Annotated in this window: 60 protein-coding genes and 2 pseudogenes (2 of these 62 only partly in view); 9 read left to right on the top strand and 53 right to left on the bottom strand. The window is 41.2% G+C overall.

Annotation, left to right across the window (positions count from 1 at the left end; all coding sequences use genetic code 11):
- Together G593_RS0107370 and G593_RS0107365 are read left to right on the top strand one after the other, a co-directional pair.
- Window positions 1–705: the 3' end of a carbon starvation CstA family protein gene (locus G593_RS0107370; RefSeq protein WP_022279228.1), read on the top strand. 741 nt of this gene lie to the left of the window's left edge; the window shows 705 of its 1,446 coding nt (coding positions 742–1,446); the start codon falls outside the window, past its left edge; its stop codon occupies window positions 703–705.
- A gap of 81 nt (window positions 706–786) precedes the next feature.
- On the top strand, window positions 787–1,794 hold the full coding sequence (locus G593_RS0107365; RefSeq protein ID WP_022279227.1) for a hypothetical protein: 1,008 nt from the start codon (window positions 787–789) through the stop codon (window positions 1,792–1,794).
- A 2-nt stretch (window positions 1,795–1,796) separates the two neighbouring features.
- Here G593_RS0107365 and G593_RS0107360 read toward each other — a convergent pair whose 3' ends face one another.
- From G593_RS0107360 to G593_RS21250, 4 genes and pseudogenes are all read right to left on the bottom strand, one after another.
- Window positions 1,797–2,141 carry a hypothetical protein gene (locus tag G593_RS0107360; RefSeq protein ID WP_044911947.1) on the bottom strand — a complete coding sequence of 115 codons (345 nt, stop codon included), beginning with the start codon at window positions 2,139–2,141 and terminating at the stop codon, window positions 1,797–1,799.
- A 5-nt stretch (window positions 2,142–2,146) separates the two neighbouring features.
- A complete protein-coding gene (locus tag G593_RS0107355) occupies window positions 2,147–2,797 on the bottom strand; it encodes a hypothetical protein (protein WP_022279226.1) in 651 nt (216 codons plus the stop codon).
- A gap of 122 nt (window positions 2,798–2,919) precedes the next feature.
- Window positions 2,920–3,181, bottom strand: a pseudogene (locus G593_RS0107350) (tryptophan synthase subunit alpha); the annotation flags it as partial.
- Window positions 3,174–3,761: pseudogene (locus G593_RS21250) on the bottom strand (hypothetical protein); the annotation flags it as partial. The pseudogenes G593_RS0107350 and G593_RS21250, both read right to left, overlap by 8 nt.
- Before the next feature lie 233 nt (window positions 3,762–3,994).
- Here G593_RS21250 and G593_RS0107340 point away from each other — a divergent pair.
- Both G593_RS0107340 and G593_RS21740 read left to right on the top strand, forming a co-directional pair.
- On the top strand, window positions 3,995–5,149 hold the full coding sequence (locus G593_RS0107340; protein WP_029731262.1) for an FprA family A-type flavoprotein: 1,155 nt from the start codon (window positions 3,995–3,997) through the stop codon (window positions 5,147–5,149).
- A gap of 413 nt (window positions 5,150–5,562) precedes the next feature.
- Window positions 5,563–5,664: a hypothetical protein gene (locus tag G593_RS21740; protein WP_005338963.1), complete on the top strand. Its 102-nt coding sequence runs from the start codon at window positions 5,563–5,565 to the stop codon at window positions 5,662–5,664.
- 224 nt (window positions 5,665–5,888) lie between these two features.
- On the opposite strand, the gene G593_RS0107335 is transcribed toward G593_RS21740, so the two are convergent.
- The 30 genes from G593_RS0107335 to G593_RS0107180 form a co-directional block, all read right to left on the bottom strand.
- Window positions 5,889–7,205, bottom strand: coding sequence for a sensor histidine kinase (locus G593_RS0107335; RefSeq protein WP_029731261.1), 1,317 nt, complete (start codon window positions 7,203–7,205; stop codon window positions 5,889–5,891).
- A gap of 170 nt (window positions 7,206–7,375) precedes the next feature.
- Window positions 7,376–8,050 (bottom strand): response regulator transcription factor, encoded by a 675-nt coding sequence (locus tag G593_RS0107330; RefSeq protein ID WP_005332268.1) that lies wholly within the window; start codon window positions 8,048–8,050, stop codon window positions 7,376–7,378.
- Complete coding sequence (gene phoU / locus G593_RS0107325) at window positions 8,047–8,700, bottom strand: phosphate signaling complex protein PhoU (protein ID WP_005338966.1); 654 nt, start codon at window positions 8,698–8,700, stop codon at window positions 8,047–8,049. The genes G593_RS0107330 and phoU overlap by 4 nt, the downstream gene beginning before the upstream one ends.
- 3 nt (window positions 8,701–8,703) lie before the next feature.
- Complete coding sequence (gene pstB / locus G593_RS0107320; protein ID WP_022279221.1) at window positions 8,704–9,471, bottom strand: phosphate ABC transporter ATP-binding protein PstB; 768 nt, start codon at window positions 9,469–9,471, stop codon at window positions 8,704–8,706.
- Between the two features lie 16 nt (window positions 9,472–9,487).
- Window positions 9,488–10,363 carry a phosphate ABC transporter permease PstA gene (gene pstA / locus G593_RS0107315; RefSeq protein ID WP_005338969.1) on the bottom strand — a complete coding sequence of 292 codons (876 nt, stop codon included), beginning with the start codon at window positions 10,361–10,363 and terminating at the stop codon, window positions 9,488–9,490.
- A 15-nt stretch (window positions 10,364–10,378) separates the two neighbouring features.
- Window positions 10,379–11,281: a phosphate ABC transporter permease subunit PstC gene (gene pstC, locus G593_RS0107310; protein ID WP_029731260.1), complete on the bottom strand. Its 903-nt coding sequence runs from the start codon at window positions 11,279–11,281 to the stop codon at window positions 10,379–10,381.
- 83 nt (window positions 11,282–11,364) lie between these two features.
- On the bottom strand, window positions 11,365–12,273 hold the full coding sequence (locus G593_RS0107305) for a phosphate ABC transporter substrate-binding protein (protein ID WP_005338973.1): 909 nt from the start codon (window positions 12,271–12,273) through the stop codon (window positions 11,365–11,367).
- A 257-nt stretch (window positions 12,274–12,530) separates the two neighbouring features.
- Window positions 12,531–13,334 carry an amino acid ABC transporter ATP-binding protein gene (locus tag G593_RS0107295; RefSeq protein ID WP_029731259.1) on the bottom strand — a complete coding sequence of 268 codons (804 nt, stop codon included), beginning with the start codon at window positions 13,332–13,334 and terminating at the stop codon, window positions 12,531–12,533.
- Complete coding sequence (locus G593_RS0107290; RefSeq protein ID WP_005332292.1) at window positions 13,318–14,028, bottom strand: amino acid ABC transporter permease; 711 nt, start codon at window positions 14,026–14,028, stop codon at window positions 13,318–13,320. The genes G593_RS0107295 and G593_RS0107290 overlap by 17 nt, the downstream gene beginning before the upstream one ends.
- A gap of 34 nt (window positions 14,029–14,062) precedes the next feature.
- The gene (locus G593_RS0107285) at window positions 14,063–14,944 is read right to left on the bottom strand and encodes a transporter substrate-binding domain-containing protein (RefSeq protein WP_005338977.1); all 882 of its coding nucleotides are present in this window, start codon (window positions 14,942–14,944) and stop codon (window positions 14,063–14,065) included.
- A 95-nt stretch (window positions 14,945–15,039) separates the two neighbouring features.
- The gene (locus G593_RS0107280) at window positions 15,040–15,867 is read right to left on the bottom strand and encodes an undecaprenyl-diphosphate phosphatase (protein WP_005338979.1); all 828 of its coding nucleotides are present in this window, start codon (window positions 15,865–15,867) and stop codon (window positions 15,040–15,042) included.
- A gap of 10 nt (window positions 15,868–15,877) precedes the next feature.
- The gene (locus tag G593_RS0107275; protein ID WP_029731258.1) at window positions 15,878–16,708 is read right to left on the bottom strand and encodes a Cof-type HAD-IIB family hydrolase; all 831 of its coding nucleotides are present in this window, start codon (window positions 16,706–16,708) and stop codon (window positions 15,878–15,880) included.
- A gap of 111 nt (window positions 16,709–16,819) precedes the next feature.
- Complete coding sequence (locus G593_RS0107270) at window positions 16,820–18,493, bottom strand: AAA family ATPase (RefSeq protein ID WP_029731257.1); 1,674 nt, start codon at window positions 18,491–18,493, stop codon at window positions 16,820–16,822.
- Between the two features lie 156 nt (window positions 18,494–18,649).
- Entirely contained in the window at window positions 18,650–18,883 is a 234-nt protein-coding gene (locus G593_RS0107265) for a thioredoxin family protein (RefSeq protein WP_029731256.1), read from the bottom strand.
- A gap of 82 nt (window positions 18,884–18,965) precedes the next feature.
- Entirely contained in the window at window positions 18,966–19,898 is a 933-nt protein-coding gene (locus G593_RS0107260; RefSeq protein WP_117659517.1) for a CobW family GTP-binding protein, read from the bottom strand.
- Window positions 19,885–20,244 (bottom strand): ArsR/SmtB family transcription factor, encoded by a 360-nt coding sequence (locus tag G593_RS0107255; RefSeq protein ID WP_005332302.1) that lies wholly within the window; start codon window positions 20,242–20,244, stop codon window positions 19,885–19,887. The genes G593_RS0107260 and G593_RS0107255 overlap by 14 nt, the downstream gene beginning before the upstream one ends.
- 46 nt (window positions 20,245–20,290) lie before the next feature.
- Window positions 20,291–21,301 (bottom strand): permease, encoded by a 1,011-nt coding sequence (locus G593_RS0107250; RefSeq protein ID WP_029731254.1) that lies wholly within the window; start codon window positions 21,299–21,301, stop codon window positions 20,291–20,293.
- A 231-nt stretch (window positions 21,302–21,532) separates the two neighbouring features.
- Entirely contained in the window at window positions 21,533–22,288 is a 756-nt protein-coding gene (locus tag G593_RS0107245; protein ID WP_005338990.1) for an aminoglycoside phosphotransferase family protein, read from the bottom strand.
- 13 nt (window positions 22,289–22,301) lie between these two features.
- Window positions 22,302–24,908, bottom strand: coding sequence for a bifunctional acetaldehyde-CoA/alcohol dehydrogenase (gene adhE / locus G593_RS0107240; protein ID WP_029731253.1), 2,607 nt, complete (start codon window positions 24,906–24,908; stop codon window positions 22,302–22,304).
- 414 nt (window positions 24,909–25,322) lie between these two features.
- The gene (locus G593_RS19020) at window positions 25,323–25,880 is read right to left on the bottom strand and encodes a hypothetical protein (RefSeq protein WP_022279216.1); all 558 of its coding nucleotides are present in this window, start codon (window positions 25,878–25,880) and stop codon (window positions 25,323–25,325) included.
- Window positions 25,871–26,524 carry a Spy0128 family protein gene (locus G593_RS0107230; protein WP_029731252.1) on the bottom strand — a complete coding sequence of 218 codons (654 nt, stop codon included), beginning with the start codon at window positions 26,522–26,524 and terminating at the stop codon, window positions 25,871–25,873. Before G593_RS0107230 ends, G593_RS19020 begins: the two co-directional genes overlap by 10 nt.
- A complete protein-coding gene (gene srtB / locus G593_RS0107225; protein ID WP_081646510.1) occupies window positions 26,487–27,464 on the bottom strand; it encodes a class B sortase in 978 nt (325 codons plus the stop codon). The genes G593_RS0107230 and srtB overlap by 38 nt, the downstream gene beginning before the upstream one ends.
- Window positions 27,465–27,467: 3 nt before the next feature.
- Window positions 27,468–28,523, bottom strand: coding sequence for a Spy0128 family protein (locus tag G593_RS0107220; protein WP_029731249.1), 1,056 nt, complete (start codon window positions 28,521–28,523; stop codon window positions 27,468–27,470).
- A gap of 122 nt (window positions 28,524–28,645) precedes the next feature.
- Complete coding sequence (gene lepB, locus G593_RS0107210; protein ID WP_029731248.1) at window positions 28,646–29,158, bottom strand: signal peptidase I; 513 nt, start codon at window positions 29,156–29,158, stop codon at window positions 28,646–28,648.
- Window position 29,159: 1 nt separating this feature from the next.
- The gene (locus G593_RS0107205) at window positions 29,160–31,661 is read right to left on the bottom strand and encodes a DUF7601 domain-containing protein (protein ID WP_029731247.1); all 2,502 of its coding nucleotides are present in this window, start codon (window positions 31,659–31,661) and stop codon (window positions 29,160–29,162) included.
- A gap of 342 nt (window positions 31,662–32,003) precedes the next feature.
- Window positions 32,004–32,990 (bottom strand): tyrosine-type recombinase/integrase, encoded by a 987-nt coding sequence (locus G593_RS0107200; RefSeq protein ID WP_242827056.1) that lies wholly within the window; start codon window positions 32,988–32,990, stop codon window positions 32,004–32,006.
- A gap of 195 nt (window positions 32,991–33,185) precedes the next feature.
- A complete protein-coding gene (locus G593_RS0107195; protein WP_029731244.1) occupies window positions 33,186–34,211 on the bottom strand; it encodes a sugar kinase in 1,026 nt (341 codons plus the stop codon).
- Window positions 34,212–34,215: 4 nt separating this feature from the next.
- Window positions 34,216–34,854, bottom strand: a complete 639-nt coding sequence (locus G593_RS0107190; RefSeq protein WP_029731243.1) for a bifunctional 4-hydroxy-2-oxoglutarate aldolase/2-dehydro-3-deoxy-phosphogluconate aldolase — start codon at window positions 34,852–34,854, stop codon at window positions 34,216–34,218.
- A 285-nt stretch (window positions 34,855–35,139) separates the two neighbouring features.
- Window positions 35,140–36,873, bottom strand: a complete 1,734-nt coding sequence (locus G593_RS0107185; protein ID WP_029731242.1) for a [FeFe] hydrogenase, group A — start codon at window positions 36,871–36,873, stop codon at window positions 35,140–35,142.
- Window positions 36,867–38,699 carry an NAD(P)-binding protein gene (locus G593_RS0107180; RefSeq protein WP_029731241.1) on the bottom strand — a complete coding sequence of 611 codons (1,833 nt, stop codon included), beginning with the start codon at window positions 38,697–38,699 and terminating at the stop codon, window positions 36,867–36,869. Before G593_RS0107180 ends, G593_RS0107185 begins: the two co-directional genes overlap by 7 nt.
- Before the next feature lie 337 nt (window positions 38,700–39,036).
- On the opposite strand from G593_RS0107180, the gene mobB reads away from it, so the two are divergent.
- The 5 genes from mobB (at window position 39,037) to fdhF (ending at window position 46,836) form a co-directional block, all read left to right on the top strand.
- Window positions 39,037–40,110 carry a molybdopterin-guanine dinucleotide biosynthesis protein B gene (gene mobB, locus G593_RS0107175; protein WP_029731240.1) on the top strand — a complete coding sequence of 358 codons (1,074 nt, stop codon included), beginning with the start codon at window positions 39,037–39,039 and terminating at the stop codon, window positions 40,108–40,110.
- Between the two features lie 34 nt (window positions 40,111–40,144).
- Window positions 40,145–41,359, top strand: coding sequence for a molybdopterin molybdotransferase MoeA (locus G593_RS0107170; protein ID WP_029731239.1), 1,215 nt, complete (start codon window positions 40,145–40,147; stop codon window positions 41,357–41,359).
- Window positions 41,360–41,446: 87 nt separating this feature from the next.
- The gene (locus G593_RS0107165) at window positions 41,447–42,259 is read left to right on the top strand and encodes a formate/nitrite transporter family protein (protein WP_029731238.1); all 813 of its coding nucleotides are present in this window, start codon (window positions 41,447–41,449) and stop codon (window positions 42,257–42,259) included.
- A 33-nt stretch (window positions 42,260–42,292) separates the two neighbouring features.
- The gene (locus tag G593_RS0107160; protein ID WP_029731237.1) at window positions 42,293–44,128 is read left to right on the top strand and encodes an NAD(P)-binding protein; all 1,836 of its coding nucleotides are present in this window, start codon (window positions 42,293–42,295) and stop codon (window positions 44,126–44,128) included.
- On the top strand, window positions 44,125–46,836 hold the full coding sequence (gene fdhF, locus G593_RS18470; protein ID WP_081646509.1) for a formate dehydrogenase subunit alpha: 2,712 nt from the start codon (window positions 44,125–44,127) through the stop codon (window positions 46,834–46,836). The genes G593_RS0107160 and fdhF overlap by 4 nt, the downstream gene beginning before the upstream one ends.
- Before the next feature lie 638 nt (window positions 46,837–47,474).
- Here fdhF and G593_RS0107150 read toward each other — a convergent pair.
- The 19 genes from G593_RS0107150 to rplE form a co-directional block, all read right to left on the bottom strand.
- The gene (locus G593_RS0107150) at window positions 47,475–48,011 is read right to left on the bottom strand and encodes a bL17 family ribosomal protein (RefSeq protein WP_029731235.1); all 537 of its coding nucleotides are present in this window, start codon (window positions 48,009–48,011) and stop codon (window positions 47,475–47,477) included.
- Window positions 48,012–48,172: 161 nt separating this feature from the next.
- Window positions 48,173–49,132 (bottom strand): DNA-directed RNA polymerase subunit alpha, encoded by a 960-nt coding sequence (locus tag G593_RS0107145; protein ID WP_005339004.1) that lies wholly within the window; start codon window positions 49,130–49,132, stop codon window positions 48,173–48,175.
- A gap of 30 nt (window positions 49,133–49,162) precedes the next feature.
- The gene (gene rpsD, locus G593_RS0107140; protein WP_005332326.1) at window positions 49,163–49,756 is read right to left on the bottom strand and encodes a 30S ribosomal protein S4; all 594 of its coding nucleotides are present in this window, start codon (window positions 49,754–49,756) and stop codon (window positions 49,163–49,165) included.
- 60 nt (window positions 49,757–49,816) lie between these two features.
- On the bottom strand, window positions 49,817–50,212 hold the full coding sequence (gene rpsK, locus G593_RS0107135; RefSeq protein ID WP_005332330.1) for a 30S ribosomal protein S11: 396 nt from the start codon (window positions 50,210–50,212) through the stop codon (window positions 49,817–49,819).
- A 49-nt stretch (window positions 50,213–50,261) separates the two neighbouring features.
- Window positions 50,262–50,630: a 30S ribosomal protein S13 gene (gene rpsM / locus G593_RS0107130; protein WP_005339006.1), complete on the bottom strand. Its 369-nt coding sequence runs from the start codon at window positions 50,628–50,630 to the stop codon at window positions 50,262–50,264.
- 246 nt (window positions 50,631–50,876) lie between these two features.
- Window positions 50,877–50,990, bottom strand: coding sequence for a 50S ribosomal protein L36 (gene rpmJ / locus G593_RS0107125; RefSeq protein ID WP_005339020.1), 114 nt, complete (start codon window positions 50,988–50,990; stop codon window positions 50,877–50,879).
- A gap of 317 nt (window positions 50,991–51,307) precedes the next feature.
- Entirely contained in the window at window positions 51,308–51,526 is a 219-nt protein-coding gene (gene infA, locus G593_RS0107120) for a translation initiation factor IF-1 (RefSeq protein WP_004607275.1), read from the bottom strand.
- A 12-nt stretch (window positions 51,527–51,538) separates the two neighbouring features.
- Window positions 51,539–51,793 carry a KOW domain-containing RNA-binding protein gene (locus tag G593_RS0107115; protein ID WP_029731233.1) on the bottom strand — a complete coding sequence of 85 codons (255 nt, stop codon included), beginning with the start codon at window positions 51,791–51,793 and terminating at the stop codon, window positions 51,539–51,541.
- Between the two features lie 78 nt (window positions 51,794–51,871).
- Window positions 51,872–52,636 (bottom strand): type I methionyl aminopeptidase, encoded by a 765-nt coding sequence (gene map / locus G593_RS0107110; RefSeq protein ID WP_029731232.1) that lies wholly within the window; start codon window positions 52,634–52,636, stop codon window positions 51,872–51,874.
- Between the two features lie 4 nt (window positions 52,637–52,640).
- On the bottom strand, window positions 52,641–53,285 hold the full coding sequence (locus G593_RS0107105) for an adenylate kinase (RefSeq protein WP_005332354.1): 645 nt from the start codon (window positions 53,283–53,285) through the stop codon (window positions 52,641–52,643).
- A gap of 58 nt (window positions 53,286–53,343) precedes the next feature.
- The gene (secY, locus tag G593_RS0107100) at window positions 53,344–54,660 is read right to left on the bottom strand and encodes a preprotein translocase subunit SecY (RefSeq protein WP_005332362.1); all 1,317 of its coding nucleotides are present in this window, start codon (window positions 54,658–54,660) and stop codon (window positions 53,344–53,346) included.
- Window positions 54,660–55,100 carry a 50S ribosomal protein L15 gene (rplO, locus tag G593_RS0107095; RefSeq protein WP_005339030.1) on the bottom strand — a complete coding sequence of 147 codons (441 nt, stop codon included), beginning with the start codon at window positions 55,098–55,100 and terminating at the stop codon, window positions 54,660–54,662. The genes secY and rplO overlap by 1 nt, the downstream gene beginning before the upstream one ends.
- Before the next feature lie 28 nt (window positions 55,101–55,128).
- The gene (rpmD, locus tag G593_RS0107090) at window positions 55,129–55,308 is read right to left on the bottom strand and encodes a 50S ribosomal protein L30 (protein ID WP_005332368.1); all 180 of its coding nucleotides are present in this window, start codon (window positions 55,306–55,308) and stop codon (window positions 55,129–55,131) included.
- Window positions 55,309–55,322: 14 nt separating this feature from the next.
- Entirely contained in the window at window positions 55,323–55,832 is a 510-nt protein-coding gene (gene rpsE / locus G593_RS0107085; protein WP_005332371.1) for a 30S ribosomal protein S5, read from the bottom strand.
- 14 nt (window positions 55,833–55,846) lie between these two features.
- Window positions 55,847–56,215 carry a 50S ribosomal protein L18 gene (gene rplR, locus G593_RS0107080; RefSeq protein ID WP_005332375.1) on the bottom strand — a complete coding sequence of 123 codons (369 nt, stop codon included), beginning with the start codon at window positions 56,213–56,215 and terminating at the stop codon, window positions 55,847–55,849.
- Window positions 56,216–56,232: 17 nt separating this feature from the next.
- On the bottom strand, window positions 56,233–56,775 hold the full coding sequence (gene rplF / locus G593_RS0107075) for a 50S ribosomal protein L6 (RefSeq protein WP_005332376.1): 543 nt from the start codon (window positions 56,773–56,775) through the stop codon (window positions 56,233–56,235).
- A 75-nt stretch (window positions 56,776–56,850) separates the two neighbouring features.
- Window positions 56,851–57,252 (bottom strand): 30S ribosomal protein S8, encoded by a 402-nt coding sequence (gene rpsH, locus G593_RS0107070; protein WP_005339031.1) that lies wholly within the window; start codon window positions 57,250–57,252, stop codon window positions 56,851–56,853.
- A 143-nt stretch (window positions 57,253–57,395) separates the two neighbouring features.
- Complete coding sequence (locus G593_RS0107065) at window positions 57,396–57,581, bottom strand: type Z 30S ribosomal protein S14 (RefSeq protein ID WP_005332379.1); 186 nt, start codon at window positions 57,579–57,581, stop codon at window positions 57,396–57,398.
- Between the two features lie 11 nt (window positions 57,582–57,592).
- On the bottom strand, window positions 57,593–57,671 hold the 3' end of the coding sequence (gene rplE, locus G593_RS0107060) for a 50S ribosomal protein L5 (protein ID WP_005332380.1). Its footprint extends 461 nt past the window's final position; 79 of the gene's 540 nt are visible here — the last part of the coding sequence; the start codon falls outside the window, past its right edge; it ends in the stop codon at window positions 57,593–57,595.

Here is a 57,671-nt window from a genome sequence, read left to right as displayed (position 1 = left end):
ATTTCTGGTTTCCATTCTACACAGTCCCCTCTGATGGCTCGTTGTATGAAATCTGAGAAACAGGGACATTTCGTATTCTACGGCGCAATGGTAGCAGAAGGTGTGATTGCACTGATCTGGGCAGCCGCAGGATGTGCACTTTACAAAGTGACAGGTGGTCTCAACACAGGTTTAAGCGAAGTTCTTGCTAACGGTCAGTCAGCCGCTATCTACGATGTGTGTATTAAGACAATGGGAAGCATCGGTGTAGCATTGGCAATGATCGGTGTTATCGTATGCCCGATCACTTCCGGAGACACCGCATTCAGAAGTGCCCGTCTTGTACTTGCAGACTGGTTCAAGATCGATCAGAATAAAATGCAGAAACGATTGATTCTCTGTGTACCGCTTCTGGCAGTCGGTGCTTTTGTAGGACATCTTGATTATGCCATTGTATGGAGATATTTCAGTTGGACAAACCAGACTTTAGCAATGATCGTTTTGTGGACAGCAAGTATGTATCTGTTCCGCGAGAAGAAGAATTACTGGATCACAGCAGTTCCTGCAACATTTATGAGCGCCGTTTCCATGACCTATTTCTTCTGTGCAGATGAATGTCTGGGATTCTCTACAGCAGTTGCTTATCCTGCAGGAATTATCCTGGCAGCATTGTTCCTTGGAATCTTTATCTGGTCAACAAGAAAACCTGCCAGAAAACAGGCTTAAGACTATAGGACTGTGAAAAACAGACAGACATCATGTTTTTCACAGTTCTTTTAAAATATACAAATGAAATGAGATGATATTATGTTTAAACCACAACGACTTGGAACTGTAACAATCCCAGATGCTGAATTAACCACTGACAAAAAAAACTGCAAAAAAATAGGCCCTTGCGGTGTTGGGGAAAAAGCAATTTATTTAAACAGTTTTTATTTTGACAGACGTTATTACATACCAATTTCTTCCATAGAAAGAATCTTTAAAAGAATTGCCATGAGCAAAGGTGGTTTTACAGGAAAAGGAGCATTTGGAACGTTATCCTATCTCGTAGTTGTATATGAAAATGGAAAAGAAAAACAATGTAACTTCAAACATGAAGAAGATGTGGATCGTCTTTTGGCTTATATTGAAGAAAGATTTCCTCAGATTCCGCTGCACAGTATAGAAGCCGAGCGAAAACTGGAAGAAAAAAGAAAATGGCTGGAAGAAAAGCAGCGCGAACGCATTCTTCCGGAAGAAATCAAAAAGCGGCTTACCAAGCTTGAACGCGCAGAAAATTATCTTAAAAAGCAATCCGATTACTACATGGATCTGAGCCTGTCGGCGAAGAAAAAGAGAACCTATGATAGAAGCAATCCCGCTTATAAATGGGTCGCTCTTGCTGTTGTAATATTGGGCATCGGAGCATTCCTTTATGGAATCTACTCCCTTCTGACTCATGCCGGATTCGGTATGTATTTCCTGTTATTTGGATTGGCAGCAATTTTTCTGTTCGCCGGAGCAAATGTATTGCCGACTTCTAAAAACAATAAAAAATATATCGAAAACCAACTGGAACGATCCATTCAGCAAATGGAAACATACATCCAAAAATATCCGGACTTTCCGGTTCCTGCATATTATGCACATCCAATCGTGTTAAAAAGAATGCAGGATATTATGAAAGAAGGTCGTGCAGAGACAATTCCTGAAGCTCTAAAGTTTTTAAAGGAAGATTTGAAAGCATTGAATTCTAACGTTGTAGTCGAAAAAGAAGAGTATGATGAAATCGTTACGATCAAACCAATGTTCCTGGTAATGGATTATAAATAGTCTCATCTGATTTTTGCCCTCTCAATAAAGAAGGGGCTGTTCTTAATAAGTCCCATTTCTATAAATATCGGATACAGGTAGCTTGCGCCGAAGCATTTCAGTTTTTTAGGTCCTGCTACCTTTCCACTTAATTCTATGATTTTTTCAAGTGCCAAATCCACGGACGCTTTCGTTATGGATTTCGTCTTTCTTGACACAAACATTTCATTTCCACGGATTTGATATGTATACTCCAGTCCCTTCACGGTACGAAAGGTCTGACTCTGTAGCAGGACTAATTCGTTCCATAGATAATCCTGCGCTTTTTCTCGTTCTGTCTCCTGAAAGATCCGCTCTCTAAGCTCCATAACATTTACCGGACCATAATTGTCAGCACAAGGTTCGTTACCCATAGAATTATAGAAAGTACAATTGCAACTATACAGAAGTTTCGCCCGGCTTTTGCCCGTCCTTTTAATGCGGACTGCATGCCTATGCGTGCTCTACTGTAGCCAAGTATTGCAAGGATAATAGAAATCAATGGTGATAAAAAGCTGATACCAAATGCCAGAATTCCGAACACAAGTGCCATCGTTGCTGCGCTGGAATTATCCACGGTCTTCACCTGAACCGGCTGTGGTTTTGACTGTCCATTTGCCCCATTCATGCCCTGCTTTGCTGCCATCTCATTCATACCGGCCTCAGGAATCGCCTGCTTTAACACATGAAAAAGCTGCTCAAGCCCCTCTCTATATGGCTTTTTCTGCAAAGCTCCTACGAACCCGTCCAGACCCATTTCTTTTCCAAATGTGCTTTTCATCCATGCTTCCAGATGAAGTGTTCCATTTTCATAGGACCATTTCAGATACTTGTATCCTTCGATCAGAGCATCTCCTGTCCGGTAAGCCGGCTCACCTTTCCACTCTGATACAACGAACTGATTTTTCTGTAAATAGTCGTTCATAATAAATGTTACAAAATCTTCTGGTTTGTTCAGCACCAGGTCTTTCACATATCTTGCCATTTTCTACGCATGTCCTTTCTACCGGATTGCGTCCTTCATCTCTTTCACGAATGTGGAAATGTGTGGGACACAATCTGCTCCATATTTTTCACAGAGCTTCACAATTGCTGAACCTACAATAACTCCATCCCGATTTCTGCTGCCGCCTTCGCAAAGCGCTCTGTACCATAAGAGTATACCACATTTGCATAGGTCATGAAAACCATTGGTATAGAAGTTTTCTGACGAATCTGAAAATGGAATTCCAAGTTCAATGAGGTCTGCGCCTGCCTCTTCCATAGCGTACACAATCCGTTCTGTCACCGCCAGCGACGGATCACCACACGTGATGAATGGAATAAATGCTTTCCCTTTTTCAAATGCTTTTTTTATGTTTTTATTCATGGATATCCTCCCCTCTGTAACGTGCGATTGCTGCACAGTCCTTGTCTCCGCGTCCGGATAATGTAATGACTACAATCTCATCTTTGTCCATCTGTGGTACGATTTTCTTTGCATATGCTACTGCGTGAGCGCTCTCGATTGCCGGAATGATGCCTTCGATTCTGGATAAATATTCAAATGCGTCAACTGCCTCGTCATCTGTAACCGGCACGTACTTCGCTCTATCGAGGTCGTATAAATGTGCGTGTTCCGGTCCGACTCCCGGATAATCGAGTCCCGCGGAAATGGAATATACCGGTGCAATCTGTCCGTACTCATCCTGGCAGAAATAGGACTTCATTCCGTGGAAAATGTCTCCCTCCCGAATATAATGCTTCGCTTTCTCTACCATTTCCTCGTATTTTTCTTCAGAGAATTGAGGCTTGATTTCGGTTTTCTCCTCATCGGAAAGGCGAAGCTTTGGTTCGCTGTATTTGATGTAATCGTAGGAGAAATATCCGCCCAGCCCTCCGGTAAATGTTGGAAGTCCCGGAAGTTCCGGTGTCCGGTTCTCATCGATAATCTCACGAAGCACCTGACCCGCACTCTCTGTGCGCGCATGATTGCTTTAATCTCCGCTTCAACGGTTTAGTTGATTAAATTATTTTTCTATAAATTAGCACAACATTTTTTATGGTCAACATATTCTGAAATTTCTTTTGTACTTTTCTAAATACATTTTGCAAAATACTATCTTTTTCCCCTTTATATGACTTATAATATGTCTTATAAATTTAGGATATGTAATTCAAAATACAGGAGGTATTAATCAATATGACTATTACAGAAGATATCAAATATGTTGGCGTGAACGACCATGGCATTGATCTTTTTGAAGGACAGTATCAGGTAGAGAATGGTATGGCGTACAATTCTTATGTGATCACGGATGATAAAATTGCCATTTTTGATACCGTTGACGCACATTTTTCAGAAGAATGGCTTGCAAATATAAAAAATGTGCTCGGTGATGCAAAACCAGACTATCTGATCATTCAACATATGGAACCTGATCACTCCGCAAGTATTGGCATATTTATGGAGAATTATCCAGATACCACAATTGTGGCAAGCGCGAAAGCATTTACCATCATGAAGCAATTCTTTGGATGTGATTATGCAGAGCACCAGCTTGTAGTCAAAGAAAAAGACACACTGGAACTTGGAAAACATACACTTACATTTGTTGCAGCACCTATGGTTCACTGGCCAGAAGTCATTATGACTTACGATTCCTATGCAAAAGTATTCTTCAGCGCAGATGCATTTGGAAAATTCGGTGCATTGGATGTTGAGGAAGACTGGGCTTGCGAAGCAAGACGCTATTATTTCGGAATTGTTGGAAAATACGGTGCTCAGGTGCAGGCGCTTCTTAAGAAGACTGCCGGTCTTGATATCCAGACCATCTGCCCACTCCACGGACCAGTACTGAACGAAAATCCGGACTTCTATCTGAACCTGTATCAGACATGGTCTGCTTATGAGCCGGAAGATAAAGGCGTGCTCATTGCCTATACTTCCGTCTATGGAAATACAAAGAAAGCTGCTGAATCACTGGCTCAGATGTTAGTAGACAAAGGCTGTGAGAAAGTTGCAATCACAGATCTTGCAAGAGATGACATTGCCGAGGCTGTGGAAGATGCATTCCGCTATGACCGCCTCGTACTGGCAACAACAACCTACAATGGGGATGTCTTCCCATTTATGCGAGAGTTCATTGAATCACTGACCGAACGCAATTACCAGAAACGTACCATCGGGCTGATTGAAAATGGTTCCTGGGCTGCAACCGCTGCCAAAGTGATGCGTCAGTTATTTGAAAAGAGCAAAGAAATCACATTTACAGAAACTACTGTAAAGATTATGTCAGCGCTCAACGAAGAAAGCACAACACAGCTTGAAAACCTGGCAGAAGAGTTATGTAAATAAATAAAACTCCTTAAAAAATGTTGAATGACAGTTTCAGTTGTCGTTCAACATTTTTTTGTATACTAAGAGATAAGAATGGATATACAATCATCAATGGTACAGGAAATTATTATACAGAAGCGCAGACCCGAGAACAGACTCGAACCGACATAATCGTGGATTATTTAGGAAAACAGCATGTCTACCAAACAATTCACATGTTCTTTCCTTTAGTGTATATTCCATAATATATTGTTTCAACATATTTTAATATATTTTTTGAATGTTTTATTGTTATTGTAGAATATTTTTGATATAATGTTTTTAGATGCTATCACACACTGACGTGTGTATGGCGGTTCGCTTCTCGCGGAGAGTTATAGCTCCGATTACATAGATTCATTTACTAAAATCTTTGGAAAGGAGATAAGATTATGCTAACCATAAATGACCTTATTACAGTAATCTCACTGTGTGCGACTTTTTATAGTCTTGGGTATATGCATGGAAAGCATAACTCCAAGACAGAAGAATAACCGCCCATCGTCCTGCAAACATGAGCGGTTATTCATAACCCATTAATATCAGGCGAACCGTCAGCGGTAGCACCTTTCTTATTCTTTTGATATATCTATATTAACATTAAATATAATATATGTCAATTCAAGAATTCCTTTGCATTCTCACAGTGGCCTATTCTTTATCCCCAAGAACGCAATTAGGGACGTAGTCAATCGCCCGTTGACTACGTCCCTTGTTATTAAAATGTCAATTCCATCCTCGTTCCTTTTCCTAATTCACTGTCTACATGAATCTTTGCATTGTGCAATATTGCGCCATGTTTTACGATGGATAGTCCCAGTCCGGTTCCGCCAATTTCTTTTGAGTGGCTCTTATCTACGCGATAAAACCGCTCGAAGATCCGTTCTTGTTGATTTTTAGGAATTCCGATTCCTGTATCTGTCACGATAATCTTCTTTCCATTCAGTGTGTTTCCGACCCAGACACGGATTTCTCCGCCTTCTTGGTTATATTTAATCGCATTTTCGCAAATATTGTAGACCATCTCATCTAGAATCTGTCGGACTCCATTGTAAATAACAGATTCTCCGGTCAACTCCATGTGGACTTTCTTCGCCGAAGCCTGTGGTGCCAGGCGGCTTATAATTTCTCTCGTTAGTTCATAGAGATCTATATCTTCTTTCTCCAGTTCGACTTTTCCTTCGTCCAGATGTGATAACTTGATGATATCTTCTACTAATGTAATCAATCGCCTTGCCTCGTTGTAAATTTTCTCTGAAAAACGTGGCATATCTTCGGGTTTCACAATTCCGCTCTTCATGATCTCAGCATAACCTGAAATTGAGGTAAGTGGCGTTTTCAGTTCATGAGACACATTTGCTGAAAATTCTTTTCGCATATTGGCAATGGCTTCTTTTTCTTTGTTCTGCTTATCAATGCTCTCAAGAAGCGGTGTCAGCTCTTCATAGACTTCGTTTTCCAGAGGTTCCTCCAGATCCAGTTCATTAATTGGTCGAATCAACTTTGCTACCTGCTGTCTGGAAAGCAGATATGCAAATGCAAGAGCCACAACTGCAATCAATCCCATAATCGGAAGGATTGAAATTGCTGTGTGAAGCGCTGTGTTCATAGTCTTGGATACACGAAGTACATTTCCATCCGGAAGAAGCTTTGCATAATAGAACATTTCCTTGCTCATCGTCATGGATCTTCTGATTTCCTGACCAGTACCATTCTTATGGGCAGCCTTGATTTCCGGACGATTCTTGTGGTTCTGTAAAGTCACCGCGTCTTCCGTAGAATCGTACAGAACATCGCCTGCCGGATCAATCAAGGTAATTCTTGTATTCTTTTCTACCTCGTCCATCTGCTTTAAGTAATCTGTCCCGGATATCTCGATTGCCTTTACAATATAATTCGCTTCCTGACGCGTCTCCTGCTCCATTAAACCTACATTCTGTCTGTAGATAACCAGTGTGGTCAGCGCATATGCCGCCAGAAGCGTCACTGTGATGACCATGATCATACTATGTTGAATTTTGCTTCTAAGTTTCATATGCGTCCCTTTCCAAGCGGGCTTGCGCCTCGCTTTGGGGACGGGTGAGCCTCTTGAGCGGGCTTGCGCCTCGCTTTGGGGACGGGGCATACTCGCCTTGGCTCCGTTGCTCCCGTCCCCTTCTCGTTCCTTCTCCGTTGCTTCCGTCCCCTGTTATTCTATATTATCTCTTATTCACTCATGCGGTATCCGACGCCACGAACTGTTTCGATCTTCTCTCCGCTTTTGCCAAGTTTTTGTCTAAGTGTTCTTACATGTACATCGACAGTTCTCGTCTCACCGTCGAAATCGTATCCCCAGATGTCTTCCAGCAGACAGTCTCGTGTCATAACAATGTTCGGGTTCTTCATAAGGCGCTTCAAAAGTTCATACTCTTTGAGCGTCAATGTCACAACTTCTCCATCTGCAGTTACTTCATGTTTTTTCGTATTCATCTCAATGTCACCAAGAACAATGACGTCCTGTGGATCCTGTGTATCTTTCTGTGTTCTTCGAAGGACTGCTTTGATCCTGGATACAAGCTCCATCATTCCAAATGGTTTGGTCACGTAATCGTCTGCCCCGGCATCCAGTGCTTTTACTTTATCGTATTCTGCCCCTTTTGCTGTCAACATAATGACCGGAATGTCACGGTTCTTCGGTGACGCTTTTAATTTGCTTAAAAGCTCCAGCCCATCCATTCCCGGAAGCATAATGTCTAATAAGATCAATTCCGGTGTCTCCAGTGCCAGCGCTTCTAAAAATTCCTTTCCATCCTCAAAACCACGCGCTTTAAAGCCCGTGGTCTCAAGTGTATATATGACTAATTCTCGAATGTTACTATCGTCTTCTACACAAAATATCATACTTTGCTCTCCTTGTGGATTCCTGTAATTGAAAATTCTACCCACTCTGCAATATTGGTCGCATGATCTGCAATTCTCTCCAGGTATTTTGCGACCATGATCAGATCAATGGCTTCCTTTCCACCTTCTCCACCATTCTTAGAAATGTAATCGATCAGCTGTTTTTTATTTTCCTCGAACATCTCATCTACAACATCATCGTATTCGATAACAGCACGTGACAACTCCAGGTCTTTTTCCACATAAGCATTCACACTGTCCCGAACCATCTTTGCTGCTGCTTCAGACATCTTCACAATAACCGGAATATCTGCTGCCTCAGTCTTCTTTTCAGAAATAATAATCTCCGCAATATCAGATGCCTGATCTCCGATTCGTTCCATGTCTGTAATCATCTTAAGTGCCGCTGAAATCTGGCGAAGATCTCTTGCTACCGGCTGCTGTTGTAACAGAAGCTTAAGACAAAGACGTTCGATGTCTTTTTCTAACTGGTCAATCTCTTCATCTGCCTCCTGGACAGATTGCGCCTCGTCAATCTTACCATCTTCCAACGCCTTCGTTGCTCTGGTAATTGCAATCTCACACATCTCTCCCATATGGGTCAGCTGGCTGTTGAGACGTTCCAGCTGCATATCAAACTTATTACGCATATCTTAACCGAACCTCCCTGTAATATAGTCTTCTGTACGTTTGTCAGAAGGAATAGAGAATAATTTTTCTGTATCGTTATACTCGATCACTTCGCCCAACAGGAAGAATGCAGTATTGTCAGATACACGGACAGCCTGCTGCATATTGTGAGTTACCATGACAATAGTATAATCTTTTTTCAGTTCCATCGCAAGGTCTTCAATCTTAGATGTTGAAATCGGATCCAGTGCAGAAGTTGGTTCGTCCATCAATATGACTTCCGGCTCTACCGCAAGTGTTCTTGCGATACAAAGTCTCTGCTGCTGTCCACCGGAAAGTCCAAGCGCACTTTTATGAAGTCTGTCTTTTAATTCATCCCAGATAGCTGCCTGTCTTAAGCTTCGCTCCACAATCTCATCTAACTGCGATTTTTTCTTGATTCCGGCAATTCTTGGGCCATATGCCACATTGTCGTATACGCTCTTCGGAAAAGGATTTGGCTGCTGAAATACCATTCCGACATGGTAACGCAAAGTAATTTCATCCATATCCTTATAAATATCTGTGCCATCAAGCAGCACCTTTCCATCGATCTTACAATTCTCTACCAAGTCATTCATGCGGTTCAAAGTCTTTAAAAATGTAGACTTTCCACATCCGGATGGCCCGATAAAAGCAGTAATCTTATTCGCTTCAATCTTCATATTTACATCTTTTAATGCATGAAAATCACCATAATGCAGATTCAGATTACTGATATCAAATTTATATTTTTTTGATTGATCTGCCATAATTTTTTTATCCTTTCTACACACTTTCACCTGACGTCTTTTTATTGATATGTCGGCTCAAGGCATTTGCCCCGATACTAAATAACAGAACAAGGATCATCAAAACTGCCGCTGACAGATTGGCAAGATTCGGATCTTGTCCATTGATCTGTAAGCCCCAGATCTGTAATGATAACGTCTCTGCCGGACGAAATACATTTAACGGACAGGTCGGTGCTGACAGGTTCCAATTACCCCAACGGATATCTGTTCCGGACCCAGTTGTATAAAGAAGCGCTGCCGCCTCACCAAATCCTCTTCCTGCTGCCAGTATCACACCCGTCATAATTCGTGGAATACAGGCCGGAAGAAGTACGTGATAGATGGATTGCCACCTCGTTGCACCAAGTCCTAGACTTGCCTGAAGATAATCATCTGGCAGTCCATTGATCGCATCCTCCGTCGTCGTTGTAATAACCGGAATTGCCAGTATGGAAATGGAAAGTGCTCCGGCAAGAAGACTTTTTCCAAGTCCGAAAAATACAAGGAATACCAGATATCCAAACAAACCGACTACGATAGATGGTAATGAGGAAAGTGTCTCGATGCAGATGCGAAGAAACTTGGTCAAAAGTCCTTTTTTTGCATACATAGACAGATAAATTCCTGCAGTTACTCCAAGCGGTACGGAAAATACCAGTGATATGAATACAAGATAAATCGTATTGAATAACTGGTTTCCAATACTTCCTTTTCTCAGAAAGCGGAACATTTCCGAAGTCGCACCGCTGAATCCTTTTATAATCACATAAGATGCAAATGAAATCAAAAGTGCAAAAAAGAAAACTGCGATCAGATAGAATACGCCTGTCATTACGCTATTGGTTCCACGCGCACGTTTTATTCTGTTCATCTTCTCGTCTCCTCCTTACTCTTTGTCTTTCTTCGGTCTGGAGAAATAATGGATCAGCAGAATAAATACAAGAGACAATACGAATAAAAGTAATGCCATTGTCCAAAGTGCTGTCTTCATCTCTCCACCTTCTGTCGCATTTCCCATCTGTGCCGCAATCTCCGTTGTCAGACTCTTTGTCGTAGAGAAAATGCCAGTTGGAAGTGCTGTCGTCTGTCCGATAACCATTGCAACTGCAAGCGCCTCACCAAATGCTCTTGCAAGTCCAAGGATAATACCGGAAAGAATTCCTGAGCCTGCTGCCGGAAGTACAACTTTATAAATCGACTGCCATCTGGTCGATCCCAGTCCATAAGCCGCCATACGATAATCTTTCGGAACAGAACTTATAGAATCTGCTGCCACATTGCTGATCGTTGGAAATATCATAAGTGCGAGTACGATTCCTGCTGCCATTATAGAATGTCCGACCTGTAATCCAAATATTTTTTTAATTGCCGGAATCAACACTGTCAATCCGACCCATCCGTATACAACAGATGGAATACCTGCAAATATTTCTACAATCGGACGATAAAACTTTTCACCGAATTTCGGTGCAATTTCAATCATAAAGATTGCTGATCCCAGTGCAAATGGTGTTGCAATCAGAAGTGCAAGTCCGCATGTACAAATAGAACCTACGATAAAGATCAATGCTCCGACCGTACCACCACCTTCGGCATTGTCTGCCGGCCCCCAATCTGCTGAGAACAGAAAGTCTGAAAGGGAATGGTGGAATATGGTAAATGTGCCAGAACCTTTATATACAAGGAAGGCTCCGATACAGATCGTGATTACGATAACCAGAAGACCTCCGGCTGTCATAAGTCCTCTCCAGGCATATTCTTTTGCAAACATACTTTGTTTTTTATTCATATCATTCACCTGATTTTCATAAGAAATGGCATGGCAGACATTGATATATTTTCGTCTGCCCTGCCACTTCTCGTTTTTCCTGATTAGTGCTCTGTTTTTGTCATCTTAGAAGAAACGCCATATCCAAGTTTCTCCATCTGGCTTCCATATTTGTCACCTGTGATGTAATCAAGGAATGCACTTACAACTTCATTTGGCTCACCTTTTGTATACATATGCTCAAATGTCCATACTGGGTACTTTCCACTGTATGTGTTCTCAAGTGTAGGCTCTACTCCGTCAATTGCAACTGTCTCAACTCCTGCATCACCAGTCAGATAAGAAAGAGCAACATAACCAATTGCACCCTTTGTATCTTTTACATTTGTAAGAAGTACTCCTGAATCGTCTGTCTCCATAGATGCATTGGAAGCTTCTTCATTTCCATCTAATGCATATTTCTGGAAAGTAGCTCTTGTTCCTGAAGATTCTGGTCTTGTTACGAGTACGATGTCCTCATCTGGTCCACCAACTTCTTTCCAGTTTGTTGTCTTTCCTGTGAAAATGCTGATGAGCTGATCTTTTGTAAGGCTCTTAACTCCTGCCTTTGCAACATCCTCATTTACGATTGGTGCCATTGTAATAACACATACCTGATGATCTACAAGTTCTTTTGCTTTATCTGCATCCAACTTATCCTCAGCGGCTACATCAGAGTTTCCGATATCAACTGTTCCTTCGGATACCTGCTTCAGTCCTTCTCCTGATCCTCCTGCATCAATTGTAATAGATACGTCCGGGTTCTCATTTAAGAAGGAATCTGCTGCATCATCTGCCAGCGGTTTTAATGCTGAAGAACCAGCTGCTGTAATGGTTCCGCTTAAGCTTTCTGTCTTTGTATCACTTCCTGTCGAATCAGATCCTGCATCTGGTTTTGATCCGCCACATCCTGTTGCCATTCCTGCAACCATTACTGTTACTGCCATCATTGCAATAAACTTTTTCAATTTCATTTTCGTAATCTCCTTTTGTCTTGTACAATAATTCTTTTTTTATTATTTACCTTGTCGACAGTTATTATCATAAAAGGAGAATGTAAAATCAAAAACGGGAGATTTGTAAAATGTTTGTAAAGTATAGTTTTCGTGTATAAATAAGAGAGCATGCCTCTTCCTTCCCTGTGCAAACCATTCCGATGAGCCATTGAATGCAAAAAGAGACAGGATGGATTTCTTTCCACTCTGTCTCTTTATATCTTTTTTATAATTTCTTATAATACTTTTGATAAAAATTCTTTTAATCGTGCATCTTTCGGATTTTCAAAGAACTCTTTCGGAGCCGCTTCTTCTTTAATAACTCCCTCGTCGATAAATACAACTCTGGAAGCCACCTCTTTTGCAAATCCCATCTCATGTGTTACAACTACCATGGTCATTCCTTCGCCCGCAAGCTGCTTCATCAGTTCCAGTACTTCACCTACCATCTCTGGGTCAAGTGCTGATGTCGGCTCATCAAAAAGAATGACATCCGGATCCATAGCAAGTGCACGGACAATCGCAATACGCTGTTTCTGTCCACCAGATAACGTTGACGGATATACATCTGCCTTATCTTCCAGACCGATTCTTCTAAGAAGTGCTATTGCTTTTTCTTTTTCTTCTTTCTTGATCTGCTCTTTTGTCAGACCTGCAAGTGACGCATCTGCCCCACCTTTTCCGAATAATTTCTTTCTCTTCGCTTTTTTAAGATCCTGGCATCTTGTGTAAACCGGTGCAAGCATAATATTCTCAATGACTGTCTTATTATTGAACAGATTAAAATGTTGGAATACCATTCCCATATGACGGCGGTGAATATTAATATCCACCTTCATATCTGCAATATCTACACCGTTAAAAATAATCTGTCCGGACGTCGGATCTTCCATACAGTTCAGACATCTTAGGAATGTACTCTTACCGGAACCGGACGGTCCGATAATTGCTACGATGTCCCCTTTATTGATGGTTATATCGATGCCTTCTAACACTTCGACATCACCGAAGCTTTTTTTCAGATTAATTACGTCTATCACTCTTCTTCAGGCTCCTTTCCATCAATTTTATCAGTAAGGAAATAATCAATACCAGTGCAATATAAATCAGTGCCATTACCAGGTACGGAACCATGAATTCATAGCTGTTACTTCCAATATAGTTAAATGCAACATAGAGATCTGCTGCTCCTACAAAACTTACAACTGAAGTCTCCTTGATCAGGGAAATAAACTCATTTCCAAGAGTCGGGAGAATATTTTTTACTGCCTGTGGAATCACGATTTTCATCATGCTTGTCCCAAAGCTTAAGCCAACTGCACGACCGGCCTCCATCTGTCCGGAATCCACAGACTGAATTCCACTTCGCATAATTTCTGATATATATGCACCACTATTGAGTCCGAATACAAGCATGGCTACCTGTACTCCTGTAATTTTCAGTCCGATGATTGGAAGAAGTACATAATAAAATACCAACAGCTGAACTACCATAGGTGTTCCACGAAACAGTGCTACATAAAAGCTGCAGATGCCATTCAATACTTTTGGCAATGTTTTATACTTTGGAAGTACACGCACTGTTGCAATCAAAGTTCCAACAATGATACCAATGATTAAACCTGTCACTGCAATTAACAGTGTATTCTGCAGACCCTGAATTACTTTTGCATAACCATTCTGTTCCACAAAAATCTCTATAAACTTGTTTACTTTCTGATCAAAATTACCCATAATCTCTCTCTTCTTCTAATCTATCACTTGAGAATTACTGCATCTCGTTGATAGATTCTGTAATAGCTGATGCAGGTGCTGCATCGATGATTACATATGTGATGTTTCCATTGAGCATATCCTGAACTGCAAGGGAACCACTCTTATATGTTACACACTCTGCAGGAAGTCCAGGGAAATCCCAGTCCTCGCTTCCTTCTACATAATACTGACCTGTTGTTCCGGCCTGAACACCAATCTTATCAGATTTCTCTGTCTTAGCCAGAAGTGCTGCTACATCATCTGCGCTCTTGCAGTCATCAAATGTAGTGTTGTCGCTTGGTACGATCAGTCTCTGTGATGCTGAATAGTAAGAATCTGTAAATGTTACATACTCTTCTCTCTCTTCATTGATTGTAAGACCTGCCATAGCAATATCACATTTCTGCTGGCTTACAGACAGACATACTGCATCGAAATCCATGTTCTCAATTACAAGCTCTTTTCCAAGCTCATCAGCAAGAAGCTTAGCGATCTCCATATCGATTCCGTAGTAGCTGTCTCCCTTTGTATACTCAAATGGTTCAAATGCTGCATTTGTAGCTACTACAAGCTGATCTTTGGAGCTGTCGAGTTTTGCAGATTCAACTGCCTCTGGCTCTCCGCTTCCAAAATATTTGTCACAGATTTTATCTAATGTTCCGTCACCTTTAATTTTCTCAATAAATGCATTTGTCTTCTCAAGAAGCTCTGGCTGAGTCTTATCTACTCCGAATGCATACTCTTCATTTGTAAGGTCAATATCGATAACCTTTGCTGTTTTTGATGATGAACCGCCCTTGGAGCTGTCCTTTTTGTCTCCTGATCCGCCACATGCTACTAATGAAAGCGCACATGCTGCAACCAAAAGTACGCTGGTTAATTTTTTCATTTTCATAACCCTGTCCTCCTAAAATTTTATTCTGCATGATTATACATATTTATTGCATAATACATATTTTAACACGTTTCAGCTAAAACTCAAGCCCATTTTTATCCAAGCAACATCTTAAATAGTGCTACCAGAATAATCAGTGCACCTAATATGATTCGATAATATCCAAATACTTTGAAATCATTCTTCTTGATATAGTTCATCAGGAACTTAATCGCAATAACAGACATTCCAAAAGAAACTACACAGCCAAGCATCAGGAATCCGAATTCTGCTGCTGTAAAGTGGAATCCGAATTTGATAAGCTTCAGTGCACTTGCTCCGAACATGACCGGAATTGCCAGGAAAAATGTGAACTCAGCTGCCACTTCTCTGGATACTCCGATGATCAGCGCGCCGACAATTGTTGCACCTGATCTTGAAGTTCCTGGTATCAGGGCCAGCATCTGGAAAGCACCGATCCACAACAGCATCTTAATATCCAGTTCAGAGATTCTGTGGACAGCCGGTTTTCTTCCTTCATTACGGTTTTCTACTATAATAAATAGTACACCATATACAATCAGCATCACAGCTACCGGAAGCGGCTTATAAAAAATCTTATCCAGAATATCATCGAAAAGCAATCCCACTACAGCGGCCGGTACACAGGCAATCAATACTTTGATCCACATCTGCCAGGTCAAAAGCTTCTGTTTTTGAGTCTTCTTTGGTGAAAACGGATTCAACTTATGAAAATACAGAACAACGACCGCCATAATAGCACCAAGCTGGATGACTACGTTGAACATCTCCATAAAAGCATCACTGAGTCCCGGTTTTAAAACATCCCCCACCAGAATCAGATGTCCTGTACTGCTGACCGGAAGCCACTCCGTGATTCCTTCCACGATTCCGAGTAAAATGACTTTCAATACGTCTAACATTAGTTACCTCCTATTCAGTTTTTAATATGTATTTTTCTATGAATCTTGCCACGCCTTCTTCATCATTGGAATCTGTCAATCTGTCTGCTGCTTTCTTCACTTCCGGCATTGCATTCGCCATAGCGACTCCCATTCCGACTGTCTTAAGCATCATCGTATCATTGGATCCATCACCAAAGGCTGCAATTTCCTCACGACTGATCCCGAATATCTCGCCCAGTTTCAAAAGAGCCATCCCTTTATGGACACCTTCTGCATTGACCTCTATATTATTCTCCAATGCTCCGGTTGCTTCCACTCCTGTCACTTTACGGATACACTTCCATGCTTCTTCCTTGTCAGTCTGGTATCGGAACAAAGCCTGTACTTTATCTGTCCCTCGATTCTCTGTCTCAAACTTCTCTTCTACACTTTCAACAGGAACACGAGTATTAAGAATATATTCGCCCATGGCCTTTGTCATGACATAGTCCTGAATATGGGCAAGCTTCTCTTTCTCTGAGTAACCGATTCCATCGTAATACACATCTCGTAGTGTATCATAATCTGAGAAAATATCCAATATTTCGTGCGCTTTTTCTACCGAAATTAACATTTCTGATAAAACTTGTTCTGTTTTTGTCTCCAAAATTCTGGCACCATTGGCTGTCACTGCATATTTTATAAACGGAAGCTCCAGAAGTTCCTTTGGAAGTCCACATAACGGCCGTCCCGTCGCCGGTACTAGAATCACTCCCTGATCTGCCGCTGCCTCCAATGCTTTCTTCGTTCTCTCCGTCAGAATCTTGTCCGTTGTCAGAAGTGTTCCATCCAGGTCAAAACCAATCATCCTGATGTTCATTTTCTTATTTCTCCTTTTAAGCACATACATATAAACTCCAACAAGCAATTGAACAGTTCTTTTCAAAAATCCCCTTCTACCAGTTCTTATAACTAATAAAAGGGGAGCATATTATTTCTTCTTTACGAGGCATCTCTTTTTAAAGAACGAAATTCCATAACATAAAATATGATCATATTCGTCTTCATATTCTTTTGCATACATTCTGTCATCGATCTGTCTGATTGCATCCTCACAATCTCTGCTCATGACGTCCATAGTTTTTGATGTCTTTGCCTCAAAAACGGCAACCTGTCCATTCACAGAATCGTACACTACGATGTCACTTCGTCCCTCTCCATGTTCTTTATTGGATTCCACTGCATATCCGGCACCTGTAAAAATCCCGGCGAGAAATGCGTGGTAAAAATCTTCCTTATAATCATGGTAACTGATTGTCTTACGCAGTAATATATTCATTTCCACAGTCAATGATTCCACATCGGAATTCCATACTGCCTGAAATAATGCATTTCTATTCCAATTCTTTGCAGTATCACTAAACCATTTTATTACAGTTGTTTCAAATATTTCCTTAATCTCTGCATTCGGGATCTGAAGTGCAACTGTTCCTTCCGGAATCTGTGCTTGAAGCTCAGATTCCCTTACTCTTGTCAGATATCCTGTTAGATACAGAATACTCCACAAATTTTCCTCTGATGAATGCAAGTAATCATATGTGAGATTTTCATCAATGTTTTGTATAATGTAGTTCCCTGCTAACAGCGTTTCCATCTTTTTCGTGATATTCGTTCCGGCATACTCAATAAATGACCGTATAATTGCATTATCACTTGTATTTTTCCAATAACTTTCCGGTTTTGCCATTATGTCATGCTGCAAATCCCGCAAATAGTTCATAACATCCCATGGGCAATAAACATCTACTTCACCAAAATGATAACCGTCATACCATTCTCTTACATTTTCTGCATGTTCGATGCAGCCTGAATCATTTAATATTTTATCTACTTCTGTTTGTGTAAACCCAAAGTATTCATTATATCTGGAGTCTCTGATCGTATCCGATACAAAATTGTTTGTTCCTGTAAATATACTTTCTTTCGCAATCTTCAGACAGCCTGTAATGACAGCAAATCGAAGTGCCTGATTATCCTTAAGCGCTGTACTCATGATTCCTTTCATGATGTCAAGCATCTCGTTATAATATCCATGATTACTTGCCTTGGCAACCGGAACATCATACTCATCCAGCAACAAAATCACCGGTTTGTGATAATAAATCTGTAACATCTTCATCAATGTACCAAGCGATCTGGTAATCTGAACTTTATCTGCTTTTCCGGCTTTCAAATCCAGGAAAATTTTCTTATCATCTTCATCAATTTCTGCACATTCCAGTAAATATGTGTATTCTTTATATAAATCCGCAATCTGAGCCACTAATTGTCCATATGCATCCTCAAATGTTAATCCATCAATATCTTTCAGTGACAAAAAAATCACTGGATACTGATTCATCCATTCATTACATATACTTGCTTTCTCTGATATATCCAATCCTTCAAACAATGAAGAACTTTCTTTTCGTATATCAAAAAAATCAGCCAGCATACTCATCCCAAGTGTTTTTCCAAAACGCCTCGGTCTTGTAATCAATGTAACTTTTGTTGCAGGTGTTTTAAGTAATTCGTAGATTAAAAATGTTTTATCAATATAATAATATCCATTTTCACGTATTTCTCTGAAATCAGATATACCAACCGGAATGTTTAATTTTTTCATCCGAATTCTCTACCTCCCTCGCAACTAAATTGGACTCAAATAATCCGCTCACCATTCTTACTGTAAATAATGTATTATACCATGTATAACCTGTTCTTCCACACAGCATTAACATAAATTTATGATACCATGATGCATATGTTTTTTCAATTTTCTTTACTTTTTTAAAACCTTCATCATCTGTTTCTTTGATGGTACCTGTCCCGAAATAACAAGCTTTCCGTCAATCATGACAGACGGAGCTGTCATAACTCCAAGCTTTACAATCTCTACCAGATCTGCAACACGCTCAATCTTCGCGTCAATCCCAAGCTCCTCTACACACTCTGCTATAATTGCATTCGTCTTATCACAGTTCTCACAGCCACTACCAATTACTTTTATATTCATATCTGACTCCTTATCTCATCACATTCTCTAAAAAAGGTCCACCGGACCTTTTTGTCATATGCTTGGCAACTAAAATTCCATCCTAGTTCTTCAGATCCATCGGAAGTCCGACACACCCATCCCATGCTTCCTTAATCTCCCGGATCAGTGCAATTCCAATCTTGGAGATAAATACAAGTTCTGACTTCTCCTGTGCTTCATATGGCGCATAATCCAGTTTCTTTCCAACTACATCGACCTTCTCCCAGCCTTCATTTTTTACCTTGAAAAAGCCTTTCGCTCGATAAACACTCGGCTCAATTCTCTCAAGGAAAGCTTCCAGTTTGTCTTTTTCAATCTCACCTGCAAAGTTCATGGAAAATGTCTTTGGCTTTGTCTCTGCTGAGTTGGTTGTCTCCTCGCATTCTGCCCATTGATACTTCATCAGATCCATATCATAAAATGAACGTTTAATATTGCCATTCTCACTCTCTGTAATTGGGCAGACCGGATTAATCTCCTGTACCTTCTCTTTTATCAGTTCAATCTGCTCTCTGTCCACTAAATCTACCTTTGTCAGAACTGCCAGATTGCAGTGCTTTAACTGACGGTCGATGGTAATTTCGTCCTCCAGCTGATCCAAAAAATTGTAGCAGTCCACCAGACAAATACAGCCACGGAAATCATATACTTCCCCAACCAGTACTTTTGTAGCTTCCAGAATCTCCTCTGCATTGGAAGGATCTCCAAAACCGGAACTTTCAACAAATACATATTCCAATCCCTGCTGTGACATCTTCGCAAGCGCATCGACAAAAGAAAGTCGCAGACAACTACAGAAAATAGATCCTCTATTCAGCTCTACCATGTGAATGTCATCATTCTGTAGTACTGTTCCGTCAATGCTGATTTTTCCAAGCTCATTCTGAATGACTCCTACTTTCATTCCTTCCATATTCTCTAAAAGATTCTTTAAAAGTGTTGTCTTTCCTGATCCCAAAAAACCTGTCAGAAAATATAATTTAATCTGATTCATTCTTCTCATTCTCCCTTTCTGTATTACAATTACAATTTAAAAGTCCCGCATAAGCTCCTGGTATCATAAGTCTTCCGACTGTCTTATACACATCATTTAAAACTTCTATATCCAGTGAATACTGCATCCACTTTCCTTCTTTTCTCGCTTTCACAATTCCAAGGTCACACATTACCTTCATATCATGAGATAACGTTGGCTGCGTGATGTGAAACTCTTCCAGAATCTTGCATGCACAAAGTTCCCCTTCGGAAAGCATATCTATAATTTTCAGACGCTTTGGGTTTGACATTACCTTAAATATACGGGCATATTTTGCATAATCTATCATCACTTTATCATCCATGATCTAATCACCTTCCTGACTGTTCAAAAATCTTCTGGTATCTTTATCATAGCATATATCCAAATATATTAAACAGGTATCCTACAATGACAATTCCCATGCACACAATTCCGATAAATATTGCAAGTAGCTTTTTCTTGATTGCTTTTGACAACATCACCAGTGACGGGAATGAAATAGTCGTCACAGACATCATAAATGCCAGGATTGTTCCAAGCCCTGCCCCTTTTGCCAGCAGACTTTCTGCAACCGGTATCGTTCCAAAAATATCCGCATACATTGGTACTCCGACTACCGTTGCCAGCGGCACCGCATACCACTTCTGCTCTCCTAATATGCTTCGAACTATATGCTCCGGAATCAGATTGTGAATTGCCGCCCCAATTGCTACTCCAACAAAAATGTATGGTGCAACTTTCTTCACGGTGGATACCACCTGATTCTTTGCATAATTCATTCTGTCTCCTACCGTCAGCTTTTGGGATTCAATCTCCACATTCTGAGACTGTCTGATGAACTCCTCCACCTGATCTTCCATATGAAGTTTCTCAATCAAAGTGCCTCCAACGACCGCCACAATCAGTCCTACTATCACATATGCAAATGCAATTTTGCCACCGAACACACTCATAAGCAGAACCAGTGATCCAAGATCTACCATTGGAGAAGATATGAGAAATGAAAATGTCACACCAAGTGGCAGTCCCGCACTTGTAAATCCCATAAAGATTGGGATTGAAGAACAGGAGCAGAACGGTGTCACCGTTCCAAGCAATGCCCCGATAATGTTCGCCCAGATACCATGGAATCTTCCCATAATCTTCTTACTTCTCTCCGGCGGAAAATAACTCTGAATATAAGAAATCAGAAAAATAAGCACCGCAAGCAGTACAAAAATCTTAATCACATCATAAATAAAAAAATGTAAAAATTCACCGGGGAATCTACTCTCCCTCATTCCTGCCTTTACAAGCAGATTTCCTATGAGATCTTTCAGCCAGTGCATACCTAATATCTGGTCCTGAAAAAAATCCCAGCCTGTCTTAATCGCACCCATAACGTCTCCTTTTAAACATTAGATATTTCTATAAACAATTCATTATATAGAAATATAGAAATATCTCTATGTCTTAGTTTTATAAAAACCGGCACGAACTTTCGTACCGGTTTCGTTCTATTCACACTTTACATTATACATAGAAGTTTGTCAATATATCTTCTTATATATGCTTTATTATTTATTTTAATCAAATTATATATCAGTCTGCTTATTCTATGTCAAATATTTTTATTGATAATCCATGACGTCGATCCACTTCATCAGGAAATCCTTCTCCAGCTCATTGTTCTTCTCAAGCTGTGCTGCTGCAACAATCGGGAACCACTGCTGTACATACTGTTTCGCAGTGTCACTCTTCTTGCAGAACATAGTCAGATACATCTCTGCTGCCACACGGTTCTTCAGTGCGAACTGAAGGTAAGTAAGTGCCGCATCTGCGCTGGCATTTCCCTGGGTAACATGTGCCCAGTCTACAACTGTCAGCTTGCCGTCCTCGCCTACGATGACATTACTTGGATTAAAGTCTCCATGGCATACTTTTGTATGCTTCGGCATGCTCTCCAGACGTACCAGAAGCTCATATCTCTGGGTCGCATCCAGTTCTTTTAACTGATTGATCTGTTTTGCCAGTTTGTCTTTCAGTTTCGTAAGCATCGGAGCCGTCTTTGCGTGGATCTGAAGCTGAAGATCTACGAACTCTGCCATATATTTTTCCAGATTATCCGGATCCTTTTCCATGACTGTTTCCAGAGTCTCGCCTGCCTGACACTCAATAACAAGTGCCCATTTTTCATCGATCTGTGTGACCTCATCAAGTTTCGGAATATCCAGTCCCGCCTCCTCGACTCGAACGGTATTCAGCGCCTCATTAAAAACGGCTGACTTCGGGTGATCTTTTTCAAATATTTTTACAATCTTATCCCCGTCCTTGTAGACTTCCTTATAAGAACGTTTCACAATTAATTCCGGATTCGTAAGTTTCATCACATTTACCTCCTTACCAGCACTTTAAGTATAACTCTTTGATTTCTTTCATGAGTGGATATCTTGGGTTTGCTGCTGTACACTGATCGTTAAATGCCTGCTCCACCATGTCGTCCAGTGTGTCCATGAAATATTTCTCATCAATGCCGTACTCGTGAATGGACTTCTTAATACCGATTTTTTCTTTCAGCTCTTCCAGTTTTGCGATAAAGTTTTCAAATACTTCTGCATCGTCTTTTCCCTGGCAGCCTACAAAGCGGCCAATTTCAGCGTATCTTGCCAGTGCATGTGGATACTGATACTGTGAAAATGTTCCCATTTTTGTCGGCACTTCTGCAGCATTGTATCTCATGACTTCTGTCAGGATCACTGCATTTGCGACTCCATGTGGCAGGTGGTGGAATGCACCAAGTTTATGTGCCATGGAGTGGTTCAGTCCAAGGAACGCATTCGCAAATGCCATTCCAGCCATACAGGAAGCATTTGCCATCTTCTCTCTGGCCTCCGGATCATTTGCACCATTGTCGTATGCTCTCGGCAGATACTCAAATACTGCTTTTGCTGCCTTGAGGGCAAGTCCGTCTGTGTAATCTGTTGCCATAATAGATACATATGCCTCAATTGCATGAGTCATAACATCAATACCAGATGCACTAGTCAGTCCTTTTGGCTGAGTCATCATGTTATCTACATCTACAATTGCCATGTTCGGCAGAAGCTCATAATCTGCAATTGGCCATTTTACGCCTGTCTCAGCATCTGTGATAATGGCAAATGGTGTCACCTCGGAACCTGTTCCGGAAGAAGTCGGGATTGCTACAAAGTAAGCTTTCTCGCCCATTTTCGGGAAAGTGAATACACGCTTGCGGATATCCATGAAGTCCATGGCCATATCCTCAAAGTCAGCTTCCGGATGCTCATACATTACCCACATAATCTTTGCTGCGTCCATGGCAGATCCACCGCCAAGAGCAATGATCGTATCTGGCTCAAATGCACGCATCTGATCCACACCTTTTTCAGCACACTGAAGTGTCGGATCCGGTGCCACCTCGAAGAAGCATGTGTGCTGGATTCCAAGCTCATCCAGTTTCTGCTCGATCGGAGCTACGTAACCATTCTTATATAAGAAGCTGTCTGTTACGATAAATGCTTTCTTTTTGTGCAGTACATTTCCAAGTTCATCAAGCGCTACCGGCATGCAGCCTTTCTTAAAGTATACCTTATCCGGAGTCCGAAACCAAAGCATATTTTCTCTCCTCTCTGCAACTGTTTTAATATTGATCAGGTGTTTTACACCTACATTTTCAGATACGGAGTTTCCTCCCCAGGAACCGCAGCCAAGTGTCAGTGACGGTGCCAGTTTAAAGTTGTAGAGATCTCCGATTCCTCCGTGAGAAGACGGTGTGTTGATCAGGATTCGACATGTCTTCATAGCTTCAGCATGTTTTGCAATTTTCTCTGTCTCAGCAGGATGTACATAAAGAGAAGCTGTGTGTCCATATCCTCCATCTGCTACAAGGCGCTTTGCTTTTTCAAGGGCTTCGTCAAATGTCTTCGCACGATACATTCCAAGTACCGGTGATAATTTTTCGTGTGCAAATTCTTCAGAAATGTCTACGGATTCTACTTCACCGATCAGAATCTTTGTATTTTCCGGAACTTCCACACCTGCAAGTTTTGCAATCTCATATGCAGATTTTCCAGGAATCTTGTTATTCAATGCTCCATTTATAATAATCGTCTTACGAACCTTATCAAGCTCTTCTCCTTTTTTCAGGAAATAGCAGCCTCTGTATGCAAATTCTTTCTTTACTTCATCGTAAATGCTGTCCAGAACCGTTACGGACTGCTCAGATGCACAGATCATACCGTTATCAAATGTTTTGGAATGAATGATGGAGTTAACTGCAAGTTTAATATCTGCTGTGTCATCAATAATAACCGGTGTATTTCCGGCTCCAACTCCAAGTGCCGGTTTTCCGGAAGAATAAGCTGCCTTTACCATTCCCGGACCACCCGTTGCAAGGATAATGTCTGATTCTTTCATAACCATGTTCGTCAGTTCCAGTGACGGTGCATCGATCCAGCCAATGATTCCTTCCGGTGCTCCGGCTTTCACTGCTGCGTCCAGAACAACCTTTGCTGCTGCAATTGTAGAAGCTTTTGCTGCCGGATGCGGACTGATGATAATTGCATTTCTCGTCTTCAGACAGATCAATGTCTTAAAGATTGCTGTTGAAGTCGGGTTCGTTGTCGGAATAACTGCTGCCACAAGACCGATTGGCTCTGCGATTTTCTTAATTCCGAATGCTTTATCTTCCTCAATCACACCACAAGTCTTTGTGTCTTTGTATGCATTATAAATATACTCTGCTGCATAGTGATTTTTGATTACTTTATCCTCAACAATACCACGTCCGGTTTCCTCAACTGCCTGCTTTGCAAGTGGAATACGCATTTTGTTCGCTGCAACTGCTGCCGCATAAAAAATCTTGTCAACCTGCTCCTGTGTATAGGTGGCAAAGATTTTCTGCGCCTCGCGCATCGCCTGCATCTTCGCTTCCAACGCTTCCACATTGTCAACAAATACCGGTACAACATCTTTCTTCTTAGCCATCTGGATTCCCTCCTGTAAATAAAAAGTATGGATTATAGTTTGCTTAATTAGACGTCTTTTATTCTTTACATTTGGTAGTATAAATTATCGTTAATTATTTGTCAATATATAAATGATATTTTTTTAACATTGTTGTTTATTTTTTGTCATTTGTTGGAAATATTATTATATAAAGCAGTTCACGGGACATAAAACGGAATAATTTCCGTGAACTGCTTTTTTCATATCCTGTAGTTTTCCAATAAATGCCAAATAATAAACTGCTTGGAAGCAGGACGGCTTACGCCGAAATTGCATTATGCAGGCTAAGCGGAAAGCCTGTAATATAGATACTATTTCGCTATTTTTCCCCACCGATATATTCTAAAGTAGGCATTAGAAAAAACGTGGAAGCTGCCTTCCACGTTCTTTCGTTTATTCCATATTTGTTTCTACTGTTATAATTTTATTCTCTTGATGTACATCGAAAATCAATGGATTCTCTTCTGCCCATTTTGGATCTTCTTTCTGGCGCTTGCACCATTTCTCATATGCTTCCAGAAACCTGTCATGAATCAGATGTTCTGCCTCCAGTCTTGCGTCGACTGCATCCTGAAACTCGCGATATGTCCCGAGCTGATATCGTTCTCCTTTAAAGCCGATTGTCACTCGATACTTTCCCGCTTTCGTCTTGTACACTCCACGGAAACCACTCGTACTGTCACATCGATTTTTCCGGTGCTTCAGCCATTCAACACAAGTTCCGTTCAATAAATGAAGCTGGTCATGCACGTTTTTTTCACACTCTTTCTTCAGGCATCCACAGCTTTTATAATTACCATATACAAGTCCACTAAGAGAAACATCTACTTCATTTCCACATTCACACTTACAGTGCCAATATACAGAGCCTCTCTTGTCACGTTTTTCTGTCGGATACAAGGCAGTCAGTCTTCCAAATTTCTGTCCACTCAGATCACGAATCACTGACATTTCTTTCTCCTGATAAATACTGCAAGAAAAAATACCACGACTGCTATTGCTGCTGTCGAACACCACAGTATGATATTCTGTGTATCTCCGGTTTTTACAATAGTATTTCCTTTCGCCGGTTTGTCTCCAGTATAAGAATTATGAAAATATGCTTCTTCACTCTTTGTCCCATCCGGATTTTTTACAACAACTTGTGTATCAAGTCCTCCATTGTCTGCATTCGTCACATATACTGCTACCTTGTAGTTCGTCTCATCATAACTGAATTTATCCTTTTTGTCAGATACTTGCTGTTTCAGATTATAATAATATACTCCGGCATGTTCATAAGCAATTTCGATTACTTTTTTATCATTATCTTTTAGAGTAAATGTATAAGTTCCCTCTGAAGTCTCCTCTGGCATCGGAACTTTTGTCTCTTCACAGGTCATTATATATTGAAACTCTCGGTTCAGTCCGTCCGGCGCTTGATTTTTTATTTCAAATGTCTGGGACACTGGTATTTTTGCAACAGTTTTTTGAGAGGCTGCCTCTGCCTTCACCGGCAATCCCTGCAACAGAACTGCTGCAAGAACAATCCCTGCAACAAATGCAGAAAATCTCCCCCTATTTTTTATATTTTCCGTTCTCCGGTTTCTTATCATTTATCTCCCCTCCTTTCTGTCCTTGTACTGCACGATTATTTACCGCCATACAATTCTTATGTTTCTTTCTGATATATCGAAGAATAGCTACTATCTCCAGCCCTATAAGTACACTTTCTAAAAGCCCATACCACCAAAGCGGAATTTGCTCAAGAAGATTTCTTGCTATCCCCTGCTGTTTTTCTGTCTCTCCTTCTGCAAACGTATCTGGATAAGTTTCATCTGAAATCACACCGATCAACACATCTCTGCCATTTGTAGTCTGTGAATTACAAGTAGATAAAGCTATAATCCGTACATTTTCATCTTCCACAGAAATGTTTAAATCCCGGTAATACAATGCCTGTTCCCGTACATATGATAAATACTTCGATTTTTCTGATTGATCTGCAATTCTGACACTGTAAATCATGTTGTCATATGCATCTGCTTTCACAAATGCGAAAAAATGCACACCATGATCCTGACCACTATAATATAGATTTCCATATTCATGTGTATTGAAATACGTCTCATCCTCATAGTGACCAAGATCACCGAACATCAACTCTTTTTCCATATGATGTCCATAAATAATATTATTAAAATTGCTAAAATCCGGTGCGTTCATGCAATCCAGAAATAAACTTCCCGACAGTGCATATTCACCCATAACATCTGTATTCACATATTTTGAATTATCTTCTGCCTGCGTGAACGGATAATCAATTTTCGTTCCATATACATGCAGCCAGCCTATAACTTCCGGGTTTTGCGCCTGCAATTGTTCAAATGACACCGAGTCATCTTTTTCCGGCTTGTAGGTCTTGTATTTCTGCGCAGAAGCCGCATCATAGACCTGTCTTGTGTCCCAAAATGCATACACGCCGTACAAAATCAGCAACATGGTGAATATCAGTACTACAAAATTGACGATCCGGTCTGCTATACGCACCAACATTTTTTAGCGATACTGTCTGCGTCTGTTGATCAGTACGAGTGCCACAAGAGCACATACTGCTGCTGCAACAAGGACAACATATGGAAGGTTATTGATGATAACACCTGTAATCGGAGTGTCAGCATAAGCATTGGTAAATACGACACTGTTTGTCTTCTCGCCAATTAGCTTGTTATCTGCTGTAATTCCGTCAGCTTCGCTGGTTGCGTTAGTTTGCACTGCTGTTGCACCATTCTCAACAACTGCTACACTTGGTGTATATCCATCTGTTGCTCCTGCTTCAGTAACGGTATATCTTGTTCCTGCTGCAATGTTGTCAAATGTGATTGTATCTCCGTCACACAGTTCTACATTTGCTGTTGCTTTACCATTATTATCAAATGTAAGTACTACATTCTGATGTGTTTCTTTACATTTGTCACCTTTTACAATTGTTCCTGTGTAGGAAGCTCTTGTATCTGTAGACGCTTTTGTCATGTTAATTGTAAAGTTGAAGTGTTTTGTTTTGTCTGCCTGAGCTCCTGTTACTTTCTTTTCTATTGTGAGACTAGAGTCTTTTACATATGTATTGTCAAAAGACATATCTGATACTTTTGTCTCTCCATCATTTGCAGTAATGCTGTCTACTTTTAAACCATCGCCATCATTTACTACATATACATTTACTGTGTAAGTTTTTGTATCATATGTCATGCCGGCTACATCGCCTTTTACCTCATTGACGGTAAATGTGTAAACACCTGCATGTGGATATTTCGTTGCATCTGCAAGTTCTGTTGTTGCTGCTTTCGATACAAGATCATCGGTCACCGCATCTGCACGAAAATCTGCTGTCGTAGTTTTTGCAACAGTCGTCTCATCTCCAGCGGTCTGAGTGATATTAAATGTAAATGTTGTATCTGGTACGGTAATTCCTTCTGCAATATGCAAATTCTTGGTAACACCTGCCTGTCCAACTGTTGGAACCTGTACCTCTTCTGCCATTACTGCTGTTCCAGCACATAAGCTCATTGTGAGCATCCCTGCCATAAGCATTCCTTTGATTTTTCCTGATTTCATTGTTTCCCCTCCTTAATATATCCTTGTATTTCATTTATAATAAAAAGCAATCTATTTTTCTTCCTGTCTTCAATCCTGCCTGCCAACAGATTGTTTCCTATCTGAAATTGTTGCCACCTATTTTATAAATTACGGCGGCGCATAATGGTCATAACATTTCCCTTGATTGTTGCTATGTCTACCGGTCCATATATCCGGCTGTCTCTTGCACTGCTTCTGTTATCACCCAATAAAAACACCTGATTTTTGCCTACTATGACTGGGAATGTAATTCCTTCTGAGTATGGAAGTGTTTCCATATAAATGTCATCTTCCTGTTGTATATAGCCATTGACACTTAATCCTTCCTCTGTAATATCCACTACATCCCCCGCCCGCGCTACGATTCGTCGGAGTTCTGTCTCTTTCTCCTGCCTGATTACCACTACATCTCCAACCTGATAATCCTTTTTCAAACGATAATAAATTATCAGGTCTCCTTCTTTCATAGCCGGGGTCATGGAAGCATCTGGATTACGGCAGATGCCAAATAGAAATGTAAACATCACTACTGCCAAAGCCCCTATAATCAAAATCTTTAGCAAAAGATATCCGATATCCACAAGAAGCGGCACCGGTTGTCTTTCTTCCTGCATCTTAAAATCTTCTCCGTCTGTGGCCTGCCACACGCTTCATTTTCTGGCAGATGATCATATAGATGGATCCTGCTGCCGCCATCAATGCTGCCATCAAAATTCCTCCGGCAACCCAGTTGCCTGTGTCTACGCCACTTGTCGGAATATCTTTTGCAGTATTTGTTACGGTAACACTTTGGTCACGATTCATTGTTCCTGTCTTCTGATCATACTGGACATCGTATCCTTTGGAGCTGTCGCTTGTCTCTTGGACTTCATATGTTGCTTGCGCTGGGATTCCAACAATCTTTATAGCTTCATTATCCTTTAATGAAACGGTTGCTTTTCCATCTGTAAAGCTGATTTTCTTATCATCTTCCGTGTCAAATTCTCCACTTACATTCTCTCCATTTTTATCCTTTAATGTAATGTCGATATCAAATGCCTTCGTCCGATCTGCGTAATCATTTCCTTTCGTCAAAACCTTTTTAACGGAAAGCACATATGTATTCAAAGTATATGTATTTTCAAACCAGATTTCAGAAGTCTTCCGGTCTTGAATACTGACAGTCCCCGAAGCCTCCGAACTATCCGTTCCATTTACCTTCACACTTACGGTATATCCGTCTCTCTGTGCGGAATCTGCAACCTCACTTACGGTATAACTTCCAATTGGAACATTCTGTTCTACATGTGTAGCCGTATAAGCCTGCTTGTCCTCGTTCCAGCTAAATCGATTCAGTGTAACAGTTTTCGTCGTATAAGCATTTGGTCCTTCTATTTTTACATCAATGGAATAGTCAGTTGCCTCTTCCTGCGTCAATCCCTGAATTGTTTTTACAATCTTCAAATGTCCTGTATCCGGATTCGGTTGTGGAAGTTCTGATGTAAAATACACATTATCCAAATGGTTTCCAATCGTTCCTTTCAAATTCTCTTTTGCACCAGAACTGGAATCATATGCGGTCGGTCCTGACACAAAGAAAAATCTGGTCAGATATTGTCCCTCTGGAACTTCATATGTTCCAGTATGCGTATACCATTTCTGATTATCATCTGTAATCTCCTGGACCGTTGCACCTTTATAAGTCTCATCTCCATTGTTTATAGCCTGAATAACCTTTTCGACATCTGCCTGATTGTTAATATTTTCTGCAAGTTCCGCCGGCATGATCAGGACGTACATGGTATCCTTGGCCGTCTTATCTCCTCTTGCCCGATGAGCCAGTCCCCAGTTCAATGTTGCCCCCGGTGTCGTCAGCACATCCTGATATAAAGAGCCAACTTCATTTGCATTCAGTTCTGCGAACTGTTCTCCATCGGCTGCCGCATCGACCTGATGATGCTTTTGAGACAACGCTTGATATGTTTTTGCCCATATCCATCGTCTTTCTTTCTTATTGGGTGAAGCATTGACAATTTCTATCTTGTTATCAGAAGCTGTTGTTTTCCATACGATTCCTTGCGTATCACTTGTTATATACGGCTGGTAATTGCTATTACAAAGCGGCGTTTCAAAGCTTCCATTCTGAAGTGCTGAATAATAAGAAACCTGAGTTGCTATTGACTCACCAGTTTTATTTCCCTGTTCATCATAAATTTCCACCTTGTAGTATTTTCTTGCCCCATTATCAAGTGCTGCATTCAGACTTTTTCCATCTTCTGAAATGTTGTAGGAATCTCCGGTAATCTTACGGCTTACAACTTCTGTCCAGTTGCTTGTTCCATTGTCACTTTTGAACCACTTATAACTGGCTGCAACGACGGATTCCGGAACATTCAATGTTCCCTGATCTTTGATATGATTCTCCAGTGAAAATGTTGTAACTGCCAGTGGCATAACATCTTCCTGTACACTTCCATCTGAGCCCTCACTCTCATCAGAAGCCGTTGCCTTTGTCCATGTCAGTGCAAATGCAGAAACACTCTCGACGTCATATTTTGCTGTGATTACATTTCCGTCTACACTTATTTTCCCATCTGTGGCATCAGCAACTTTTTTCATCTGAAGTCCTGTCTCAGTTTTTACGAGCTGTTGTACTACAATGGTATTCAGATCAACTTCTTCTGCCAGTGTTTTGGAATCAATCTGCAGCTCAATAGCCACTTTTCCACCCGTTGGCTGGCAGGCTCCGTTTTCATCTTCAAATGACATATCAAAAGCTTGAAATCCATCATATGCTGTCTCACCATCTGTCAGTGCTGTTTCCACCTCTTTATAATGTTCTGCTGTCTCCCCTTCGGATTTCAACGCCGTCACTGAAAATGTTACGTCCGCTGGCAATACCCCATTTGCGGCACTCGCTTTTACCGTAATTCCTTTCATTTGTTTTTCAGGAGTGAAAATCACATTTTCTCCACCCTGGTCACACTCTGTACTTGCTTCTGACTGAATCTTTACCACTGTGTCTTCTTCGGCAAATGCCTGTATTCCAGACATTCCCAGAAGCATTGACAAAGCAAGCACCACTGCCAGTACACGCAGTACTTTAGAATGTGTACAATATTTCCCCCTATGATTCATACTCTTCTCCTCCTTCTCTTTTTTAGGGAATGGTCTAAAACAGTTTTCCTGTCCTGACCTTATATGCAAAAAGCCTTATCACTACAGAATCTATATTCCGTGGTAATATTTTTACGTTCCACCTTTCCAGGAGTCTTCTTAGTTAAGATAAAAGGCATGAAAAGTAACCCTTTCTGTTTGCATTCTTACAGACAGGTATTATTTTCATGCCTTAATTTATATTTCGTGAAGTTTGGTTATATTTTAACAGGACATTTTTATGTATATATCTTGACTTTTACTAAATGAAGGGGTAACATTATTAATATCAAGATAATTTTTATGTATTTGAGTTTGCTTTATTTACCACGGAATATAGATTCTGTGGTCTTTTTGTTTTTCTGCTCCATCTCTATTAATTTGTATAGGAAATTTCATTTTCTCCAGTATTTTTTCATAAGTATCTATCGTCTCCGCCACGTATATTCTGGTTGTTTCAATGCTGCTGTGTCCAAGTATGTCTGCCAGATGTGCCAGATTCTGCTCTGCATGATAAAAAATCCTCGCAAATAAATGTCTCATATTGTGTGGAAATACTTTTTCCTTTTCCACACCTGCTTTTTCACATAATTTCTTCATTTCATGATAAACATTGGAACGATCTACCGCTTTTCCATTCCGTGTCCGAAATATATATCCTGATTCGATTTTATTTTTTCTGCAATATTCTAATATATTTTTTCGGAGTTCATTTTGAAATTTTACAGACCTCGTTTTTCCTTTCAACGATATCTCAGCTTCACCATATTCCATGGCCTCAACTGTAATAAAAGGCAGTTCACTGATTCTTATTCCTGTACTTACAAGTACTTGCAAAAGCATATATAATCTCTGGCTACTCTTTTTCTGTGCCACTGTAAGAAGTCTTGAAAATTCTTCCGAAGATAGTTGCCTTTTCTCTGAGATAAATGCTTTTTTCTGAATCTTAAGGAAGTGCATTTTTAATTCGGGTCTTTTGCTCCATGCAAAATATGCATTAATCGCTGAAATCTTAACATTTACCGAACGCACATTATATTGTTCCTTTTCCAGATCCCTGTATTCCACGAAAAGTTGTTTTTCCGGTACCCTTCCATCAAGAAATTCCATGAATTTTCTCACTTCCTGGCAATATCTTTGGATTGTGTTATCTGAGTGTTCCGTTTCATAAAGACTCTCTCCAAATTCTGTAATTTGTTTTTCTGTAATTATCTGAATTTTACTCTCCTCACATTTTCTCTGCTCTTCTTCCATTTGACTCCAAATTTTCCTTGCCACTGAATCTGTAAATTTCTCCATAATTTTCCCCATAATTATTTACCTCCCATATGATAGTTTTGGATTTATTATTTTCAGGATTACAGTTTCCCATACCAAATTCCAGAAGCCACATTTTTATAGTATAGGTACTTTTCAAAATACACAACCAGCTCAACTTGTATAAATATCAAAAAAAAGAGAATGTACCTGATTTGGCACATTCTCTTACAGTTTATATATTCAATTTTACCGATTCATCTCACTATGATATCCGACTGTCTCGTGATCATGGATAATATTCTCTATCTCCTCACGATCCAATGACGGCATATCACCTGGGATAGTATTCTTGGCTGCACTGCTGGCATTTCCATAGCGAAGAGCACTTGCACACCCTCCGTCTTCTCTCAAAAGTCCATACAGCACTCCGGAACAATAAGCATCTCCGCTTCCGATACGATCTACAACTTCGATATTCTCGTATGGTTTCTCTTCATAGAATTTCTTCGCTTTTGCGTCGTAAATTACAGAAGTAAAGTTATGTATCTTTGGACTTAATACAGTACGCTGGGTGGATGCGATGACGGAGATTGGATATTCAGCTGCAAAGCTTTCCATGATCTCTTTTACATTGCCTTCTTTTCCAAATGTCAGTCTTGCAGTGTCTTCGGAGCAGAAGAAAACGTCTACATAAGGAAGGATTCCTTCAATACATTTTCTTGCTTCTTCTCCTGACCAGAGATTCAGGCGGAAGTTCACGTCAAATGAAATGAGTGCGCCTTTTTCTTTAAATCTCTTAATCATCTCTACTCCGGTCTTCCGACACTCTTCACTGAGCGCCAGAGTAATTCCGGAGGTATGAAAGCATCTGGTCGATTCATATATACTGTCATCAAATTCATCGATGTCAATTCTGGTCATGGACGAATGCTGTCTGTCATAGACCACGCCCGGTTTTCTCGGGTATGCTCCGTTCTCGTAGTAATACACGCCCAATCTTGCATCTTTTCCTGTATCGTATACTAGATAATCATCACTGACTCCACAGAATCGGATCTTATTCTTTGCGAACATACCGATACTACTGTCTGGAATTCTTGATATGATACCGGATCTCAGACCAAGAAGAGATACACCGGAAGCTACGTTAAGTTCTGCGCCGCCAACCTGCTTCTGAAATGTCTCTCCACGTACGATACGCTCATTGTCCGGTGGGGACAGACGAAGCAGAATCTCTCCTAATGTCAGCAGATCAAATGCTTTTTTCTTCATAAGACTAGCCTCTTACTTCTTTTACAATCTCTACAGCTTCTTTTGTCATTGCCTCAATCTTGTCGAACTCTCCAGCCTCTACAAGACTTCCTTTTACCATCCAGCTTCCGCCACATGCAAGAATCTTGTCATATGCAAGATATTCTTTTACATTTGCCGCATTGATTCCACCTGTAGGCATGAATTTCAGTCCTGTGTATGGAGCTGCCATAGCTTTGATCATCTTCAGTCCGCCTGCTGGCTCTGCCGGGAAGAATTTTACAACTTCAAGACCATTCTCGATTGCCTGTTCAGCCTCGCTTGGAGTGCAGATTCCTGGTGTAATCGGAATATTCTTCTCTACACAGTATTTTACAATCTTAGGATTCAGTCCTGGGCTTACGATAAATTTTGCTCCTGCTGCTACAGCACGGTCTACCTGCTCTGTTGTCAGAACTGTTCCGGCTCCAACAAGCATCTCTGGATATTTCTCAGACATGATACGGATTGACTCCTCTGCTGCATCTGTACGGAAAGTAACCTCTGCACATGGAAGTCCTCCATTGCAAAGAGCTTTTGCAAGTGGCTCTGCGTCCTTTGCATCATTTAATACAACGACTGGTACAATACCAATTTTCTGAATCTTCTCTAATACTTCATTCATGACCTTCTTCTCCTTCTTCTTTTTCAGTTTCATTATGCGAAATATATTTTCATATTATGAAATCTCTTAATTCTGATTATACTCAAAGGACGCATAATGTCAAGAGTATTTCAAGTTTTCTAACTACCTCTTTATTATAATTCTACATTATGCAAAAAGAGCGCATGAAAAAACTTCCGTTTTTTCACACGCCCCTTCTCTTATCCATCATTTTCTTTATGATGTCGGGTGCAAAAGCCCCCAACTATGATACACACAGACTGCCTGTCTTTCTTATGCATTTTTCTACATATTTTTCTTATGCTCAGTATGCAGAAGCATGTGAGCTTTGTGAGACATCGGTGCCTCAAAGTACTCTTTGTACATCTGAATGACATCTGGATTCTCATGAGAGAATCTAAGGTTCGCATTGCGATCCAGATAATACAGGTTCTTTCCACGTTCAAATGCGCGCTCTTCGCCGTCGTGGATCGGCTGTCCGCCACCACCGACGCATCCTCCCGGACATGCCATAACTTCTACAAAGTCATAGTGCACTACACCGGATTCGATCTTGCGAATCAATTCTCTTGTATTTCCAAGTCCGCTGACTACTGCAGTTCTCACTGTAATATCATTAATCTGGAAATTTGCTTCCTGAACGCCGTCATTTTCATTGAATCCCTGGCTTCTGACTGCTGTAAATGCCTCTGCCGGCGGATTCTCACCTTTGATGATATAGTAAGCAGACCGAAGTGCCGCCTCCATAACTCCACCGGTTGCACCGAAGATGACTCCGGCTCCGGTTCCCTCATGCATCGGGCGGTCACTCTCAACATCTGACAGTGTCTGTGGGCTGATATGTGCAGAACGGATCATTCGGATCAGCTCACGTGTGGTGATAACTGCATCAATATCATGTCCTGCATATTCTTCATAATAAAGATCCATCTCACGCTCTGACTTCTTAGCCACACATGGCATAACAGATACAGTATAGATCTTCTCCGGACTTACGCCCAGCTTCTCTGCAAAATATGTCTTCATAACTGCACCGAACATCTGCTGTGGTGATTTTGCGGAAGACAGATATTTTACCAGATGTGGGAACTGACTCTTAATAAAGCGCACCCATCCCGGACAGCAGGAAGTGAACATCGGGCGGTCTTTTAATTCACCACTTGTAAATCTCTTTACAAATTCATTTCCCTCTTCCATAATCGTAAGATCCGCAGAAAATGTTGTATCAAATACATAGTTTATTCCCATTTTCTTAAGGGCATCTATGATTTTTCCAACTGTTGCATCTTCCGGTGCCAGTCCGAGTTCCTCTCCCCATGCTGCGCGGACAGCAGGTGCTACCTGAGCAACCACGATCTTATCCGGATCTTCAATTGCTTTCCATACTTCATTCGTATCACTTCTCTCGCGAAGTGCTCCGACAGGACAATGTGTAATGCACTGACCACAAAGTGCACAATCTGCCTCTCGGATAGAATTATGACCTGACACATTAACTGTTGTGTGATAACCGGTTCCTTCTACATCCCAGACACCAAGCCCCTGAACCTTGTCACACACCTGCACGCAACGCATACATTTGATACATTTCGCAGAATCACGAATCAGTGGAAATGTTTTATCCCATGTCTGGTGTTCCAGATACTGATGAAATGGAAGTTCTAAAATATCCAGATCATTTGCAATTTTCTGAAGACTGCAGTTGCCGCTTCTCATACAAGTTACACACTGACAGTCGTGCTCAGAAAGAATCAGTTCTACTGTTGTACGTCTGTCCTTTCTGACTTTCGGACTATTTGTATAAATGACCATACCTTCCTCGCAAATATTATTGCAGGCGGTGATCAGTCTGTCTTTTCCTTCCAGCTCTACCACACACACGCGACAGGCGCCTATTTCATTGATGCCTTTGAGATAACAAAGACTCGGAATCTGAATACCAACGGATCTGGCAGCTTCCATAATTGTGGTATTCTCTTCTACTGAAATCTGTCTTCCATCTATTGTAAGATTTACCATAATTTTTCTCTGCCTCCTTTAAATATTCCATATCCGAAATGATCGCAGCGCAGACAGCGGCAGGCTTCCTGTTTTGCTTCTTTTTCGGTCATGCAGTTCTCCACTCCTTCAAAATCACAGACTCTCTCACATGCCTCGCGCTCTGTAAGTTCTGCACGTCCGCAAGGTACTCTGTCATGAAGGCTTGCTTTCGGAATCTCTACATCACAGGAAATCTCATGATGATATCCAAGATATTCATCAATGTTGGCAGCTACAACTTTTGCTGCTGCAATCGCTTTGATCACAGTAGCCGGACCACTTGCACAGTCTCCTCCTGCAAATACACCTGGCATATCCAGGAAATCTCCTCCTGCAGTTGTCACGATCTTACCACGCTCTACCGGAATTCCTGCTTCTGCGAAATGATCTGTCTCAATATTCTGACCAATTGCCACAACAAGGATATCACATGGAATATACTGATCTGGCTCTCCTGTTGCTTTTACGCTTGCACGTCCGCCTTTGATCTCACTGATCATCTGCGGTGTAACATACATTCCCTTAATGTGATGATTTTCATCAATATCCAGAGATGCCGGGGCCTTCAGAGTCTGTACTTCAATTCCCTCTGCAATTGCTCCTTCAATCTCTGCCGGAAGAGCTGTCATATCTGCAACTCTTCTTCTATATACAATGCTGACTTTCTTAGCACCCAGTCTTTTGGCTGTACGGACTGCATCCATAGATACATTACCACCACCGACAACTGCGACTTCTTTTCCAGTCAGGTCAAGTGCTTCGTCTTTTCCTACATCTCTTAAGAACTGTACTGCTGAGATGACTCCGTCTGCATCTTCTCCTTCCAGTCCAAGTTTCTTATCTGTACTTGCTCCAATTGTAATCAGAACAGCATCGTACTCACTGCGAAGCTGTTGGATTGTAATATCTTCACCGATCTTAAGACCGTATTTTACTTCTACTCCTGTCTTTAAGATTGCATTGATATCCTCGTCCAGACGGTCTTTCGGAAGCCTGTAGTTCGGAATCCCATAGCGGAGCATACCTCCAAGCTTTGGAAGCATCTCATATACCGTTGTCTGATGTCCCATAAGCTGCAGATAATAAGCTGCACTGAGTCCTCCCGGGCCTCCTCCTAATACAGCAATTTTCTTACCTGTGCCTGATGCACATTTTGGCGGCTCTACTTCCCCTGCAAAGTCCGCTGCCACTCGTTTCAGGCCACGGATATTAATAGAATCATCAATCATGTTACGACGGCATCTTGCCTCACATGGATGCTCACAGATAAATCCACATGTTGTCGGGAATGGATTATCCTTACGGATCAGACGGATTGCATCTGCATAGCGTCCTTCCCCAACTAACGCTACATATCCTGGAATATCAACATGTGCAGGACATAAGGATACACATGGTACCGGCTGATTATATGTACAGGTACAGCGTCCGTTCTTGATATGCTCGATATAATCATCGCGATATCCGATCAGTCCCTTATATACCATATGCGCTGCCTCATATCCAATCGCACAGTCGGCAGACTCCATAATAGACTTTGCTGTCTGCTCCATAGTATCAAGTGTCTCCATTGTTGCGTTGCCGTTCAGTACCTTTCTGATCAGGTGATTCAACTGACCAAGACCGACACGGCAAGGTACACATTTTCCACAAGTCTGAGCATGGCATAACTCCAAAAATGCGCGAGACAAGTCTACTGGACATAATCCCGGTGGGCTTGATTCGATTCTGCGCTCAAGATCCTTGTAGAGCTGCTCCATAACAAGGTCTGCCCTGCTAGGAGTATCGATCGTTAATCTACTCATTTTTTTTATTCCTTCCCTCTCTACCGATTGTTTTTAGAATAAGTAACGGTCATATTGTAACATTTGGATAAAATTTTGTAAATACTTTTATCCAAATTAGTCACAATGCTATTTTTTTATCAATATCAGCGTCTTTTCTATAGTTTCTTTTTATAAACGTCCTTATATTTTCTAAAATATAATTTAGTTAGTTTCATTTAAAACCCGTCCCAATTTTATCAATCCTGTGAAACATATATCTTTCCTTGTGGTTTTAAATTTCAAATGCTATAATTAACCGAAAGAAACGTCTATAAGCGCGCTTGTTTATAGATAAATACAACACGAGGTGATACAAATGAACACAGGCTGCCTGATACTGGCAGGAGGAAAAAGCCGTCGGATGGGATATCGGAAATCCTCTCTGAGACTTAATGGAACAACATTTCTCGACAAACTGATTTTTGAACTACGCGATTTTCCTGAGATTCTGGTTTCAGTCGATGATGCCGCCCGGCATCCGGAAATCCCTTATTCAATGATTGATGACCGATATTCAGATTGCGGTCCTATGAGCGGACTTTACAGTGCCTTATCTGTCTGTGAGTCGGATGCGCTGCTCGTTCTTCCCTGTGACGTTCCTCTTTTTTCCGGAACACTGGCTCATCACCTTCAGGAAGTCATGAAACATTCTGATACTGATGCACTTATCTGTGTCACGGCGGATGATCGGATCCACCCCCTGTGTGGTATTTATCGCAAAAGCTGCACCCCTGTACTAAAGAGGTGCTTAGATAATGGAAATCTTCGGATCATGGATGCTTTGAACAACTTAAAGGTTCATTTTTATCACGTAGAAGAAGATTCCTGGCAGCTACAGAATATCAATACACCAGAGGAATACCAAAAGCTGACTGCAAAAAGCTGCCTGGCCATTTCCGGATTTAAAAACTCCGGAAAAACCACTTTAATGGAACGATTGATCCCAGAGCTGATCCACCGGGGACTTAAGGTCGCCACAGTCAAACATGACGGACATTCTTTCGAACCTGATTCTCCCGGAACAGACAGTTATCGGTTCTGGCAGGCAGGCGTGAGTGCTTCCATCGTCTATGATAACGACAAATATTCCATTGTAAAACGGGAACCTTTACAGGAATCTGCAATTGCGGGGCTTGTCGGTGATGCTGATCTTATTCTTTTAGAAGGCTTCAAATGGAGCGATTATCCAAAGCTTATATTATTGACTGGAAGTGATGAACAAAATAACAGCTTACTCGCTTCTGCTTCTAATTGTATCTCCTATATCACTGCTGATTTTTCAACCGAACAGTTGATACAAGATACACCCGTTTATTGTCGGGATAATATCGAAGCTATCGCTGACTGTATATTACAACATTATCATAACGGAGATTTAAAACATTTATAAATAATCGATACATTTATATAAGGAAAACATACATATGAACATTCAGACTTTAAAAGAAGCATCTGACTGCCTCCTGAATCTGGCAAAGCCAGAAACTCAGACGATAGAACACATTTTACTACAAGATGCTTTTGAACGAATTCTTGCAGAAGATATTACAGCTAAAATTCCGGTGCCTTCTTTTGCCAAAAGCGCATATGATGGATATGCACTTCGTCAGGCTGACACAGCCGCTGCTTCACCGGAACATCCCGTGACTTTAGACGTTACCGAGGTAATTCCTGCCGGAAGTGTTCCAACCTATCCAATCACAGAAGGAAAAGCTGCACGGATCATGACCGGCGCACCGGTTCCGGAAGGTGCCGATGCCATTATCATGCATGAGCGCACTTCCTTTACTGAGAATACAGTTTCATTAACGGCGCCCGTTACCTCCGCAAACATCATTCCACCTGGGGAAGATGTTGCAGCCGGAACTTTGCTTGTTCCAAAAGGCAAAATACTTACCGCTTCTGACCTGGCACTGATTGCCGGACAGGGAATTGCTGAAATTGGGGTCTATAAAAAGCTCTCCATCGGGCTTATCAGTACCGGAAGCGAACTTTTGAATACGGGTTCTCCTTTAGAATACGGTAAGATTTATAACACGAATCCATATCTTTTAGGCGGTTACATTCAAAAACATCATATGACTGCCAACTACCTTAACACGGTCAGTGATGATCTGGATTCCCTGTGTCGGGCCGTACTTGAAGCCCTCAAGACCAATGATATCGTAATCACGACAGGCGGTGTATCTGCCGGTGATTTCGACTATATGCCGGAAGTGATACGTCGTATTGGGGGCGACCTTCTCTTCCACCGGTTAAAATTCAAACCGGGCGGTGCAATGCTTGGAGCATTTAAAGACGGAAAAGTCATTCTGGGCTTATCCGGTAATCCGGGTGCTGCCGCAACAGGTCTGTTGTGTGTCGGCTTTCCATTTATGAGAAAACTCTCGGGAAGATCTGACATCACATTTTCACAGACAACCGCTTATCTTGGGGTTGATTTTAAAAAATCAAGTCCTGTGACTAGAATTTTAAAAGGTCATTCAGATTTCAAAAATGGTATGTTATATTTCACCCCACTTAGCAACCAGCACAATGGTTCTGTTTCTTCCATGAGCGATTGTGATCTGCTGGCCATCATTCCTGCCGGAAGTAAACCTCTTGCGGCAGGCGACAAGCTTGAAGTCTATATATTATGATATCAGGGCAAACGATGTTTTTACGTAACTTTTTGCCGGCATCATATATATTAGAAATAAAATTTTAGGGGAAGGGAGGAATTTGTTATGAATTCACCAAAAGAAATTGCTAACAATTATATTGCTATCGGAAAGGGGAAGGTAAACACTCCTGTCGCCAAGATGTTCGTTCTTGGAATACTGGCCGGAATCTTTATCGCATTTGGAGGCGTTGCTTCTACTGCAGCCGCTGTATCTATTCCGCTGGCATCTGCAGGCAAGTTTCTTGGAGCATGCATCTTCCCAGGAGGACTGACTATGGTACTCCTCGCTGGAAGTGAACTGTTCACAGGTAATTGTCTTCTGGTTATTCCGCTCTGCAAAAAAGAGATCACTCTTGGCGGAATGCTGAAGAACTGGGTAGTTGTATACCTTGGCAATATGGTCGGTGGAATTGGTGTTGCTGCAATCTGTGTATTCAGCCATCAGGCCGGTCTTTTTAACAACGGTCTTGCTGCTTCTATGATCAGCACTGCTGCCGGTAAGGTATCACTCTCCTTTGGCGATGCATTTCTTCGCGGAATTGCATGTAATTTCCTTGTATGTATCGCTGTATGGATTTCATTTGCTGCCAAGCAGGTGTCTTCCAAGATCATCGGATTGTTCTTTCCAATCATGATGTTCGTTTTATGTGGATTCGAGCATAGCGTAGCCAATATGTACTATATTGCTGCCGGTATTTTTGCTAAGGGAAATGCAGCCTATCTTGAAGCTGCAACTGCTGCCGGCGCTGACGTATCTGGCCTTACATGGGGAGCTATGTTCACCAAAAATCTTCTTCCGGTAACGTTGGGGAACATTATCGGCGGAGTAGTTTTGGTAGGTCTTACCTACTGGTTCGTTTATTTAAAAGACGACTAAAAAAATCTTTATTGAATTTAGAAAGGGAAAATTATGAGCAAATTATATCTTGCTGATCCGTCAGGTTATGACGTGAAAATGGATGAAATCGCACGACATTTTTCTCATAAAGTTGAGGTTTATCCTCCTGGAAGCTGCCCGATCACTATGCAGATTTCTATGCTGCGTACGGCTGCAAACCAGACTTGTGGAAAATGTGTTCCGTGCCGCGACGGTCTTCCACTTGTAGCGCGTCTGATGCAGAAAGTGTTAGATGGCCGTGCAACAGAAAAAACTTTGGATAACATCCGTATGATGGCTACGATGATCCGTTCATCTGCTGACTGTGCCATCGGTTGGAATGCCGCTGATGAGGTCTTAAAAGGATTAGACCTGTTTGCAGACGAATATCAGAGCCACATTGAAAATAAAAAATGTCTGGAATCCATCGGACAGAAGGTACCTTGTATCTCCTTATGTCCTGCACATGTAAATATTCCTGGATATATCGCATTAGTTGGTGAAGAGGATTACGCCGGAGCAATTAATCTGATCCGTAAAGACAATCCGTTCCCGACAGCCTGTGCTATGGTCTGTGAGCATCCTTGTGAGGAGCGTTGCAGAAGAAAGATGCTGGAGTCACCGATCAACATCCGTGCACTGAAAAAATATGCAGTTGATATGATGCCAGTCGACAAAGTTGCTACACCAAAACCGAATCCTTCTACAGGAAAATCCATCGGTGTCATTGGTGGTGGTCCTGCAGGACTAACTGCAGCATACTTCTTAGCTCTTATGGGACATAAGATTGAAATATATGAAACGCATGACAAACTTGGCGGAATGCTCCGTTATGGAATTCCGAATTACCGTTTTCCGAAAGATCGTCTAGATGAAGATATCCGTGCGATTTTAAATAGCGGTGATATCCATGTTACATACAACACAACAATCGGAAAAGATATTCCTGTCAAAGATATTTACGAGAAACATGATGCAATTTTTGTTGGAATTGGTGCTCAGACAGGTAAGACACTTCGTATTGAAGGTGCTGACGCCGGAAATGTTGTATCTGCTGTAGATATTCTGGATCAGATTGGAAATGGAAATCTTCCTGATTACACTGGCAAAAGTGTTGTTGTTATCGGTGGTGGTAACGTTGCTATGGACTGTGCAAGAAGTGCTGTCAGATGTAACGCAGAAGAAGTATCTATCATTTACCGTCGTCGTCAGAAAGACATGACTGCCCTGGAATCCGAGATTGAATCCGCAGTTATGGAAGGAATCGCACTTGTAACACTGCAGGCTCCGGTCGAGATTACAAAAGATGAAAATGGTAACTGTAAATCTCTGATCACACAACCACAGATGATTAGTGCTTACCGCGGATCCAGACCGGCACCAAAGGATGCTGCAAAAGAAAAACAGGAATTCAAAGCAGATGTTATTATGATCGCAGTTGGACAGGATATTGTATCCGCTCCATTTGAAGAGTTTGGTATCCCTGCAAAATGGAATATCCTTCAGGCCGGACTTGACACAGAAGTAAAAGAAATCCCTGGTGTATTCACCGGCGGAGACTGTGCAACTGGTCCATCCACTGTAATTCGTGCAATCGCTGCCGGAAAAGTAGCTGCACACAATATTGATGAATATCTTGGTTACCACCACACACTTACTTGTGAAGCTGTTGTACCGGAACCAAAAGAAAATATGCGTGATCTTATGGGACGTACAGAGATTGGTGAGCGCCCGGCAAATATCCGCAAGAAAGATTTCGAACATGTAGAAGAGTTCTTAACACATGAAGAAGCTATGCAGGAAGCATGTCGCTGTCTGCGTTGTGACCACTTCGGATGTGGAGCTATGGTAGGAGGTAGAGACTTATGATTAATCTGACAATCGATGGCGTACAGATTGAAGCAAAAGAAGGTCAGTCAATCTTAAGCGCTGCAAGGGAGCATGGAATCCATATTCCTACACTTTGCTTCCTGGAAAAAATTAATGAAATTGGTTCCTGTCGTATCTGTGTCGTAGAAGTAGAAGGCATGAATAAACTTGTAACTGCCTGCAACACAAAAGTAAAAGCGGACATGAACATTACAACAGACAGCCCAGCTGTTATCGAATCCAGAAAGAACACTCTCCATCTCTTGATGGCTGAGCATAAAACAAACTGTTTCAAATGTATTAAAAATGGTGCCTGTGAGCTTCAGGCTATGGCACGCGAATATGGTATTGATGTGCCAAACTTTAAATCATCACACGGAGATGTACAGCATGAGCCATTTGACGCTCATCCATTCCTCTCCTATGACCCTGGTCTTTGTATCCAGTGCCAGCGTTGTATCAGCACTTGTGCAAATGCGACCGGAAGACATGCTCTTTCTCTTGAGAGAAACGGTGCACGTGTGTATGTAAAAGTACCGTTCGGCGAAGGCTGGGAGAATTCCTTATGCGAGTCTTGTGGAAACTGTGCTCAGGCTTGCCCTACAGGTGCTCTTACGATTAAGAGAAGGAAAAATTATCGTGAATGGGAAGTTAAGAAAGTCCGCACAACCTGTCCGCACTGTGCTACAGGCTGTCAGATGGATCTGTACATAAAAGACGGCAAAATCGTAGACGTGCAGGGTGCAGACGGTCCTTCCAACCACAATCTGCTCTGTGTCAAAGGACGTAGTGCTTCTTTCGACTTCATAGACTGTGATGCAAGAATCCGTTATCCATTAATTAAGAACAAAGAAACTGGTGAATTTGAGCGTGCTACATGGGATGAGGCTTTAAATCTCGTAGCTTCCAAATTCTCAGAAATCAGAAATCAATATGGAGGTGAGGCGCTGGCCGGATTTGCCTGCTCTCGTTCTACCAACGAAGACATTTACATGCTTCAGAAAATGGTAAGAACAGCGTTTAAGAGCAACAATACCGATAACTGCGCGCGCGTTTGACATTCTCCTACTGTTGCCGGATTGGCAACCACACTTGGCTCAGGAGCTATGACAAATACTATTTATGATATTACTCATGAATCTGATGCTATCCTCCTTGTAGGATCTAACCCGGAACATGCACATCCGGTTATCGGAATGCAGGTTCGTCAGGCCGTACAGCGCGGTGCTAAACTCATCGTAGTTGACCCACGTGATATCGACCTGTGTAAAGATGCTGATATCCATTTGAAATTAAAACCAGGTACAAACGTGGCGTTTGCAAATGGTATGATGCATATCTTCATTGAAGAAGACTTAATCGACCACAAATTCATCGAAGACCGTACAGAGAACTTCGAAGCTATGAAAGAAATGGTCAAAGATTATACACCTGAAAAAGTAGCAGAGATCTGTCAGATCGATGCAGATATGTTGAGAGAAGCTGCACGTATTTACGCAAAAGCTGATCGGGCTCCAATTATGTACTGTCTTGGTGTTACAGAGCATCATACTGGTACAGAAGGTGTTATGTCCATTTCTAACATGGCTATGATGGTCGGTAAACTTGGAAAACCTGGATGCGGTGTTAACCCAATCCGTGGTCAGAACAATGTACAGGGAGCCTGCGATATGGGTGCTTCGCCGACCCAGTTCAGCGGATATCAGAACATCGACAAACCGGGAGTTCTTGAGAAATTTGAAAAAGCATGGGATACGAAGCTGAATCCGAATATTGGTACAAAAGCTACGGACTGCTTCCCTAAGATGATCAGTGGAGATATTAAAGGATTGTTTATCTTCGGAGAGGATCCGGTCAGAACAGATCCGAATACACATCACGTAATAAAATCTCTTGAGTCACTGGACTTCTTCGCAATGGATGAGCTGTTCATGACTGAGACTGCAAAACTTGCTGATGTTATTCTTCCAGGACGTTCTTATGCTGAAAAAGAAGGAACCTTCTCTAATACAGAGAGACGTGTACAGCGCGTCAGAAAGGCCGTAGAGATTGAAGGTGATACGAAGCCTGATACTTGGATCTTCACTGAGATCATGCGTCGTATGGGCTATCCACAGCCTCATCTGACACCTGCACAGATTATGGATGAAATTGCATCTGTAACTCCTTCATTTGCCGGTATCAGCCATGAGAGGCTGGACAGCGAAGAAGTAAACGGACAGGGACTTCAGTGGCCATGTACATCAAAAGATCACCCTGGAACACCAATTATGCACGTAGGAAAATTTGCAAGAGGTCTTGGATATTTCAGACCAGCTGCATACACACCTTCTATGGAGCTTCCAGATGAGGAATATCCTCTGATCATGATGACAGGACGTATTCTCTATCATTACAATGCGTGTGCTATGACTGATAAGACAGAAGGAATCAATCAGATTGCCAGTGAGTCCTTTATCGAGTTAAACACAGAAGATGCACAAAAGCTTGGCGTTGAAGACGGAGAGATGGTTTCCATTTCTTCCAGACGTGGAACGATTCAGGCAAAAGCTACCGTATCCTACAAGACAAATCCTGGTGAATGCTGGATGCCTTTCCACTATATCGAAGGTGGAGCTAACTGGCTGACAAGCGATGCACTGGATTCCATCTCAAGTACACCAGAGTACAAAGTATGTACGGTTAAAGTTGAAAAGATTACATCGTAAATAAGACGGAATACTTATAAGCAAATACATGCCTTTGCGCTCCGAGTACAGAACATTTCGATGAGCTAATAAGCGTGTCAATCGTGTACAGCAATGGCTTACACGATTGACATTATCTCATCTCCATTGTACTCAAGTCGCACATAGGCATGTATTTTGCTTTGTATTCCTGTTTATTGACTGGCTGTTGAAGTTTTATTTACCCTGCAATAAATAAAAAGATGTAATGAAGCTATTCTCTCTTTTTTCAGATGCTTTATAAGCTTTTCTGTAATTTGATTTTAAACTTATAAAATTATATATCCATAATATAACAAGGAAATATTTGCCTCGTAGACTTACGCTAAGAAGGCTCTCCATCTCTTATATGCGCACGACTTAAGCACTGTTGAAATGAGACGTTAGCAATCATGGAAGTTCTTGCTGAACATGATTGCTTGTTTTTCGGCTCATGGAAACGTCCAGTGCTTGGAGTGTAAGTATAAGCGATGGAGCTCCTTCTATCGTAAACTACAAGACAACATATCTTATTTGCAAATTATCAAACATTTTATTTTCATACAAATTACAAAAAAGCTGCCATGTTTTCACATGACAGCTTTAAAATTATCTTATTCAGATTATCGAAGTATTTGCAATTATACAAGCTCGATGAGAACTTCCATAGCTGCATCACCTTTACGCTGACCAATCTTAACGATTCTTGTGTATCCACCTTTACGATCTGCGTATTTTGGTGCGATCTCGTCGAATAATTTAGCAACAAGATCAACTTCTTTTGTGTTTTTCTTTCTTCCAGCCTGTGCTGTAGGAACCTCTGTTACAGGGTAAAGAACTTTCAGCATCTGGCGGCGAGCGTGAAGTCTGCTAGGCATATCTTTCTTGATTGTCTTGTCAACTTCGTCGTAAACTGTTTTCTTCTTTCCGTCTACAACTTCTTTTACTCTCTTGCCATTCTCGTCTTTACGAGCAACTTTAGCTTTTACAGTAACTTCTTTGAAGTTATCTTTCTCTTTTACAGCCATAGCAATAAGACCTTCAGCGATCTTGCGGATCTCTTTAGCCTTAGCTTCTGTTGTAACGATTTTTCCGTTATTCAGAAGTGCTGTTACCTGGTTTCTTAATAAAGCTTTTCTCTGGCTTGATGTTCTGCCGAGTTTTCTATACTTTGCCATTTTAAATTTCCTCCATATTTAACACTTGGTTATACTCTTCGGGCTTACTAGCCAAATGCTCTGCTGTGCTCTTACGGTCTTACCAGCAGATAACATCTATTTCACTGAATGCTTAACGAATGTATCACCTTACGGCTCACATTCCTATAAGTATTCAGTGTCTACTCTTCTCCTTTGCTTAAGCTTAATCCTAATTCATCAAGCTTAGCAAGAACTTCTTCCAGTGACTTACGTCCAAGGTTACGAACTTTCATCATATCCTCAGATGTTCTGTTTGTGAGCTCTTCAACTGTGTTGATTCCAGCTCTCTTCAGACAGTTGTATGAACGAACAGATAACTCAAGTTCATCAATGCTCATCTCAAGCACTTTCTCTTTCTCGTCATCTTCTTTCTCAATCATGACTTCAGCAGCCTGTGCTACTTCTGACAGATCAATAAAGAGTTTCAGATGCTCGCTCAACACCTTTGCAGCAAGGCTGACTGCCTCATCTGGAAGTAATGTACCATTTGTATATACATCTAATGTCAGTTTATCAAAATCTGTAATCTGTCCGACACGTGTATTCTCAACTGTGAGATTCACGCGCTCCACTGGGGTGTAAATAGAATCGATTGGGATTACTGCAATTGGTAACTCATCGTTCTTATTCTTCTCAGCACTTACATATCCTCTGCCCTTTGTAATGGTCAGCTCCATATATAATTTGCTGTCTGCTCCACCATTCAATGTAGCGATAACAGTCTCTGGATTCATGATCTCAATATCCTGATCTACCTGTATATCTGCAGCTGTGACAACACCTTCACCCTCGAACTCGATATATGCAGTCTTCGGCTCATCTGTCTCAGATGTATTTTTGATAGCCAGTGACTTCAGGTTCATGATGATCTCGGTAACGTCTTCTTTCACTCCTGGGATGGAGCTGAACTCATGCAGAACACCATCAATCTTTACCTGGCTGATAGCAGATCCTGGTAATGATGAAAGCATAATTCTGCGAAGAGAATTACCTAATGTTGTTCCATAACCTCTTTCCAAAGGCTCTACAACAAATCTTCCATACTTCTTATCTTCTGAAATCTCTGTTATTTCTATATTGGGTTTATTAAAATCAAACACTAAGTCCACCTCCTGTGGGGTTACTGGTTATTATTTAGAATATAACTCGACGATCAACATCTCATCAACTGGAACATCAATTGCTTCACGTGCAGGAAGCTCTTTAACTGTTCCTTTCAGGTTCTCCTGATCTACTTCTAACCAGTCTGGAACCATACGTCCACCTGTGACCTCTACGATCTCTTTGTATCTTGGAGAGCTCTTTTTAGCCTCTTTGATCTCTACTGTATCACCAGCTTTGATCAGGTAAGATGGAATATTTACCTGCTTACCGTTTACAAGTACATGCTTATGATCAACGATCTGTCTAGCTTCACGTCTTGTTCTAGCAAATCCCATACGGAATACTACGTTGTCAAGTCTGGACTCAAGAAGGATCATCAGGTTATCACCTGTCATTCCGTTCATACGCTGAGCTTTCTCGAAGTAGTTTCTGAAAGGTTTCTCTAATACACCATAGATGAATTTCGCTTTCTGTTTCTCACGTAACTGAAGACCATACTCGCTCATCTTTCTATTGGATCTCTTTAACTGTCTGTTGGACTTTTTATCAATTCCTAAATATACTGGATCCATACCGAGGGATCTGCATCTTTTAAGAACCGGAACTCTATTTACTGCCATGTTTTAATTTTCCTCCTATAAATATTCGGATACTACAATCCATTAACGTAATTATTGTAACTAGACTCTTCTGCGCTTCGGCGGACGGCAACCATTGTGTGGTACCGGTGTTACGTCTCTGATGCTTGTTACATCGATTCCGCATGCCTGAAGTGCACGGATTGCTGCTTCTCTACCTGAACCTGGTCCTTTAACCATTACGTCAACTGATTTTAAACCATGTACTAATGCTGCTTTAGCTGCTGTTTCAGCTGCCATCTGAGCTGCATAAGGGGTAGATTTTCTTGAACCTCTAAATCCAAGACCGCCCGCACTTGCCCATGAAAGAGCATTTCCCTGAGCATCTGTTAATGTAACGATTGTGTTATTAAAAGATGACTGAATGTGAGCCTGTCCATGTTCAACGTTTTTCTTGACACGTTTCTTTGTCACTTTCTTTGTAACTTTCTTTGCCATAATAAAACTAACCTACGCTTTCCTTTTTGTGTTATTTGTTATTTGTTACTTATTTCTTCTTGTTTGCTACTGTTCTCTTAGGACCTTTTCTTGTTCTTGCATTTGTCTTAGTCTTCTGACCACGAACCGGAAGTCCTTTTCTGTGACGGATTCCTCTATAGCATCCGATCTCCTGTAATCTCTTGATGTTCAGAGCGATCTCTCTTCTAAGATCTCCTTCTACAGTCTGAGTCTCGTCGATTACTGCACTGATTTTCTTTACATCGTCGTCTGTAAGATCTCTACAACGAATATCAGGATTAACTCCTGCCTGTGCTAAGATACGGGTTGCGCTTGTTCTACCGATTCCGTAGATATAAGTTAATCCGATCTCAACTCGTTTGTCTCTTGGTAAATCTACACCTGCAATACGTGCCATGTGACTGTTCCTCCACTTTCTTTGTTTGTTATCGTCTTTAATAGGGGACACATCTCCATGTCCCAGGCATGTTCGGTATCATGCCCTTTCCGGTCACCGCATCTTTTATGGAAGCTGTGCGGTAATGACGGACCGGCATTAGAAGCAATATACGAGGAATCATCACCGGCTAAAGGTGTTCCTTGTATATTTAAAATAGTCTCTACACACCGCCTGGCGTGTCCTGACTATCAGCCGCCTAATTAATTAACCCTGTCTCTGTTTGTGTTTCGGGTTTTCGCAGATAATGCGAACGCTTCCTTTTCTTTTGATTACTTTGCATTTTTCGCAAATTGGTTTTACTGATGATCTAACCTTCATTAGGGGATCCTCCTTTCATCCATTGCTCTGCCTTTTGTTTCGCACGGTTTCTTTTATCATATCATTTTGCAACTCATGAAAATATCTGAAGACTGTATCACCGACTGTTCTTCAAATATATGATAACGCAAATATAAGCGCCCAGAAACGCGCTTATATATTGTAGCATGATATCTCAAATAAAGTCAATACTTTTTCTTGAGTTTTTTTAATTTTTTCTATTATTTTTTCGAGTATTTTTTAGCTTATTTTAATGTCTTTTTTTGAATTTTCAGATATATTTCTATATCCTTTTCAAGATTATTTTAAATCTCTTCCTATTTATCTCTCCAGATAATTCTTCCTTTTGAAAGATCATATGGGGATAACTCAAGTGTTACTTTATCTCCTGGTAAGATCTTGATAAAGTTCATTCTAAGTTTTCCGCTGATGTGTGCCAGAACCTGATGTCCATTCTCAAGTTCAACCTGAAACATTGCGTTTGGTAATTTTTCTACTACTGTTCCTTCAATTTCTATTACGTCAGCTTTTGACATATACGCTTCCTCCTAATTCTGATTATCTTCCTTATTCCAAATTTTGATCCATCTTTTTATGTCCACATCTGTGGCGCCCTGGATATCAAAGCTTTCTTTGATCAACTGGACATGCTTCTTCTTTTTCTTTTTCGGCTTATCCAGTGTTCTTACTTTTCCATCCACTAAATATACGTATGCCTCTTCAACCTTTGTGATTACATACACATTTCCGGCATCATGTCCACTTTGGGACCGGGCCATCATTCCTGTTTCAAACTGTTCCATAGCGATCTCTCCTATACTTGAGTTTCTCTCGAATCATAATATTGAGTTCGAATCTGACTGTCAGATCGTTTTCTTCTATTATAATACCTTCTCACTAAGCGAGAGAAGTTTTGGTTCTCCCTCTGTGATCAGCACTGTATTTTCATAATGTGCTGCTAGTGAACCATCTCTGGTGACAACTGTCCAGTCATCATCCAGCCAGTCAACTTCATGACCACCTGCTGTGATCATTGGTTCAATCGCTAATGTCATACCTGCTTTCAGAAGCATTCCCTTCCGGTTCATCCTGAAATTCGGAATTTCAGGTGCCTCATGCAGATGTGTTCCAATTCCGTGTCCACACAGATCACGAACCACACCATATCCATGTTCTTCGGCGTAATCTCCGATCGCACCGGATATATCAAATAAATGATTACCTTCTCTGGCATATTTTATACCTTCAAAGAAACATTCTTTTGTTATCTGCATCAGATTTTTTGCTTCTTTACTGATTTCACCTACTCCATAAGTTCTGGCCGCATCTGAATGATACCCCTTGTAGATGACTCCTGCATCCAGACTTACAATATCTCCGTCCTGAATCAGTCGGTGTTTGTCCGGTATTCCATGAACAACTTCCTGATTCAGAGATACGCAGATGGATGCCGGATATCCGTTATAATTCAGGAAGGAAGGAATACAATCATAACTGCGTATAATCTCTTCTCCTAATCTGTCGATATCCAGCGTACTCATCCCCACATGGAGCGCGTCACGTAGTTCATTATGTACAATCTCAAGAATTCTTCCGGCTTCTGCCATTAGTTCAATTTCTCTTGCTGATTTTATCGTGACCGGCATGCTGTTACGCTCCTAAAATCTCCACAATGTTCTGGAACACAACATCAATGTCAACTGTTCCGTCAACTGTCTTTAAGATTCCTGCATTTGTGTAGTAATCAATCAGTGGCTGTGTCTGTTCGTGATATACATCAAGACGTTTCTTTACTGTCTCCGGTTTATCATCATCACGAAGAATGAGTTCTTTACCACATGCATCACAGATTCCTTCAACTTTTGTAGGAGCATATTCCAGATGGTATGTAGCTCCACAGCCAACACAGGCACGACGTCCACCCATACGGTGAATGATATTCTCATCCGGTACATCTACATCAATTGCATAATCCATCTTCTGTCCAAGCTCTGCCAGTGCTTTATCAAGTGCTTCTGCCTGAGGAATGGTTCTCGGAAATCCATCCAGAACATATCCATTCTTGCAGTCTTCCTGATTCACACGGTCAACTACGAGATCAACTACCAGTTCATCCGGTACAAGAAGTCCCTGATCCATATATGTTTTTGCTTTTTTACCAAGCTCTGTCCCCTCTTTGATATTAGCTCTGAAGATATCTCCAGTAGAAATGTGTGGGATTTCGTACTTAGCTGCAATTTTCTTAGCCTGTGTGCCTTTTCCAGCTCCTGGCGCACCTAACATAATAATCTTCATAATTACTCTCCTTTATAGCATAATAACCCGCGAAAGAATCTTCCGCGAGTTATCCTGCTTATTTATTCAAAAAACCTTTGTAATTTCGTACAAGCATCTGTGACTCGATCTGCTTAAGTGTCTCTAAGATTACACTGACAATGATAATCAGTGATGTACCACCAAAGGACACGCTTGCTCCTAACCATCCATTAAAAATGATCGGTACAAGCTGAATCAATACAAGACCACATGCGCCAACAAAGATAATGTAATTCAGAATCTTTGTCAAATACTCAACAGTCGGTTTTCCTGGACGGATACCCGGGATAAATCCACCATTTTTCTTCATGTTATTTGCAATCTCTAACGGATTAAATGTAATTGATGTATAGAAATAAGCAAAAAATACTGTCAAAATGATGTATACTGCCAGTCCCCAGCTATATTTCGGCATCTGAGGATTACACCAGTTACCCTGATTAAGACCTCTTAAAATCTCGCTTCCGATTCCTGTTCCATTTCCCTTGCCGGCAAATGTTGCAATCACAATCGGGAACTGCATCAATGAAGATGCAAAGATAATCGGGATAACACCTGCAGTATTGACTTTCAGCGGAATGTTCGTGGACTGTCCACCGTAAGTTCTTCTTCCCATCACCTTCTGTGAATACTGTACTGCAATTCTTCTCTCGCCGTCCTGAAGTACTACTACGAATACAACAAGTACGAGGATAATAGCAACTATAATAACAACAGCAAGTCCACCTGATGCGAGACTTTTTCCTTTTACGAATTTCGTAAAGAGCGTTGTCATATCGCTTGGAATACGTGAGATAATATTAATTACCAACACAATTGAAATTCCATTTCCTACACCTTTTTCAGTAATCCGCTCACCAATCCACATCAGAAATGTAGAGCCTGCGGTCAGTGTAAGAACTACGATTGCAGCATTCACAAAATTAAATTCTTTCAAAAGTCCCTGTCTTCCGAAACCAACGGCCATAGCTGTTGACTCCATAAGAGCAAGTCCAACTGTCAGATAACGTGTAATTGCTACAATCTTCTTTCTTCCATCTTCTCCATCTTTCTGCATCTCCTCAAGTTTCGGAATTGCGATTGTAAGAAGCTGAACAATAATGGAAGATGTAATGTATGGAGTAATGCTCAATGCCAGAATTGACATCTGCTCAAAAGAGCCTCCGGTGAAAGCGTTAAACAAGTTGAACGCCTCCCCGGAATTCTGAGCAAAAAACTCTTTAATATAAGTCGGATCTACTCCTGGTGTAGGCAACTGTGATCCCAGTCTGATTACGATCAACATCAAAAAAGTATATCCAAGTTTTCTACGAATATCCTTTGTTTGAAATGCCCTTCGAAATGTCTCTAACATTAGATCACCTCTGCTTTTCCACCTAACGCCTCAATCTTAGCTACTGCACCAGCACTAAATGCATTTGCCTGAACAGTAAGCTTCTTTGTGAGCTCACCATTACCAAGAATCTTAACACCATCTCTTGGATTCTTAACGATTCCCTGCTCGATCAGTGTTTCTACGGAAACAACTGCATCATTGTCAAATACTTCAAGAGCACTTACGTTAATTCCAACGATAGTCTTAGAATTTCTGTTTGTAAATCCTCTCTTAGGTATTCTTCTATATAATGGCATCTGACCACCTTCGAAACCTGGTCTTGGTGCTCCAGAACGAGCTTTCTGACCTTTGTGTCCCTTACCAGCTGTCTTACCATTTCCAGAACCGTGTCCACGTCCTCTTCTGAAATTATCACTCTGTTTTGCTCCATCAGCAGGTCTTAAGTTTGATAAATCCATTGTGACACCTCCTTATCTGAATTTTAATCTATGCTTCTTCAACTTTTACTAGGTGCTGAACCTGTTTGATCATTCCTCTTGTAGCTGCGTTATCCGGCAGAACTACTGTCTTATTAAGCTTCTTTAAACCTAAAGCTTCAACAGTTTTCTTATGCTTCGGAACAGCTCCAATTGTAGATTTTACTAATGTTACTTTTAAATCTGCCATTTCACTCTTCCTCCTTAGCCTAAGATTTCTTCTACTGATTTACCGCGAAGTTTAGCTACTGCTTCCGGAGTTTTTACCTGACGTAATCCCTCAACAGTTGCAAGAACAACGTTCTGCTTATTGTTTGAACCAAGAGATTTTGTACGAATGTTCTTGATTCCTGCCATCTCGATTACGGCACGTGCCGGACCACCGGCGATAACTCCAGTTCCTTCCGGAGCCTTCTTAAGAAGCACGGAAGCTCCTCCGAATTTTCCGATAAAATCATGTGTAATACTATCGTTCTCATCTAATGCTACTTTGATAAGGTTCTTTGCAGCATCCTCTTTACCTTTGCGGATTGCTTCCGGAATCTCAGTAGCTTTTCCTAAACCAGCGCCAACATGACCGTTCTTGTCACCAACAACTACTAAAGCTGTGAATCTCATATTACGGCCACCCTTAACAACTTTCGTTACACGTTTAATTGACACTACTTTTTCTTCTAGCTCTAACTGACTAGCATCAATACGTTCCTGTCTCATGTGTGCTCCTCCTTCTAGAAATTCAACCCAGCTTCTCTAGCTGCGTCTGCTAATGCCTGAATTTTACCCTGGTAAATAAATCCGCCTCTATCGAAGACAACGTCTTTAATACCTTTCTCAAGTGCCTTCTCGGCAATGACTTTTCCTAAATATGCTGCTGCATCAACGTTGTTAGTTTTCTCAAGGTTTGCTTTCACATCTTTCTGAAGAGTGGAAGCGGAAACCAGTGTATTTCCAACTGTATCGTCAATAATTTGAGCATACATATGATTATTACTTCTAAACACAGCTAAGCGTGGACACTCTGTTGTTCCAGCTAAACGGTTACGTAATTTTCTGTGCTTGTTTACACGAACTTCACTTCTTGATTTCTTGCTAACCATTTTCACACTCTCCTTACTTATTTTTTACCAGTCTTACCAACTTTACGTCTGATAACTTCATCAGCATACTTAATACCTTTACCTTTGTAAGGCTCCGGTCTTCTCTTGTCTCTGATCTCAGCCGCAAACTGGCCAACTTTTTCTTTACTGATTCCTTTAACGATGATCTTGTTCTGACCTTCAACTACTGTCTCAACGCCTTCAGGATCTGTCATCTCAACTGGATGAGAATAACCAAGGTTCAGTGTTAATTTGTTTCCTGATTTTGCTGCTCTGTATCCAACACCGTTAACTTCCAGGACTTTCTCGTATCCGTTTGTTACACCAATAACCATGTTATTGATCAGTGTTCTTGTAAGACCATGTAAAGATTTCATTTTCTTTAAATCGTTTGGTCTTGTTACAACAACTTCATCACCTTCCTGCTTGATTTCCATCTCTGTAGGAAGTGCTTTCTCAAGTGTTCCTTTTGGACCTTTTACAGTCACTACATTGTTTTCTTTAATCTCAACAGTAACTCCTGCCGGGATTGCGATTGGATGTCTTCCGATACGTGACATATCTAAATCCTCCTTAACTTAGATTCTCGGAATGAGTCTTTGCTCACTCTGTTTTCAGTTTCAATTGTTCAGTGACTACCAAATGTAGCAGAGAACTTCTCCACCAACGCCAAGCTTTCTAGCTTCTTTGTCAGTGATTACACCGTGGTTTGTGGAAATGATTGCTGTTCCCAGTCCTCCAAGTACTCTCGGAAGATCTGCGCTGTTAGCGTATACACGAAGACCTGGTTTGGAGATTCTTCTAAGTCCTGTGATAACTTTCTCATTCTTGTCTGCACCATATTTTAATGTAATATGGATTGTTTTGAATACTCCATCTTCTACGATGTCATATTTCTCGATATATCCTTCATCTAATAAGATATTTGCGATTGCAAGCTTCATCTTGGATGAAGGTACATCTACTGTATCATGTTTAGCAGTATTTGCATTACGGATTCTTGTAAGCATATCTGCAATTGGATCGCTCATAGTCATGAATTGTTTTCCTCCTCTTCTGATGGATTGTTTAATGTAGTTCTCTTCGCCGGGCTCGTGGAATACCTCGCCAGACTCAGAGAACGGCCTTCTCACCAAACTCGGCCGGTGCTGGGCGCTTGGCCTCGCCAAGTGTTCAGTGCCTACCAGCTTGCTTTCTTAACGCCTGGAATCTGTCCTTTGTATGCCAGTTCACGGAAGCAAACACGGCAGATACCATATTTTCTTAAATATGCATGAGGACGTCCACAAATTCTGCAACGATTATATTCTCTTGTAGAGAATTTCTGCTGACGCTGCTGTTTTACTTTCATTGCTGTCTTAGCCATAATTTACCTCCCTATTTTGTAAAAGGCATATTGAACTGTGTAAGCAGCTCACGAGCCTCTTCATCTGTATTCGCTGTTGTAACGAAGATG

It is taken from the genome of Dorea sp. AGR2135, assembly GCF_000420885.1.
Taxonomy (GTDB): Bacteria; Bacillota; Clostridia; order Lachnospirales; family Lachnospiraceae; genus Dorea; species Dorea formicigenerans.
This window is presented reverse-complemented; position numbering and strand designations above follow the sequence as displayed.

What these genes read in the sequence shown, in the direction of transcription:
- G593_RS0107365 (WP_022279227.1), top strand. Translation starts at nt 787, where the DNA reads ATGTTTAAACCACAACGACTTGGAACTGTAACAATCCCAGATGCTGAA.
- G593_RS0107360 (WP_044911947.1), bottom strand. Translation starts at nt 2,141, where the DNA reads ATGGAGCTTAGAGAGCGGATCTTTCAGGAGACAGAACGAGAAAAAGCG.
- G593_RS0107355 (WP_022279226.1), bottom strand. Translation starts at nt 2,797, where the DNA reads ATGGCAAGATATGTGAAAGACCTGGTGCTGAACAAACCAGAAGATTTT.
- G593_RS0107340 (WP_029731262.1), top strand. Translation starts at nt 3,995, where the DNA reads ATGACTATTACAGAAGATATCAAATATGTTGGCGTGAACGACCATGGC.
- G593_RS21740 (WP_005338963.1), top strand. Translation starts at nt 5,563, where the DNA reads ATGCTAACCATAAATGACCTTATTACAGTAATCTCACTGTGTGCGACT.
- G593_RS0107335 (WP_029731261.1), bottom strand. Translation starts at nt 7,205, where the DNA reads ATGAAACTTAGAAGCAAAATTCAACATAGTATGATCATGGTCATCACA.
- G593_RS0107330 (WP_005332268.1), bottom strand. Translation starts at nt 8,050, where the DNA reads ATGATATTTTGTGTAGAAGACGATAGTAACATTCGAGAATTAGTCATA.
- phoU (WP_005338966.1), bottom strand. Translation starts at nt 8,700, where the DNA reads ATGCGTAATAAGTTTGATATGCAGCTGGAACGTCTCAACAGCCAGCTG.
- pstB (WP_022279221.1), bottom strand. Translation starts at nt 9,471, where the DNA reads ATGGCAGATCAATCAAAAAAATATAAATTTGATATCAGTAATCTGAAT.
- pstA (WP_005338969.1), bottom strand. Translation starts at nt 10,363, where the DNA reads ATGAACAGAATAAAACGTGCGCGTGGAACCAATAGCGTAATGACAGGC.
- pstC (WP_029731260.1), bottom strand. Translation starts at nt 11,281, where the DNA reads ATGAATAAAAAACAAAGTATGTTTGCAAAAGAATATGCCTGGAGAGGA.
- G593_RS0107305 (WP_005338973.1), bottom strand. Translation starts at nt 12,273, where the DNA reads ATGAAATTGAAAAAGTTTATTGCAATGATGGCAGTAACAGTAATGGTT.
- G593_RS0107290 (WP_005332292.1), bottom strand. Translation starts at nt 14,028, where the DNA reads ATGGGTAATTTTGATCAGAAAGTAAACAAGTTTATAGAGATTTTTGTG.
- G593_RS0107285 (WP_005338977.1), bottom strand. Translation starts at nt 14,944, where the DNA reads ATGAAAATGAAAAAATTAACCAGCGTACTTTTGGTTGCAGCATGTGCG.
- G593_RS0107280 (WP_005338979.1), bottom strand. Translation starts at nt 15,867, where the DNA reads ATGTTAGACGTATTGAAAGTCATTTTACTCGGAATCGTGGAAGGAATC.
- G593_RS0107275 (WP_029731258.1), bottom strand. Translation starts at nt 16,708, where the DNA reads ATGAACATCAGGATGATTGGTTTTGACCTGGATGGAACACTTCTGACA.
- G593_RS0107270 (WP_029731257.1), bottom strand. Translation starts at nt 18,493, where the DNA reads ATGAAAAAATTAAACATTCCGGTTGGTATATCTGATTTCAGAGAAATA.
- G593_RS0107265 (WP_029731256.1), bottom strand. Translation starts at nt 18,883, where the DNA reads ATGAATATAAAAGTAATTGGTAGTGGCTGTGAGAACTGTGATAAGACG.
- G593_RS0107260 (WP_117659517.1), bottom strand. Translation starts at nt 19,898, where the DNA reads ATGAATCAGATTAAATTATATTTTCTGACAGGTTTTTTGGGATCAGGA.
- G593_RS0107255 (WP_005332302.1), bottom strand. Translation starts at nt 20,244, where the DNA reads ATGGATGATAAAGTGATGATAGATTATGCAAAATATGCCCGTATATTT.
- G593_RS0107250 (WP_029731254.1), bottom strand. Translation starts at nt 21,301, where the DNA reads ATGGGTGCGATTAAGACAGGCTGGGATTTTTTTCAGGACCAGATATTA.
- G593_RS0107245 (WP_005338990.1), bottom strand. Translation starts at nt 22,288, where the DNA reads ATGAAACTTACGAATCCGGAATTAATTGTGAAACGTTCTTATAAGGAA.
- adhE (WP_029731253.1), bottom strand. Translation starts at nt 24,908, where the DNA reads ATGGCTAAGAAGAAAGATGTTGTACCGGTATTTGTTGACAATGTGGAA.
- G593_RS19020 (WP_022279216.1), bottom strand. Translation starts at nt 25,880, where the DNA reads ATGTCAGTGATTCGTGATCTGAGTGGACAGAAATTTGGAAGACTGACT.
- G593_RS0107230 (WP_029731252.1), bottom strand. Translation starts at nt 26,524, where the DNA reads ATGATAAGAAACCGGAGAACGGAAAATATAAAAAATAGGGGGAGATTT.
- srtB (WP_081646510.1), bottom strand. Translation starts at nt 27,464, where the DNA reads ATGTTGGTGCGTATAGCAGACCGGATCGTCAATTTTGTAGTACTGATA.
- G593_RS0107220 (WP_029731249.1), bottom strand. Translation starts at nt 28,523, where the DNA reads ATGAAATCAGGAAAAATCAAAGGAATGCTTATGGCAGGGATGCTCACA.
- lepB (WP_029731248.1), bottom strand. Translation starts at nt 29,158, where the DNA reads ATGCAGGAAGAAAGACAACCGGTGCCGCTTCTTGTGGATATCGGATAT.
- G593_RS0107205 (WP_029731247.1), bottom strand. Translation starts at nt 31,661, where the DNA reads ATGAATCATAGGGGGAAATATTGTACACATTCTAAAGTACTGCGTGTA.
- G593_RS0107200 (WP_242827056.1), bottom strand. Translation starts at nt 32,990, where the DNA reads ATGGGGAAAATTATGGAGAAATTTACAGATTCAGTGGCAAGGAAAATT.
- G593_RS0107195 (WP_029731244.1), bottom strand. Translation starts at nt 34,211, where the DNA reads ATGAAGAAAAAAGCATTTGATCTGCTGACATTAGGAGAGATTCTGCTT.
- G593_RS0107190 (WP_029731243.1), bottom strand. Translation starts at nt 34,854, where the DNA reads ATGAATGAAGTATTAGAGAAGATTCAGAAAATTGGTATTGTACCAGTC.
- G593_RS0107185 (WP_029731242.1), bottom strand. Translation starts at nt 36,873, where the DNA reads ATGGTAAATCTTACAATAGATGGAAGACAGATTTCAGTAGAAGAGAAT.
- G593_RS0107180 (WP_029731241.1), bottom strand. Translation starts at nt 38,699, where the DNA reads ATGAGTAGATTAACGATCGATACTCCTAGCAGGGCAGACCTTGTTATG.
- mobB (WP_029731240.1), top strand. Translation starts at nt 39,037, where the DNA reads ATGAACACAGGCTGCCTGATACTGGCAGGAGGAAAAAGCCGTCGGATG.
- G593_RS0107170 (WP_029731239.1), top strand. Translation starts at nt 40,145, where the DNA reads ATGAACATTCAGACTTTAAAAGAAGCATCTGACTGCCTCCTGAATCTG.
- G593_RS0107165 (WP_029731238.1), top strand. Translation starts at nt 41,447, where the DNA reads ATGAATTCACCAAAAGAAATTGCTAACAATTATATTGCTATCGGAAAG.
- G593_RS0107160 (WP_029731237.1), top strand. Translation starts at nt 42,293, where the DNA reads ATGAGCAAATTATATCTTGCTGATCCGTCAGGTTATGACGTGAAAATG.
- G593_RS0107150 (WP_029731235.1), bottom strand. Translation starts at nt 48,011, where the DNA reads ATGGCAAAGTATAGAAAACTCGGCAGAACATCAAGCCAGAGAAAAGCT.
- rpsD (WP_005332326.1), bottom strand. Translation starts at nt 49,756, where the DNA reads ATGGCAGTAAATAGAGTTCCGGTTCTTAAAAGATGCAGATCCCTCGGT.
- rpsK (WP_005332330.1), bottom strand. Translation starts at nt 50,212, where the DNA reads ATGGCAAAGAAAGTTACAAAGAAAGTGACAAAGAAACGTGTCAAGAAA.
- rpsM (WP_005339006.1), bottom strand. Translation starts at nt 50,630, where the DNA reads ATGGCACGTATTGCAGGTGTAGATTTACCAAGAGACAAACGAGTTGAG.
- rpmJ (WP_005339020.1), bottom strand. Translation starts at nt 50,990, where the DNA reads ATGAAGGTTAGATCATCAGTAAAACCAATTTGCGAAAAATGCAAAGTA.
- infA (WP_004607275.1), bottom strand. Translation starts at nt 51,526, where the DNA reads ATGTCAAAAGCTGACGTAATAGAAATTGAAGGAACAGTAGTAGAAAAA.
- G593_RS0107115 (WP_029731233.1), bottom strand. Translation starts at nt 51,793, where the DNA reads ATGGAACAGTTTGAAACAGGAATGATGGCCCGGTCCCAAAGTGGACAT.
- map (WP_029731232.1), bottom strand. Translation starts at nt 52,636, where the DNA reads ATGCCGGTCACGATAAAATCAGCAAGAGAAATTGAACTAATGGCAGAA.
- G593_RS0107105 (WP_005332354.1), bottom strand. Translation starts at nt 53,285, where the DNA reads ATGAAGATTATTATGTTAGGTGCGCCAGGAGCTGGAAAAGGCACACAG.
- secY (WP_005332362.1), bottom strand. Translation starts at nt 54,660, where the DNA reads ATGTTAGAGACATTTCGAAGGGCATTTCAAACAAAGGATATTCGTAGA.
- rplO (WP_005339030.1), bottom strand. Translation starts at nt 55,100, where the DNA reads ATGGATTTATCAAACTTAAGACCTGCTGATGGAGCAAAACAGAGTGAT.
- rpmD (WP_005332368.1), bottom strand. Translation starts at nt 55,308, where the DNA reads ATGGCAGATTTAAAAGTAACATTAGTAAAATCTACAATTGGAGCTGTT.
- rpsE (WP_005332371.1), bottom strand. Translation starts at nt 55,832, where the DNA reads ATGAGACAGGAACGTATTGATGCTAGTCAGTTAGAGCTAGAAGAAAAA.
- rplR (WP_005332375.1), bottom strand. Translation starts at nt 56,215, where the DNA reads ATGGTTAGCAAGAAATCAAGAAGTGAAGTTCGTGTAAACAAGCACAGA.
- rplF (WP_005332376.1), bottom strand. Translation starts at nt 56,775, where the DNA reads ATGTCACGTATCGGAAGACATCCAATCGCAATCCCGGCAGGAGTTACT.
- rpsH (WP_005339031.1), bottom strand. Translation starts at nt 57,252, where the DNA reads ATGACTATGAGCGATCCAATTGCAGATATGCTTACAAGAATCCGTAAT.
- G593_RS0107065 (WP_005332379.1), bottom strand. Translation starts at nt 57,581, where the DNA reads ATGGCTAAGACAGCAATGAAAGTAAAACAGCAGCGTCAGCAGAAATTC.